We start from the raw sequence: 40,761 nt of genomic DNA on the forward strand, positions 1-40,761 counted from the left end.
CTGCTCGCGCAGGCTGTCGATGGGCGGGTTGGTGACCTGGCTGAAGTTCTGGCGGAAATAGTGGTGCAGGCCACGGTAGCGGTCGGACAATACCGCCAACGGGCTGTCGTCACCCATGGAGCCCACGGCCTCCTTCGCATCCTCCACCATGGGATGCAGGATGGTCTCCACATCCTCCATGGAGATGCCGTAGGCCACCTGGCGGCGGCGCAGCTGGTCGCGGCTGAGTTCGGCCGTGGCGGCGGGCGCCCCCTTCACCAGGTCGTCCAGCGCCGTGATGTGGCGCACCCAGCTGCCGTAGGGCTTGCCGGCGGCCAGGGTGTCCTTGATCTCCCGGTCCTTGTAGAGGCGGCCCTCCGCCAGGTCCAAGGCGATCATCTGCCCCGGGCCCAGGCGGCCCTTCTCCCGCACCGAATATTCCTCGACCTTCACCATGCCCGTCTCGGAGCCGGCGATCAGCAGGCCATCGCCGGTGACGACGTAGCGCATGGGGCGCAGGCCGTTGCGGTCCATGCCGCCCACGACCCAGCGGCCGTCATACATGGCCAGCGCGGCGGGGCCGTCCCACGGCTCCATCACCGCGTTGGCGTAGCTGTACAGGTCGCGGTGGTTCTGCGGCATGGTCTCGCGGTCTGACCAAGCCTCCGGCACCAGCATGGTCTTGACCATGGGGGCGGAGCGGCCGGAGCGCACCAGCACCTCGAACACCGCGTCCAGGCAGGCGCTGTCCGATCCGCCGGCCGGGATGATGGGCTTCACGTCCTCGATCAGGTTGCCGAAGATCTCGTGACCCATGCGGGTCTCATGCGCCTTCATCCAGTTGACGTTGCCGCGCAGCGTGTTGACCTCGCCGTTGTGCGCCAGCATGCGGAAGGGCTGGGCCAGCCACCAGGTGGGAAAGGTGTTGGTGGAATAGCGCTGGTGGTAAATGGCGAAGTTGGACTCGAAGCGCTCGTCCAGCAGGTCCGGATAGAAGGAGGTCAGCTGTTCCGCCAGGAACATGCCCTTGTAGATGATGGAGCGGCAGGACAGCGTGCAGATGTAGAAGTCGCTGATGCTCTCCGCCTTCACCGCCTTCTCGATGCGGCGGCGGATGACGTACAGGTCCCGTTCCAGCTGGTCTTCCGGCACGTTGCGCGGATTTCCGACCATGATCTGCTCGATCTCGGGCCGGGTGGCGTTGGCCTTTTCCCCGATGATCTCGATGTTGATGGGAACCTGGCGCCAGCCATAGATGGTGTAGCCGAACTTCAGGATTTCCGTCTCGACGATGCAGCGGCAGCGCTCCTGCGCCTCCATGTCGGTGCGGGGCAGGAAGACCTGGCCGACGGAGATCAGCCCATCGGGCGGCAGGTGGCCGCTGCGGGCCACATGCTCACGGAAAAAGCTCTGCGGGATCTGCAGGTGGATGCCGGCACCGTCGCCGGTCTTGCCGTCGGCGTCGACCGCGCCGCGGTGCCACAGGGCGCTGAGCGCCTCCACCGCCTTCTCCACGACGGAGCGGCGGGGCTTGCCGTCCAGGGCGGCGACGAAGCCCACGCCGCAGGCGTCATGCTCCATCTCCGGCGACCAGACGTGCGCATCCTCCAGGCGGCGGGCGGCGGCGTGGTAACGCTCCACGAACTCGGCGCCGGTCTCGGGGGCGTTCACCAGGGGGCTGCCGTTCTCGATCATCTCGCTCATCTCAAATCCCCCTTACTCGGCGGCCAGCGCGCCCGCGGCGGCGCGGGCGGTGATGTAGTTATGGATGCCGGCGGCGGCGTCGCGGCCGTCGCGGATGCCCCAGACGACCAGGGAGGCGCCACGCACGATGTCGCCGGCGGCGAACACGCCCTCCAGGTTGGTCATGAGGGTGCGCGGGTCGGCCATGACGGTGCCCCAGCGGCTGACCTTCAGGCCCGGCTCCCCGAACAGGGTGGGCAGCGGCTCCGGATCGAAGCCCAGGGCCTTGATCACCAGGTCGGCCTCCAGCGTGAAGGCCGAGCCCTCGATGGGTTGGGGCGTCTGCCGGCCGGAGGCGTCGGCGACACCCATGTGCATGCGGTGGGCGCGCACGCCCGTCACCTGGCGGTCGCCTAGGAAGGCGTCCGGGGCGGCCTGCCACACGAATTCCACGCCCTCTTCCTCGGCGTGGGCCACTTCGCGCTGGCTGCCGGGCATGTTGGCGCGGTTGCGGCGGTACAGGCACTTCACCGACTTCGCCCCCTGGCGGATGGCGGTGCGCACGCAGTCCATGGCGGTGTCGCCGCCGCCGATGACGACAACGTTCTTGCCCTTGGCGTTCAGGCGGCCATTCTCGTAATCCACCACCGTGTCGCCCAGGCCGGTGCGGTTGCTGGCGGTCAGGTAGTCCAGGGCGGGGACGATGCCGTCCACGCCGCTGCCCGGGCCTTCCAGCTCACGCGCCTTGTAGACGCCGGTGGCGATCAGGATGGCGTCGTGCTGCACGCGCAACTGGCCCAGGGTGGCGTGGCGGCCGACTTCGAAGCCCAGGTGGAACTTCACACCCGCGTCGGCCAGCAGCTTGGCGCGGCGTTCCACCACGTCCTTCTCCAGCTTGAAGCCGGGGATGCCGTAGATCAGCAGGCCGCCCACGCGGTCGTAGCGGTCGTAGACATGCACCTGGTAGCCCTTGCGGCGCAGCTGGTCGGCGGCGGCCAGGCCGGCGGGGCCGGCGCCGATGATGCCGACGCTCTGCGGCCGCTCGCGCACGGGGGCGGCCGGCTTCACCCAACCGCGTTCCCAGGCGGTGTCGGTGATGTACTTCTCCACCGCCCCGATGGTGACCGTGCCGTGGGTCGACTGCTCGATGGTGCAGTTGCCCTCGCACAGGCGGTCCTGCGGACAGATGCGGCCGCAGATTTCGGGGAAGTTGTTGGTGGCCTGCGACACCTCGTAGGCCTCTTCCAGCCGGCCTTCGGCCGTCAGCTTCAGCCAATCGGGGATGTTGTTGGAAACAGGGCAGTGCACCTGACAGAAGGGCACGCCGCACTGGGAGCAGCGGGAGGACTGGGTGACGGCCTGGTCGTCGGCGAAGCGGGCATAGATCTCATCAAAATCCTGCCGGCGCAGCGCGGGCTCGCGTTTATCAGGCATTTGCTGGTCCGTGCGGACGAACTGGAGCATCTGCTGCTTCTGCGCCATGGCCTTGATCCTTCGTGCTCTGGCCGTCCGGGGCGTCGCTCCCGGATCGGCGGTCCCATAATCCTTTCCCCTGCCGGATGCGGCGGCCGGAGGGGTGTTCCCCATTTGCCCCGTCCCCTCCGCCAGGTCGCGCGGGTCACGGGCTTGCGCACAAGCAGGTGCGCCGAGTTCATATAAGTCGTTCCCACCCACCGCTCCAGCACTTTTTTCACGTTGCGTCAGCAATACTGACCTTTTGTTCGTCAGGCGATGGACTCCGGTGTGGAAAAGCGGTGACTAGCCCGTTCGCTGTCGCGGAATATGGTACGTATTAGTTTACTAAATATCACCATCGTATTGATTTTATTGAATACTGATATTGAGAATTCGTTTCAGCCCCCGCCACGCCGTGCGCGATCGGGATATCGCGGGGTGCCGTGACCGCTGCTATAAGCAGGCGGCCACGCCGTTGGCCCGGCCCCGTCGGGCCGCCCTTCGCCCCTAGACGTTGAGGCGCCATGTCTTTTTTGCAGACCCTGATCTTCGCGATCATCCAGGGCATCACCGAACTTTTCCCCATCAGCAGCGTCGCCCACGGGGTGCTGACGCCCTTCCTGCTGGGCTGGGGCCTGGATCGGGAATTCCTAAAGGAACACTTCCTGCCCTACATGGTGATGCTGCACCTGGGCACGGCGGTGGCCCTGCTGGTCTTCTTCTGGCGCGATTGGGTCAAGCTGCTGGTCGGCGTGGTCAAGGGCGGCGAGGATCGCCGGGTGCTGGCCCTACTGGTGGTCGGCACCATTCCTGCCGCCCTGCTGGGCCTGGCGTTCGAAAAGGTGCTGCGCGCCGCCTTCAGCGACCCGGCGAACGCCGCCATCTTCCTGATCGTGAACGGCTTCCTGCTGTTCTTCGGTGAACGGCTGCGCGGGCGGGGCGACCGCACGCTGGCCCAACTGGGTTTCGGCCAGGCCTTCCTGATCGGCCTGGCCCAGTCCCTGGCCCTGGTCCCCGGCTTCTCCCGGTCCGGCGCCAGCATGGTGGCGGGCTTCTGGGCCGGCCTGAAGCATGGGGAGGCCGCGCGCTTCTCCATGCTGCTGGCGACCCCCATCATCCTGGGTGCCACCATCCTGGTGGTGCCCAAGATGCTGCGCCAGGCGGAGGGCGACGTGATCCAGAGCGCCATCGTCGGCGGCGTGGCGTCGGGCATCTGCGCGTTTGGCGCCGTCTGGGCCCTGATGCGCTGGTTCAAGCGCCATGAGGTCAACGCCATGCGCCCGTTCGCCTTCTACTGCTGGGCCCTGGGCGCCGTCGTCCTGGGGATGATCTACATCTGAGAGGTCTGGCGACCCGAATCGGCCAGCAAAAAGGGCGCCTCCCACCCGGGAAGGCGCCCTTTCCAATGAGAGCTCATACCAGCGACATGAGGCCTACCTCACGTCGCTGCAGGATGCGGTCGCATCCGCCGGAGGTTTCCGGGGACCGCAGTGGACTGGAAACCGAGGACAGCCAAGCCGGCGGATGCCGGCGCCCGGCGCCTGAGGGAACCTAATCAGTAATGCGTGCCGTGGGCGTCCACCTTGGTCAGCTGGGGCATGGACGGGCCTTGGCGGTGGCTGGCGTAACGGCCACCAACCTGGAAGCGATCCAGATAGGTGGGCAGGATAACCTCGGCCCCCGTGGGGGTGACGCCCAGGTCAGCCAAGCCCGGCAACTTGCCGGACAGCACGTTGTCGGTCTTCAGCAGGGTGACCTGGTCGCGGGTCAGCGGCTTGCCAGGCACCAGCTCCAGAAAGCCGGCCTGCAAGCTGGCCAAACCCCAGGGCAGGGACAGCAGACGGGTCTTGCGGCCGGTCAGGTCCAGGACCAACTGCACCAGCTCGCGGAAGCTGTAGGCGCGCGGGCCACCCAGTTCGAAGGTCTTGCCCTCGGCGCCGGTGCGAGTCACGGCGGCGATGATGGCGTCGGCCACGTCACCGACATAGACCGGCTGGAAGCGGGTGGCGCCGCCGCCGATCAGCGGCACGAAGGGCAGCGTCCGGGCCATGCCGGCGAAGCGGTTGAAGAAATTGTCCTCGGGCCCGAACACCACGCTGGGGCGCAGGATGGTGGCCTCGGGGAACACGGCGCGCACCGCCTGCTCCCCCGCCGCCTTGCTGCGGGCGTAGGCGGAGCGGGAATTGGCGTCGGCGCCCAGGGCGGAGACATGCACCAGGCGGGTGACGTCCGCCCCCTTGGCCAGACGTGCGATGCGGCCGGCGGCCTCGGCATGCACCAGGTCGAAACGCTGGCGGCGGCCGCTCTCGGCCAGGATGCCCATCAGATTGATGACGACGTCGGCGCCCTCGATGGCGCGGGCGACAGAGGCGTCGTCGGCGATGTCCACCGCCATGGGGACGATCTGGCCCACGGCGCCGTTGGTCTTCAGGAAGGCGGCTTCGCCCGGGTGGCGGGCGGGCACGCGGATGACGCAGCCCGTCTTGGCCAGGCGCCGGATGACATGGCGGCCGATGAAGCCGGCCCCGCCGAACACGGTGGCGATACGAATGCTAGTGCCCATCCTATAGANCCTCTGCCCACTTAGACGAATGATCCCGCCGTCTCCTTATATACGGGGGGCACCCTCGCGCATGCGGGCGCGGGCGCATCCCATTAAGGCCGGCGGTGGCCGAAGCCCCAAGCTTATAGCGAAGCCGGCGGGCCAGGGCTAGGCGCTTGGAATGCAAGGCCCGGCGGGCGCCCTGGCATGGCGCCCATGCCGGCACCAGGCCCCGCCGGCGTGGGCGCGCCAGAAAAATGAAACATCCAAAAGAAGAGTGTTGACAGCCCCCATCCATAATCGTACTTAAGCGGCCCGCGCTGCCCAGGTGGCGGAATTGGTAGACGCGCAGGTTTCAGGTACCTGTGGCAGAAATGTCGTGGAAGTTCGAGTCTTCTCCTGGGCACCAATTACAGCGCGGGTTCAACGCAGGGCCGCCGAGTTCCAAACGGAACCGGCGGCCCGCGGCGTTTCTGGGGTCCGCTTATCCATCGGGCGCCACCTTTCCCCATCCGATTACATCACCGTTCCCGACAGCGGCGGCAAGGCACCGACAGGCCGTCGCGCGCCCTTTCCACCCCGCTTCCGGAAAAATGAAAAGGCCGCGCAGAAGGGTGTTGACAGCCCCCATCCATAATCGTAATTAGGCGGCCCGCGCTGCCCAGGTGGCGGAATTGGTAGACGCGCAGGTTTCAGGTACCTGTGGCAGAGATGTCGTGGAAGTTCGAGTCTTCTCCTGGGCACCAATTCAGCGCGGGTTTAAGGTCGCAGGGCCGCCGATGTTCCACTGGAACGCCGGCGGCCCGCGGCGTTTCTGGGGTCCGCTTATCCGGCGCCGCCCCGGCTTCGCCCTTCCCGTTTCGCCAGCCCCTCCAGCATGAAGGACGGTTTGATGCCCATCGATCTCTATGACGGCGATTTGCCCGACGGCCTGGACCTGGGCCCCGTTGTGGCCATCGATACCGAAACCATGGGGCTGAACCCGCACCGCGACCGGCTGTGCCTGATCCAGCTGTCGTCCGGCGACGGCCGCTGCCACCTGGTGCAGGTGCGCCAGGGCCAGTACGACGCGCCCAACCTGAAGCGCCTGCTGACCAACCCCGCCCAGCTGAAGCTGTTCCACTTCGCGCGATTCGACATCGCCGTGCTGAACAAGTACCTGGGCGTGGTGACGGCACCCGTCTACTGCACCAAGATCGCCTCCAAGCTGGTGCGCACCTACACCGACCGCCACGGCCTGAAGGACCTGTGCCGCGATCTGCTGGGCGTGGACCTGTCCAAGCAGCAGCAGTCTTCCGATTGGGGGGCGGAGGAGCTGACGGCCGAGCAGCTGAAGTACGCCGCCTCCGACGTGCTGTACCTGCATGAGATCAAGGCCAAGTTCGACGCGGTGCTGGCGCGCGAGGGTCGGACCGAGCTGGCCGACGCCTGCTTCCGCTTCCTGCCGCACCGCGCGCTGCTGGACCTGGAAGGCTGGGACGAGCCCGACATTTTCGCCCACTGAGGCCAGACCGCCCACGGCGGCTGGCGGGAGAGACCCACCCGCATGGGTGGGTCTAGCACCATCCCCCTGGAAAAGGGGATGGCGCATGACGATTTGACCGTGGAATCCTGGCTCAGTTAGATTGGGCCCAAACCGGTGGTGGTGCCCGCCGGACATGTCCGCGCCACAATTGGCGGCCAAACCCCGTGGAACCATGACCCTGCCCCCCCCTTCAGAAGACCCCGGCGCCGACAACGGCGACGCGGGCGGGATTCGGCAGCCGGCAGGCCCGGCCAATTCCGCCGCCAACCCTGCCCCCAACGCCAACCCGGGCGCCGCAGCCGCAAGCCGCCCGAACGAACAGCGCGGCCGCGCCAGCGCTCGGCACACGCGGCGTGTCAATCAGGCCAAGGTGGTGCTGCCCACCCTCGCCGGCCTGACCATCGCCGCCATCGCCCTGTGGCCCCTGATCAAGGAAACCACCAATCCGCGCCCGGCCGATCCCGGCACCGGCCAGTTGGAGATGCTGGACGCGCATTTCCTGGGCACGGACAAGACCGATCGGCCCGTGGAAGTGCGTGCCGACCGCGCCATGCAGGAAAGCGGCCAGGACAACCTGATCGATCTTGTTTCGCCGGAGGCGGAGATCACGCTAAAGAGTGGGCAGTGGGTGACCCTGAACGGGGACACCGGGCGGTACGACAAGCAGTCTGGCCACCTGACGCTGGAGGGGAGGGTCACTCTGTTTCACGACCATGGCTATGAGTTCACGACCGACAAGGCGGAAGTGGACACCAGCAAGAATATCGCCTGGGGCAACGCGCGCGTGGCCGGCCAGGGGCCGTTCGGCGACATCGACGCCGGCGGCTTCCGCATGACGGACAAGGGCAGCACCATCGTCTTCACCGGCAAGGCCCGCCTGCGCCTGGTGCAGAAGGAGCGCAACACCGACAGCCATGCGCCCGCCGTCCCCGGACTGTTCCCCACGCCCCCCCAGCGGACCGGAGGCAAGCAACCGTGAGTATCCGGTTCATGAAGACGGTCCCGGCGATGCCGCTCCTGGTGGTCGGCACCCTGACGGTGGCGGCCACGGCCTTGTTCGCCCTGGCGCCGGTGTCGCGCGCCGAGGAGGCCGCCGCCGCGGCCACCACCCTCGACAAACCGGCCAAGGCGGCCACCAAGGCCAAGAAGGCGCCACCGGCGCCCAACCCAGCCGTGGCGGGTGAGCCGGGCCTGATCCCCTTCACGCCCACCGAGGTGACGGCCGCCCCACCGGGCGCCATCGACATCACCTCCGACGAGACCATGGAATGGCACGATGACCAGTTGGCCGCCGTGGCGCGCGGTCATGTCGTGGTGGTGCGCGGGGAGGACACCCTCCATTGCGACACGTTGGTGGTCTATTACCGCAAGACCAAGGACGGCTCGACCGAGATGTACCGCATGGCCGCCGATGGCCAGGTGGTCATGACCTCGCCCAGTCAGCAAGCCTACGGCGACCACGGCGTTTATGACGTGGACCAGGACGTGACCGTGCTGACCGGCGACCATTTGCACATGGTCACCCGCAGCGACACGGTCTATGCCCGCGACACCATGGAATACTGGCGCCAGCAGCAACTGCTGGTGGCGCGCGGCAACGCCGTGGCGATCAACGACAAGGGCGACCGCATCCGCGCCGACGTGCTGGTGGGCATCATGGAAGAGAACGCCGCCAAGCAGCTGGAAATGACGCGCATGGATGCCAAGGGCAACGTGCTGATCGTCACGCCCAAAGATATCGCGCGCGGGAGCGAAGGCACCTATAACGTGAAGACGCGCATCGCCATCCTGACCGGCGATGTGAAGCTGACCCAGGGTCAGAACCAGGTGAACGGCCACCGGGCCGAAGTCAACAACGCCACGGGGGTCAGCCGCATGCTGCCCGACGAGAACGTCAAGGGCGGGCGCGTGCACAGCGTGCTGATGCCCAAGAAGTCCGACCAGCCGGCGGCCCCGGCGCCCACGACCCCCGGTGGCGGAGCGAAGCCATGACCAAGACCGCCGAATCCGCGAAGGCCCCGGCCACCGCCGCCCCCCCCAAGGACACGAAGGCCGGTGGACCGCGCCTGGTGTCCGACAACCCCAACAGCGGCCTGACGGCCACCAAGCTGGGCAAGAGCTACAAGGGCCGCCCCGTGCTGCGCGACGTCAGCGTCAGCGTTCGCCGGGGCGAGGTTGTGGGCCTGCTGGGCCCCAACGGCGCCGGCAAGACCACCAGCTTCTACATCATGACCGGGCTGATCATGCCCGACTACGGCACCATCACCCTGGATGGGCTGGAGGTCACCGACCTGCCCATGTACCGCCGCGCGCGGCTGGGCATCGGCTACCTGCCCCAGGAAGCCTCGATCTTCCGCGGCCTGACGGTGGAGAACAACATCCGCGCCGTGCTGGAGGTGGTGGAACCCGACCGCGACAAGCGGGAGGCCACGCTGGACGAGCTGCTGGCCGAATTCTCCATCACCCATCTGCGCCGCACCTCCGCCCTGGCCCTGTCGGGCGGTGAGCGCCGCCGCGTCGAGATCGCCCGCGCGCTGGCCTCGCAGCCCAACTTCATCCTGCTGGACGAGCCTTTCGCCGGCATCGACCCGATCGCCGTCAACGACATCCGTGAGCTGGTCAGCCACCTGCGCGAGCGCGGCATCGGCGTGCTGATCACCGACCACAACGTCCGCGAAACCCTGGACATCGTTGATCGCGCATACATTCTTCACGACGGTATGGTATTGATGGAGGGTGAACCGTCGGAGATCGTGGCCCACAAGGACGTGCGCCGCGTGTACCTCGGGGAACGGTTCAGTCTCTGAGCTAAGTATAAGCGCATAATGCGCGATTCCATTTCGGGCCACTGTTCTTATTCGGGCGGGTGATGGCGCTTCAACAACGCCTTGATCTTCGGCAGACCCAGGCGCTGGTGATGACTCCCCAGCTGCAACAGGCCATCAAGCTGTTGCAGTTGTCGAACCTGGAGTTGGCCGACTACGTCGACCGCGAGATGGAGCAGAATCCGCTCCTGGAACGCGATGATGGCGAGCGGAACCGTGATCCCGCCCCCGACGGGGTGGATCGCGAGGATCCGGTCGCGCGCGCCGATGACCTGCCCGTGCGGGACACCGCCGACCTCACTTCATCCGACCGGCTGGGACCGTCCAGCGACGCGCCGCTGGACACGGACTATGAGAACGTCTGGACCAATTCCAGCGCCGTGGACATGGCCGCCGACGGGGTGGGCGAAGGCGGCGAGGCCTTCGGCAACTGGTCCGGCCGCGGCGGCAGCTTCGAGGATGACGAGAGCTCGTTCGAGCAGACGCTATCCGGCGCCGTCTCCCTGCGCGACCACCTGACCGAACAGATCACCATGGACATCGCGGATGCCCGCGACCGCATGGTGGCCTTCGCGCTGATGGATTACCTGGACGAAGCGGGCTACTTCATCGGCGACTGCGGCCTGATCGGCGACCAGCTGGGTTGTACGGAAGCCGAGATCATTTCGATTCTGGAACGGCTTCAGCGCCTGGATCCGGTGGGCATTTTCGCCCGATCGCTGAAGGAGTGCCTGGCCTTGCAACTGCGGGAGCTGGACCGGCTGGACCCCTGCATGCGGGCCCTGCTGGACAACCTGCCCCTGCTTGCCGCCCGCAACGTCCCTGCCCTGCTGAAGGCCTGCCAGGTCGATGCCGAGGACCTGGCCGACATGGTCGGCGAGATCAAGGCGCTGAATCCCAAGCCCGCCCTGGCCTTCGACCACGAGCCGGTGCAGACCGTGGTGCCGGACATCGTCATGCGCGCCCAGCCGGGCGGCGGTTGGCTGGTGGAGCTGAACAGCGACACCCTTCCCCGCGTGCTGGTCAACCAGCGCTACTACGCCCGCATCCAGGGAGCCGCCCGCAACAAGCAGGACAAGGAGTATCTGACCGAACAGTTTCAGTCGGCCAGCTGGTTGGTGAAGTCACTGCACCAACGCGCCAACACCATCCTGAAGGTGGCGACGGAGATCGTGCGCCAGCAGGATGCCTTCTTCCTGCACGGTTTGCAGTTCCTGCGCCCCCTTATCCTTCGGGATATAGCGGAAGCGATCGGCATGCACGAATCCACCGTCAGCCGCGTCACCACCAACAAGTTCATGGCCACGCCGCGCGGGCTGTTCGAACTGAAATACTTTTTCACATCAGCCATTTCCGGGGCGGACGGCCAGGCCTCGCACTCCGCCGAGGCGGTGCGTTACCGCATCAAGGTGCTGATCGACGCCGAGAAGCCGGATGAGATCCTTTCGGATGACCGCCTGGTCGAGATCCTTCGGGATGAGGGGATCGACATTGCGCGGCGGACGGTCGCCAAGTATCGTGAAGCCATGAAGATCCCTTCCTCAGTCCAGCGTCGCCGGGAGAAGGCCCTTGGGATCTGAACCATGCGCCCGATGGATGGCGTATGACGGCTGGCCTTACCAGCAGCAAGAGGCCGGCCGCGGGCTATTGTAAAGGCCGACGGCAAGGCACACGCCGCCGCCACTCCTGGCTTCCAACCAAGCGAGACGGACAGGCCATGCATATAATCGTCAAAGGCAAGCAGCTAGACGTTGGCGAGTCCCTGCGCACCCATGTCGAGACGACACTGACCGGGTTGGTGGAGAAATATTTCAGCAGCCCCCTGGAAGCGACCGTCGTGCTGTCGCGCGAGGCGCATCTGTACAAGGCCGATATTCAGGCCCACGTGGGGCGCGGCATTCTTCTGCAAGCCTATGCCGAAGCCACGGAACCCTACCCCGCCTTCGATGAGGCGGCGGAGCGTGTGGCCAAGCGCCTACGGCGCTACAAGCGACGCCTGCGCGACCATCACCAGCGCGTGCATGGCGAGGCGGAAGCCGCCGTGCCGGCCCGCAAATACATCATCAACGCCGACGCGCATGACGACGAGGCCGATGAAGGCGGTCATGCGCACGGCGGGCACCAGGTGAACGGCAATGGCGCCGACCACCACCCCATGATCATCGCCGAGATGCAGACCAACATCGACATGCTGACGGTCAGCGAGGCGGTGATGCGCATGGACCTGGCGGAGCTGCCCGCCCTGCTGTTCCGCAACCGCGCGCACGGCCACCTGAACATGGTCTACCGCCGGCCGGACGGCAATGTCGGCTGGGTCGACCCCTCCGACGGCAAATCCACGGCCGCCCACTGACAAGGGTGCCCCCCCCAGGCGATCCAGCCCTCCGGGCCCCGCCCCTGGCCCATTGACCTGGGGGCGGGGATGGCCGAAGGTTGGAAACGGGGGTTTGGACGGAAAAGTTTGATAAACTTTTCCGTCCTATAAAACTTCAAGCGATATGTCGGGTTAGCGAGTGTGGTGGCAATGCCGTCCCAGTTTGTTGTGACGCCAATGATCGAGCTTCTGAAGCCGGACGGCATTGTCGCCAACCTCAAAGCATCTTCAAAAAAGCAGGTCCTGCAGGAACTGGCCAAGCGGGCGGCCGAACTGACCGGCCAGCATGAGCGGGCCATCTTCGACGTCCTGCTGGAGCGCGAGCGCCTGGGCACCACCGGCGTGGGCCGGGGCATCGCCATTCCGCACGGCAAGCTGCCCACGCTGTCCAAGGTCAGCGCCCTGTTCGCCCGCCTGGAACGGCCGGTGGATTTCGATTCCATCGACGAACAGCCGGTGGACCTGATCTGCCTGCTGCTGGCGCCGGAATCGGCGGGGGCCGATCATCTGAAGGCCCTGGCCCTGGTATCACGCATGCTGCGCAACCCGCTGTTTTGCGAGAAGCTGCGCGGCGCCGACACCGCCGACGCGATCTATGCCCTGCTTACCCATACCGAAGCCAGTAACGCGGCTTAGTTCGTTTTCCTCAGGCGCCGGGCGGGAGTTTGTTTATTTCAACGCCGGGCGCCCGCGGTCACGGGCTACACGCCTCGCGCTGGGTACGCCTTCCCGAGCCTTTGTGGCACTTCGCAGCGACGCCAAGCCCGGTATAGTGGGCGGAGATAACGCCAGGGAGAGCGCCCATGTCCGATGTGCCGACGTTCGGGCCCCGCGTGGTGACGGTACCGCCGGGGGAAGACAGGGAACGGCTGGTCTGTCCCGACTGCGGCTACATCGCCTACGACAACCCCAAGATCGTGGTGGGCTCCGTCGCTTTGTGGAAGGAGCGCATCCTGCTGTGCCGCCGCGCCATCCCGCCCCGCATCGGCTATTGGACCCTGCCGGCCGGCTTCATGGAACTGGGGGAGACCACCCAGGATGGCGCCGCCCGCGAGGCGTGGGAGGAGGCGGGCGCCCGCCTGGCCATCGGCCCCCTGCTGGCCGTCTACAACATCCCCCGCATCAGCCAGGTGCAACTGATCTACTTGGCCCGCCTGGTCAATCCCGAGATCGCCGCCGGCCCGGAAAGCCAGGAGGTCGCCCTGTTCGCCTGGGATGACATCCCTTGGACCGACCTGGCCTTCCCCAGCGTGGACTGGGCCCTGCGCGAATATGAAACGCGGATGGACCTGATCCGCGCCGGCCAGCCCTTCGCCCCCGCCACCAACCCGGTGGATGGGTTGTAGATGAGGCGCCACCCGTTGTTGCCTGAAGGGTCAGAACACGCCCTGTTTGCTGACCATGTCGCGCAGGCGCTCGCCCTTCGAATCGGTGTATTCCACCGGTAGGCCATCCTGCACGTGCAGCCAGGACAAGCGGCTTTCCACCCCGCAGTGCACCTCCGGCACCGCCGCCTCGGGATCGTCCAGGCTGCCGATGGTGAAGCTCATCCAGTCGCTGTCGGGATAGGCGAAGGTCAGCGGTGTACCGCACCGGGCGCAGAAGCCCCGCTCCGCCACGGAGGAGGAGGCGTAAAAGCTTGGCTGCCCCGTCCAGGTCACCGTTTCCTTGCGCACCACCGCCAGGGCGGCGAAGACGTTGCCCACGGCCCGCTGGCACATGCGGCAATGGCAGAAATGCACGCCCTCCGCCGCCATGGTGCTGTGATAGCGCACGGCGCCGCACTGGCAACCGCCGGAAAAGCCGTCCTCCCTCATTCCGCCGTCTCCTTGGTTACAGGTTCCTTGATCTCAGCCAGCACCCGGTGGGTGTTGGCGACGCAGCCTGCAGGGCCCAGCGATCAAGACTGCCTGAAAGACGAACGGCGCGGAACCCGAAGGTGCCGCGCCGTCGCCCACATCACATCGATGCGACCGCTCAGGTGAGCGTGCGCACGTCCGTCAGCTTGCCGGTCAGGGCGGCCGCGGCAGCCATCTCGGGGCTTACCAGATGAGTGCGGCCACCGGGACCCTGGCGGCCCTCGAAATTGCGGTTGGAGGTGGAGGCGCAGCGCTCACCCGGCTTCAGCTTGTCGTCGTTCATGGCCAGGCACATGGAGCAGCCGGGCTCACGCCAGTCGAAGCCGGCGGCGACGAACACCTTGTCCAGGCCCTCGGCCTCCGCCTGTTCCTTCACCAGGCCGGAGCCCGGGACGACCATGGCGTAGATGCCGTCGGCCACGTGGCGGCCTTCCACCACCTTGGCGGCGGCGCGCAGGTCCTCGATGCGGCTGTTGGTGCAGCTGCCGATGAAGACCTTGTCGACCGGGATGGCATTCAGCGGCGTGCCGGCCGTCAGGCCCATGTAGTTCAGGGAGCGCTGCATGGCGGCGCGGCGGTGCTCATCCGCTTCGGCGGCCGGATCCGGCACCGTGGCGGTGATGGGCAGCACGTCCTGCGGGCTGGTGCCCCAGGTGACCATGGGGGCGATGTCCTCAGCCTTCAGCACGACCTCGCGGTCGTACACCGCGCCCTCGTCCGAGGGCAGGCTCTTCCACCAGTTGACGGCCTGTTCCCAGGTCGCGGCCTTGGGCGCCTGAGGGCGGCCCTTCAGGTAGTCGAACGTGATCTCATCCGGGGCGATCAGGCCGGCGCGCGCACCGGCCTCGATGGCCATGTTGCAGATGGTCATGCGGCCTTCCATGCTGAGGCCACGGATGACGGAACCCGCGAACTCGATGACATGGCCGGTGCCGCCCGCAGTGCCGATCTTGCCGATGATGGCCAGCACCACGTCCTTGGCGGTCACGCCCACGGGCAGCTCGCCATCCACGGTGATGCGCATGTTCTTCGACGGCTTCAACAGCAGGGTCTGCGTCGCCAGCACGTGTTCCACGTCCGACGTGCCGATGCCGAAGGCCAAAGCGCCGAAGGCGCCGTGCGTGGCCGTGTGGCTGTCACCGCAGACGATGGTCATGCCCGGCTGGGTCAGCCCCTGCTCCGGCCCCACCACGTGGACGATGCCCTGGCGGATGTCGGACATGTCGTAGTAATCGACGCCGAATTCCTTGGTGTTGGTGGCCAGCTGCTCCACCTGGATGCGGCTTTCCTCATTCTTGATGCCGGCCAGGCGGTCGTGGCTGGTGGGAACGTTGTGGTCGGCCACGGCCAGGGTGGCGGACGGGCGGCGCACCTTGCGGCCGGCCATGCGCAGGCCTTCGAAGGCCTGCGGGCTGGTCACCTCATGCACGAGGTGGAGATCGATGTAGAGCACGCAGGTGCCATCCTCCTGACGGTGGACGACATGGCTATCCCAGATCTTGTCATAGAGGGTGCGCGGCTTGCCCATGGATCTTCACTCTGATGCGACCGACATTTCTGAAACGCGAGATCCCATGCGGTGGGTCTTTTTGTTTCACGGAGGCGCAGAATAACGACCGGTCCTGTCGCGGACAAGGACATCAGCGCGCTCTCACCGCATAGGGCCTATGCCCTCGCAAGCCTGGCACCCCCGTCCTCCCGCCGCCTTTTCCCCTGGGTCGGAGCGGGCGCAGCGGGGGCACGCCAAGGCGCGGATGCCCCGCTGGCGCCCGAGGAAGCGAAAAAGCCCCGCCTGGTGGGCGGGGCTTTTCGCAATCAGGCGCTCATCGGCTCGCGCTCATCCTCGGACGAGCCGTCGACCTCGGCCTCGTCCGATGGTTCGCCGCCATCGGCGTCGTCGTAGCCCGGCTGGGGCTGATAGCCCCGCGGGTCGCCACCGCGCTGGCGCTGTTCGGACTCGTTGATCTGCGTGATGATGCGGAAATAGTGCTCCGCATGCTGCAGGTAGTTTTCCGCCGCCACCCGGTCGCCGGACGACTGCGCGTCGCGGGCCAGGGCCAGATACTTTTCATGCACCTGGAAGGCGTTGCCACGGATGCGCACATCCGGACCGTTGCTGTCAAAGGTCTGGTGGCGCAGCGGCACGTTCTGGCGACGATTGCCGCCACCACTGTTGCCGTTGTTGCCGCCGCCGTTACCGCCGCCGGCATTGCCACCATTGTTACCGCCGCGTCCACGCGAACGCCTGGAGTTCGGTCCCTGTCTCATCCGACTGCTGCTCTAGCCCCGTTGGAGTTCGATGCATGCCTCTGCCAAGGGGGCGGATTTAATCATCCGCGCCACTCGCATCCGATCCGGGAATCCATTCCGTACCCGGGTTGCCACCGGATCGACCATGCTGGGCAGACTGGCATGCCGTGGTGATCATCATCGGCCCATGAACGCTAGCCCGGCCCCCACACGGGTGTCTCCCCGTTTCGGACCTGGCGCGTCGCCCCTTCGGCCATCACCACGCAAAACGACCCTAAACGCTGTATCCCGCCAATCCAACATCTTTTTTGGATATGCGCCCCTGCGTTCCCGGCGCATGCGGGCAGGTTCCCCCATCCACGCCGGGGGTCAGGCGAGGCGCCTGGCCACCACCACGCGGTCGTGGCCGGCCAGATCGTCCACCCGCTCCGCCACATCCAGGCCCCCCGCCTGGAGCAGGGCCGCCACGTCGGCGCCCTGGCCGCTGCCGTGTTCCACCGCGAGGATGCCGCCGGGCAGCAGCAGGCCGGCCGCCACCCGCGCCAGGTGGCGGTAGGGGTCCAGGCCGTCCGCCCCGCCATCCAGCGCGCGCAAGGGGTCGAAGGTCCGCACCTCAGGCTCCAGCCCGGCGATGTCGGCAGCCGGGATGTAGGGTGGGTTGGAGACGATGGCGTCGAACCTGGCACCACCACCCAGCGCGTCCGTCCAGCTGCCCACCATCCAGGCGCTGCGATCCGCATAGCCCAGCGCCCGCGCGTTGGCGGCGGCGGCCCGGGCAGCGCCGGGGGCGATGTCCACGCCCAGGCCCCAAGCGCCCGTCAGTTCCGAGAGCAGCGCCAGCAGGATGCAGCCGCTGCCCGTGCCGAGGTCCAGCAGGCGGCGGGGCCGCGCGCCATCGGGCAGGTGGCGCAGCGCGGTCTCCACCAGGGTTTCGGTATCCGGCCGAGGGTCCAGCGTGTCGGGCGCCAGCTGGAACTCCAGACTCCAGAACTCCCGCCTACCGAGGATGCGCGACACGGGCTCCCGCGCCGCCCGGCGGTCCACCAGGGCGTCCAGGGCCGCGCGGGCGTCCGCCGGCACCGGACGGTCGCCCTCCAGCAACAGGGTGGCCCGCGACCAGCCGAGGGCCTGTTCCGCCAGCAGGCGCACGTCCAGCCGGGGGCTGGCGCAACCCGCCGCGGCCAGGCGCGCTTCTGCCGCCTTCAATACATCACGCAGGGGAAGGGCCGCCGTCACTGCAGTTCGGCCAGGCGCTCCGCCTCGTCCTGGGCGATCAGCGCCTCCACCACCTCATCCAGCGCCTCGCCCGCCATGACCTTGTCGATCTTGTAGAGCGTCAGGTTGATGCGGTGGTCGGTCACCCGGCCTTGGGGGAAGTTGTAGGTGCGGATGCGTTCGGAGCGGTCGCCGCTGCCCACCTGGCTTTTGCGGTTGGCCGCGCGCTCGGCGTCAAGCGCGCTGCGCTGCTGGTCATAGAGGCGGGAGCGCAGCACGCGCAGGGCCTTGGCCTTGTTCTTGTGCTGCGACTTCTCATCCTGCTGGATGACCACCAGGCCGGTGGGCAGGTGGGTAATGCGTACCGCGCTGTCGGTGGTGTTCACCGACTGGCCGCCCGGACCGCTGGAGCGGTACACGTCGATGCGCAGGTCCTTGTCATCGATCTGGATGTCCACCTCCTCCGCCTCGGGCAGCACCGCCACGGTGGCGGCGGAGGTGTGGATGCGGCCCTGCGTTTCCGTGGCCGGCACGCGCTGCACCCGGTGGACGCCGGATTCGAACTTCAGCCGGCGGAACACGCCCCGGCCGGAGATGCTGGCGATCGCTTCCTTGTAGCCGCCCAGGCCGGTCTCAGAGATGTCCATGACTTCGAAACGCCAGCCCTGGATGGCGGCGTAGCGGCGGTACATGTCGAACAGGTTGGCGGCGAACAGGGCCGCCTCATCGCCGCCGGTGCCGGCGCGCACCTCCAGCATGGCGTTCTTGTCGTCGGCCGCGTCCTTGGGCAGCAGCGCCAGCATGACCTGGCGTTCCAGCGCCGGCATGGCCTTTTCCGCCTGCACCAGCTCATCCTGCGCCAGCTCCCGCATCTCCGGATCGCTCTCGGCCTCCGCCATGCGGGCGAGCTCGGCCAAGTCGGCGCGGGCGCGGCGCAAGTCGGCGATGGACTCCGCCACCGGCGTCAGTTCGGCGAATTCCTTGCTCATGCGGGTGAAGGCGTCGGCCGCCAGCGTGCCCGTCGCCAGGGCGTCGCGCAGCTCGTCATGCCGGGCCGACAGCTTGGCCAGCGTGTCCCCGAACCGTTCTTCCAGAGTGGTCATGATGTTTCCGTCATCCCGTATCCGGGCTGACTAAAGCCCCTCAGACGCCGGGCGCGGCCCTCCGGCCGCTTGGCTTCCTTGCTTTTCAGTCCGCTGACGCTTCCCGAAAAGCTCCGGCGGCCCCGGTCGGGGCCTAGCGGCATGAGCAAAAGCTCATGCCGCGGGTACCAGGATACTATTCGGCGGCAGCGGCGGCTTCGGCGGCCTGGGCGGCCTTGATCTCCTCGGCCTTCTTCTCGACCAGCGACACCAGGTGGTCAACGATGCTCTCGTCCTTCAGGCGGTGGGCCGGCTGGCCGGCCAGGAAGACCTGGTGCACACCCTTGCCGCCGCCAGTGAAGCCGATGTCGGTCATGGTGGCCTCACCCGGGCCGTTGACCACGCAGCCGATGACCGAGACGGTCATGGGGGTGGTGATGTGGGCCAGGCGTTCCTCCAGCACCTCGACCGTCTTGATGACGTCGAACTGCTGGCGGGCGCACGAGGGGCAGGAGATGACGGTGACACCGCGACGGCGCAGGCCCAGCGACTTCAGCATCTCGAAACCGACCTTGACCTCCTCCTCCGGGGGGGCGGACAGGGACACGCGGATGGTGTCGCCGATGCCCGACCACAGCAGCATGCCCAGGCCGATGGAGGACTTCACCGTGCCGGCGCGCAGGCCGCCCGCCTCGGTGATGCCGATGTGCAGCGGATAGTCGCAGGCGTCCGCCAGGCCCTGGTAGGCGGCCACCGCCAGGAAGACGTCCGACGCCTTGACGGAAATCTTGAATTCCCGGAAGTCATGGTCTTCCAGGATCTTGGCATGGGTCAGGGCGCTTTCCACCAGGGCTTCGGGGCAGGGCTCGCCGTACTTTTCCAGCAGCTCCCGCTCCAGCGAGCCGGCGTTGACGCCGATACGCATGGCGCAGCCATGGTCCTTGGCCGCCTGAACCACCTCGCGCACGCGGTCGGCGGAACCGATGTTGCCGGGGTTGATGCGTAGGCAGGCGGCGCCGGCCTCGGCGGCCTCGATGGCGCGCTTATAATGGAAGTGGATGTCGGCCACGATGGGCACGTTCACCGCCTTCACGATCTCTTTCAGGGCCGCCGTCGACTCCTCGTCGGGGCAGGAGACGCGGACCATATCGGCGCCAGCCTCTTCGGCGCGCAGCACCTGCTCGATCGTCGCCTTGGCGTCGGCGGTCAGCGTGTTGGTCATGGTCTGGACGGAGATCGGCGCGTCGCCACCGACCAGGACATTGCCGACACGGATCTGACGGGAGGTCCGGCGCAGGATCTGGCGATACGCACGATGGGTCGTGGAGGACATGGCGGAATTGGCCTCGTGAGGGAATTTGCCCCGTAAAGTGCTGCCGGAAGGCCCCAGGATCAAGAGGCCATCGCACAACGCTTGGCCGCGCCGGGTGCGGGCCCGGCGCGGGCTTGGGGTGTTCGGAATGGTTAAGCGGCGGAAGCGGTTCGGCTATTTGGCGGCGACGGCGTCCACCGTCACCAGCACGATGTCGTTGCTGTGCATGGGCACGCTGGTGACGATCCGGCCATTGGCACCCACGGTGACGGCCATCTCCGTCTCCGCCTGGTCGCGGGTCAGGTCGCTCAGTTTGGCCAGCTGTTCCGCCGACAGGGTCTTGGGCGCGCCCATGTCGATATAGGCGGAATAGGCGTCGTTGGCGCGGAAGCCCGTGCGGTGCACGGCCAGGCGATAGCTGCCGGGCTTCAGCCCCTGGAAAGTGAGGGTCACGGGGGCCGCCGGCTTGTTGGGCACGATTCTGCTGTAGAAGGAACGGTTGCTGACGGGCTGGCGCGGCTGGTCGAAGTCCCACGCCAGGGCCGCGGCCTTTCCTTCCGCCGCCGACGCCATCACCTGGCCGTCCGTCACCGGCACGGCCTTGCCCTGCAGCGCGTGCAGGTATTTGTAGGCGAAGTAGGCGGGCTTGCGGATGCCCTGGGGGTTCATCAGGCCGAAGCCGCCCTCGAACGGGGCGGTGGGCGGGCCCGGCTCCTCGAACAGGTCGGTGAAGGTCCAGTAGCTCATGCCCTGGACCATGCCTTGGCTGGCCTTCAGCTTGGCCAGGATGTAGGGGGCGCTGATGTAGCTGTCGTGCACCAGGTCGCGGGGGGTGTAGCTGGTGCTCCACTCCGTGAAGAACAGCGGCAGCTTGGGGAAGCGAGAGGCCGTGATCTGTTCGCGGACCTTGCGCACGTCGCCCACGATGGCGTCGGGCTTGGGCGACAGCTTGGTGTCAGCCTTGCCGGCCTCATCCAGGAAGCCGCCGTCCACGCCGTAGGTGTGGGTGGCGATGAAGTCCACTGGCGCGCCGCTCTTGGCCACGTGATCCAGGAATTCCGGAACCCAGGCGGCGCCGGCGGTGGCGGGCCCGCCCACACGCAGTTCCGGGTCGATGGCCTTGATGGTGTTGGCCGTCAGATCATAAAGGGCGAAATAGGCCTGCTGGTCCGCGCCTTCCCAAAATCCGGCGAGGTTGGGCTCGTTCCACACCTCGAAGTACCAGCTGCGCACCTCGGCCTGACCATAGCGGGCCTCGACATGCTGGATGAAGGCGGTGATCAGGTCGCGCCAGGCGTTGGGCCGGGGGTGGGAGGTGTTGCCCTCCCAATAAAAAATCTTGTTGTCCGAGGTGGCCAGCGCCTTGGGCGTGAAGCCCAGCTCGACGAAGGGCTTCAGCCCGCGCGCCCGCAAGGCGTCGTACAACTGGTCGATCTTCGTCCAGTCATAGGTGATGGCGCCATTCTCTTCCCGCACCGTGCCCAGCACGTCGTGGAAAATGGCGTGAAAGCGGATGTAGCGGAAGCCCAGCTCATCCTGCACGGTCTTCAATTGCGCCATGCTGTCCGGCCGGATCAGCGTGCCGGGATAGTCCGAACCGACGGACAGGTCGAAGAAGCGGTCCAATGGCTGGGTGGCCCGGGATACGTCAACCACCACCTCGCGGGTACGGGTGGCAGCGACGGCGGTGCCAGTCGACAGGCAGGCGGACAGGCAGGCGGACAGGCAGGCGGCGGCAAGCGCCGTGCGACGGAACAGCGAAGTCATCAATGGGTCACCCGAGCCTGTATGTCATCCGGTTGCAGGGGATAGCCGCGCACCACCTGGCCTTTGGCGCCCAACGTGGGCAAGTCCTTGCCATCCACGCTGATGACCAAGCCCCCGGCGTTGCCGGTCTCCAGCGCCAGGCCAGGAACGTCAGGAGCGCGGAAGCTGTCGCCGGGGTGCAGCACCCGTGAGGCCCAGGTCGTGCCCTTGGCGTCGCGCACCTGGATCCAGGTCTCATCCGTGGCGCGCACCACCACGCGGGCGGGACCGGTCTGGCCGAAGACGCGGCCCTTGGCGGGAGCCGGCGCCGTCCCGGGCGCGGTGGTGTCGGGGCGCATGCTGGTGTCCACCGGCGCGGCGTCGGCATCGGCGGCCACGGCCTTGGGCTGGCCCAGATCCGGCATCTGCGGCGCCTCGTCATCCGGTGCTTCCGACGCGACGGGGGCTGGAGCGCCAGGCTGTTGCGCGGCCGGCTGCGGGGCGGCGGACGGGCTTTTGCCCGACGCGGCGGGCGGTGTGGCGGGCGGCGCCGTCGGCACCTGCGCCTGCTGCTGGGGCGCGGCCGGCACGGGGGCGGGCACGGCGTCGGCCAGCGGCACGGTGGCGTCGGGCGCGGCCCCCACCTCCGGCGCGGTCGGCTGCGCCTGGTTCAGCAGCGCCTGCACCGCCGGGGCCGGCAGCACGTTGGCCGGCGGCGGCGAGGCGGTGTCGCCACCGGTGGCCAAGTGGGCCAGCCGCTCCGGCAGCTTGGGCACCAGATCCAGGGCGCTGCGATCGGCGGAGGAATAGAGGTACCAGACACCATAGACCACGGCGACCAGGACCACGGCCCCCACCATCAGCACCCCGCTGGGCACGCGGTTTTCGCTGACGGGGATGGGCAGGTACAGTTCCGCCGGCATGACGCGGCCGGCCGTCTCGTCCTTGAAGCGATTCAGCAGGTCGCCGGAATCCAGGCCCAGCAGGTCGGCATAGCTGCGCACGAAGCCCAGGATGTAGGCCTGGCCCGGCAGCTCCGCATGGCGTCCATCCTCGATGGCCTCCAGATAGACGCGCCGGATGCGCAGGGCGTTGGCGACACCGGCCAAGTCGTAGCCCAACTCCTCGCGCCGCATGCGCAGGATGTCGCCCACGGTCTGGCACGGCGCCTGCGGCTCGGCGGCGCCGCGACCCGCGTCGATCATATCCCGATAGCGGTCGCGTCGTTCAGTCATGACGGCTGTCCCAGCACAGTATGGTGCACGAATTTTCCCAACCGCCGGTTCGATTATTTCGCCGACGACGATGTGCGGGAGTCTTATCAAGGGCTTCGCGGTACCGCAACCATCGTACCGTCAGAATGTGTCGGATGGGCTATATCCGCACGCCGTGGTCGCGGGCGAAGGCCAACAGGTGCTGGCGCACGGAGCGGTCGGGGCTGGACAGCAGACTGTCCAGGAAGTGCTGCAGCCGGCCCACGTCCAGCGAACGGATCATGGTCTTGACCTCGCCGAAGGCGCCGGGGCTCATGGACAGGGTGCGGAAGCCACAGCCCAGCAGGGCCATGGCGTCCAGCGGACGGCTGGCCATCTCCCCGCACAAGGACAGCTGCACCCCCGCCGCGTCACAGCGCCGCACCAGCATGCGCAACACCGACAGCATGGCTGGCGACAGCAGGTCATAGCGGTTGTTCAGCATCGGGTTGCCCCGGTCGCTGGCGAACAGGTACTGCAGCAGATCGTTGGAGCCCACGGACATGAAGTCGATATGGGGCAGCAGGGCCTCCAGCTGGAACAGCAGGGCCGGGACCTCCATCATCACGCCCACCTTCAGGTCGCGGGGGCGGGCCACGCCGTCCTGATCCAGGCGCCGCAATTCCAGGTCCAGCACGCGGCGAGCGCGGATGAATTCCGCCACTTCGGCCACCATGGGGAACATCACGCGCAGGTCACGCCCCGATGACGCCCACAGCAAGGCCCGCAGCTGCTTGCGCAGCATGGCCGGCCGGTCCAGGCCGATGCGGATGGCACGCCAGCCCAGGGCCGGGTTCTCCTCGCCCAGGTCGGGGAAATAGGGCAAGGTCTTGTCCCCGCCAACATCCAGGGTGCGGAAGGTGACAGGCTTGTCCCCCGCCTCGTCCAGGACCTTGGCGTAGGTTTCCTTCTGGACGGCGGTGTCGGGATAGGTGTGCCGCACCATGAAGGGGATTTCGGTACGGTAGAGGCCGATGCCGTCGGCGCCGGTGGCGTGCAGGTGTGGCAGGTCGATCAACAGGCCGGCGTTCAGCATCAGCTTCACCGCCACGCCGTCGCGCGTCACCGATTCCAGGCCCTTGGCGGCGGCGAACTCGCGCTTGCGCTCCTCCCCCACCTCGATGCTTTTCAGGAAGGCGTCGGTGATGTCCTCGGCCGGCCGCACGAAGACCTGGCCGTGGTCGCCATCGACGATGACGAAGTCCAACGGGTCGACGCGGCTCAGCACCCCGGTGCACTGGCCCACCACGGGGATGTCCAGGGCGCGGGCGACGATGGCCACATGGCTGTAGGCCGCCCCCTCCTCCAACACCAGGCCACGCAGGCGGGTGCGGTCATAATCCAGCAGCTCGGCCGGGCCCAGGTTGCGGGCCACCAGCACGAACTCGTCCGGCAGGGTGCCGCCGTCGGCCTTGTCCTGGCGGCCGGCCAGGTGCTGCAGCAACCGGTTGGTGATGTCGTCCAGGTCCAGTTGGCGTTCCCGGATATAACTGTCGGTCACCGACGCCATGCGGGCGCGGTTGTCGTTCTGCACCTGCTGCACCGCCGCCTCCGCCGTCAGGCCGGTGCGGATGGCCTCGCGGATGCGGGACAACCAGCCGCGGTCGGTGGCGAACATGCGGTAGGTTTCGATGATCTCATGGTGCTCGCCCCCGCTGTCGCCCGACAGGATCAGCAGCCGGTCGATGGCGGAGTGCATGCTGTCCACCGCCTCGCGCAGGCGGCTCAGCTCCAGCTCCGGATCATCCGCCACCATCTGGCGGATGGTCAGTTGCGGCCGGTGCAGCACGGCCACGGCCATGGCGATGCCGCGGTTCAGGCTGACCCCATCCAGGCGGGAGGGCAGCAGCACCAGGTCGTTGGCCACCTGCAGTTCGCGGTTGTCGACCAACTCACCCGTGGCGACCAACTCGGCCACCACCATGGCGATGGTCTCCAGCGTCTCCACGTCCTGCTCATCATAGGCGCGCCGCGCGATGTGCTGGATGGCCAGCACCCCGCGCACCCGGCCACCGCGCAGGATGGGCACGCCCATGAAGCTGTCGAACGGATCCTCGCCCGTTTCCGGACGGTAGGCGAAATTGGGGTGGCTGGGCGCGTTGGCCAGGGCCACCGGCCGGGCATGGGCGGCGATGTCGCCCACCAGGCCCTCGCCCACCCGCAGCCGCGTCTTGTGCACGGCGTCCAGGTTCAGGCCGATGGTGGCGAACAGCTCCAGCACCTCGCCCGCCCGCATGACATAGCAGGAACAGACGTCCGCCCCCATCTCGGCGGCGATCAGCATGACGATCTTGTCCAGCCGCGACTGGGCGGTGCCGCCGGCGGCCATGACATCGCGCAGACGAGCCAGCAGGCGCCGCGCGCCACCGGCCGCATCGGCGGACCGGCGGAGGTCGGTCATGGTGTTGAGGGGGGCGGCACCGGCGATAATGGTACCGGTTTCCGGAACCTCAAGCCCCGGGTCGATGAGGAGGGGGGGAGTTCCGGAATGCGGCGCCACTAGCCTGCCGCTCCCGCCAGCACCAGCGCCGGTCCCGCTTCGGTGTTCCCGCTTCGCGCGTGGCCATAACGGCCGGCCAGCGCGTCTTCCGCCTGGGCCACCAGTTCGGCCAGGATGTCGGCCGTCGGCTGCTCCCGCGTCACCATGCCGACCGACTGGCCGGCCATCAGGCTGCCGTTCTCCACGTCACCCTCGATGACGGCGCGGCGCAGCGCGCCGGCCCAGAAATGCTCTATCTCCAGCTGGGCGTCCTTCTGCTCCACCTCACCCCGGTTGAAGCGCTCCACCACCTCGCGCTGGAAGTCCATGAAGCGGCGCGTCCCCTCGTTCTGCAGGGCGCGGACGGGGATGACGGGAAAGCGGCTGTCCAGCTGGGCGGAGGGCATGGCGTCGCGCGCGCTGGCCCGGATGAAGGCGCGCTTGAAATTGGGGTGGGCGCGAGATTCGGTGGCGCAGACGAAACGGGTGCCCAGCTGCACGCCGGCGGCACCCAGTTCCAGATAGGCCACGATGGCCTCACCCCGGCCGATGCCGCCGGCCACGAATACCGGCACATCACGAATCTCGGGCAGGATCTCCTGCGCCAGGACGGAGGTGGCGACGGGGCCGATGTGGCCGCCAGCTTCCATGCCCTCGATCACCAGGGCGTCCACGCCCATGCGCACCAGCTTCTTGGCCAGCACCAACGCCGGCGCGAAGCAGACAACCTTGGCGCCGCCGTCCTTCAGCTGCTTGATCACCGGCGCGGGCGGCAAGCCACCGGCCAGCACCACATGGTGGACGCCGTGGGTCAGGCAAACATCGGCCAGCACGTCCAGCTGCGGGTGCATGGTGATGAGGTTGACGCCGAAGGGCTTGGAGGTCAGGGCGCGGGTGGCGTCGATCTCCGCCGCCAGCAGGTCCGGGGTCATGGCGCCACAGGCCAGCACGCCGAAGCCGCCCCCGTTGGAGATGGCGGCCACCAGGCCGGCGTCCGACACCCAGGTCATGGCGCCGCCCATGACAGCCAGCTCAGTGCCCAGGAAATCGCGCCCACGGGCCCACAACGCGTCCAGCTTGTCGCGGGCGGTGCCGGCGGCGGTCTGGCTGGGGGCGACGGTCGACATCAAAGAACGATTCCCTTATGGCGGAAAACTATGGCGGGAAACGGGTTCGGCCCGCTTCGGCGGCATCATATCGACGACGCCATTAAAACAACAATGCCCCGGAGGACATCTTCCAGTCCCCCGGGGCCGTAGTGTCGCTCAGATGCTTATGCCTGGTCCAGGCCGTAAGCGGTGTGCAGCGCGCGCAACGCCAGCTCGGTGTATTCCTCCGCGATCAGGACGCTGACCTTGATCTCGCTGGTGGAGATGACCTGGATGTTGATGCCGCGGTCGGCCAGCGCCTTGAACATGCGCTGGGCCACGCCGGCGTGGCTGCGCATGCCGACACCGATGACCGAGACCTTGACCACGTTGCTGTCGGCGGTCAGGCGGCGGTACTTCAGGTCGGCCTTGGCGCCTTCCAGCACCTGCACGGTGCGGTCCAGGTCGGCCTTGGTGACGGTGAAGGTCATATCGGTGGTGGTGCCGTCCTCCGACACGTTCTGCACGATCATGTCGACGTTGATGGCGGCGTCGGTGAGCGGCCCGAAGATGGCGGCCGCCACACCCGGACGGTCTTCAACGCCCACCAGGGTCACCTTCGCCTCATCCCGGCTGTAGGCGATGCCGCTGACCAGTTCCTGTTCCACGATTTCGTCCTCATCAACGACAAGAGTTCCCGGCAACGCGCTGCCGGCCGCTTCCTCGAAGGTCGACAGCACCTGGACACGCACCCGGTGCTTCATCGCCATTTCCACCGACCGGGTCTGCAGGACCTTGGCGCCCAGCGACGCCATCTCCAGCATTTCCTCATATGTGATGCGGCCCAGCTTGCGGGCCTTGGTCACGATGCGCGGGTCGGTGGTGTAGACGCCATCGACGTCGGTGTAAATATCGCAGCGCTCCGCCTGCACCGCCGCCGCCAGGGCGACCGCCGAGGTGTCGGAACCGCCGCGGCCCAGGGTGGCGATGCGCCCGTCCTTGGACACACCCTGGAAGCCGGCCACCACCGCCACCTCGCCCGTGGCCATGCGGGCCACCAGGTCGGCGGAGTCGATGCGCTCGATCCGGGCCTTGCCGTGCACGTCATCGGTGATCAGGGGGATCTGCCAGCCCTGCCAAGAGCGGGCGGGGATGCCGATCTCCTGCAGGGCGATGGCCAGCAGGCCGCTGGTCACCTGCTCGCCGGAGGCGACGACGGCGTCATACTCGCGCTCATCCGCCAGGCGGCCGACCTGCTTCACATAGTCCACCAGCTGGTTGGTCACGCCCGACATGGCGGAGACGACCACCGCCACCTCATGGCCGGCGTCGACCTCCTGTTTCACCTTGCGGGCGACATTCTTGATCCGGTCGATGGTGCCGACCGACGTGCCGCCGAACTTCAAAACGAGGCGTGCCATAACCCGTGTCTGCCTTGTTCGTGCCGCCCCCGGAGGGCCGGCAGTGGATGCGAAGAGGCCCCCGGCCCGCACCCAAGGTTCCGCGTCAAGGCGGGGTCCTGCGCTGGGCTGTTCAGAAGCGCGCTATCCTTACCCTGTCGGGCGCGCGCAAGCAATAAACGGGTAATAAAAGGTCAGGGTTGCGTAAACCGGGCGACAGAGCATTTCTGTTTCGCGGCATTGCGTTCCCTCAGACGGCGGGCGGGCGCATACGCGCCCTTGCCTTATCCTCCCTTTCCAGTCCGCTGACGCTCCCCGGAAAGGTCCGGCGGCCGCGGTCGCGGCCTTGTCGCTGCGCTCCAGGGTCCCGTGCGGCACAGTTGAGTTGGGCAGTGGGCCGGCCCATACTCCGCCGCGTTTCGTTTAGGGGTGCCTATGATGAGCCAGACCGCGACCACCACCGTCGATCCCGGGGAAATCCAGCGCTTTTCGGCCATCGCCGCCGAGTGGTGGGATGAGACGGGCAAGTTCCGGCCGCTGCACAAGCTGAACCCCGTGCGCCTGGAATACATCCGCGACCGCATCTGCGCCCATTTCGGCCGCGACCCGCTGGCGCCCCGGCCGCTGACGGGCCTGCGCCTGGTGGACATCGGCTGCGGCGGCGGCCTGCTGTCCGAACCGCTGGCGCGCATGGGCGCCGACGTGGTGGGCATCGACGCCGCCGAGCGCAACGTGAAGACCGCCGCCACCCACGCGGCGGAGACCGGCACCCCCGTCGACTACCGTCACACCACGGCGGAGGACCTGGTGGCCGCCGGCGAGACGTTCGACGCCGTGCTGTCGCTGGAGGTGGTGGAGCACGTGGCCGACGTGCCGCTGTTCCTGGGCAGCCTGGCCGCCCTGGTGAAGCCGGACGGCCTGCTGGTCATGGCCACCCTGAACCGCACGCCCAAATCCTACCTGATGGCCATCGTGGGCGCGGAATACGTGCTGCGCTGGCTGCCCCGGGGCACCCACGACTGGCGCAAGTTCCTGAAGCCGTCGGAACTGGCGGCCGGCCTGCGCGGCACCGGCCTGGCGGTGCGGGAGGTCATGGGCCTGACCTACAGCCCGTTCAGCGACCGCTTCCGCCTGGATGCGCGCGACCTGGACGTCAACTATCTGCTGTGGGCCAGCCGCTGACGCCAGTGTGGGAGAGCACCGCTATGGACGAGAAGACGTTGCAGAGGTACCGGGACCGCCAGGCCCAGTTGCGGGAAGAGCACACCCGGTGCGAAGCGCGCCTGCGCGCGCTGGATGAGGAGCGGAACCAAGTGCAGGCGACCATGCAGCGCATCGCCGGCGCCGTCCAGGTGCTGGCGGAGGCCATCGCCGAAGGCGAAGCGGAAGCCGCCACCTCGGCTTGAGGAGACCTCAGCCGTCGTGCTTCGGCACCCAGGGGATGCGGGTGAAGGTGACACCCTCATCCTCCAGTTCCGCCGCCTCCTCGTCCGTCGTCTCGCCATAGATGGCCTTGGCCTCGGTCTCGCCGTAGTGAATCTTGCGCGCCTCCTCGGCGAAGCGGTCGCCCACGTGGGTGGCGTTGCTTTCCACCTGGCGGCGCATCTCACGCAGCAGGGACATGACCGCCGCCGGCCCCTGGGCCGCCGCCTCGGCCACGGCGGTGGGCGTCACCTCGGGCGCGGGCGCCACCGGCACGGGGGGCGGCGCCTCCTCCACCCGGGCGCCCCGGCCCCTGGCGATGCGGGGCGCCATGGGGGCCTTGGCCACCTGGCGGTCGCCGCAGACGGCGCAGGCGACCTCACCCGCCGCCACCTGGCTGTCGCAGGCGTCGGCGTTGCGGAACCAGACATCGAAGGTGTGGCCCTCGCCACATTTCATTTCGTAAAGAATCATGGGTCCGGGTGCGGTGTGGTCCAGGTGCGGTGTCAGCGGCGATCCCGCCGAAGCACCGGCGGTAAATGTCATATACAGTCTGGATGTGGTTGGGGAAAGCCGCCCCCGCAATACGCATGCCCCATCCCCAACGCATAGGGCCCTTTCCCGTCATGAACCTCCCCCCGCATCATGACCCCCGTGGCCAGGCGTCCCCCTGGGTCCAGCGCTTCGCCCCGCTGGTGGCCAAGGGTGGCCCCGTGTTGGACGTGGCCTGCGGCGGCGGCCGGCACGCCCGGCTGTTCCGGGGTCTGGGCCATCCGGTGATGGCGGTGGACATCGACACCCGCGGCGTGGCCGATCTGGCCGGCCAGCCGGGCGTCACCGTGTGCCAGGCGGACCTGGAGGGCGGGGCGCCGGTCGATCTCGGCGGGTCCTACGCCGGCATCGTCGTCACCAACTATCTGCACCGGCCATTGCTGGCCCACCTGCCCGGCCTGCTGGCCCCGGGTGGTGTGCTGCTGTACGAGACCTTCGCCCAGGGCAACCAGCGCCATGGCCGGCCGTCGAGCCCGGCGTTCCTGCTGCGCCAAGGGGAGTTGCTGGCCATGGCCCAGGCGGCTGGCCTGCAGGTGGTGGCGTTCGAGCAGGGTGAGATCTCCTTGCCACGCGCCGCGGTGGTGCAGCGCCTGGCCGCCGTGCGCCCCCTGCCGGCGCCGGATCTGGACGGCGATCCCGAGCCCCGGCCGCTGCCCCTCGCCTATACGTTGGGCTGGTCTGAAAGCTTTGGGACCTGAAACAGGAACGGCCCCGACCGCTGGGGCCGGGGCCGTCCTGGTTTAAGAAGGATGGGCGTCAGGCTTACTTCTTGGGCGCGGCGGCTTCGGTGCCGGCCTCGGCCTTTGCCTTCTTCACATGGTGGTGGGCGGCCTTCTTGGTTTCGGTCGTCGCCACCTTGGCCTCGGTCTTGGTCTCCGTCGCCTTGGCCTCGGTCTTCACCTCGGTGCCTTTGGCCTCGACGGCGGCCTTCACGTCACCGGCCGGCTTCGCGGCCTCGGTGGCCTTGGCGGCGGGCGCCGTGGTGGTGGCCACGGCGGCGGCGGCCGGGGCGGCGGGGGTGTCCGCCGCGAACGCCCCGTAGGACACCATCATGGCCGTGGCGGCTGCGAGGGCCAGCAGGGGACGGCGGTGGGCGAACATGCTCATGGTCTTGATCCTTGGATCGGTTGTCTTGTCGGCGTCCCACCATCGGGGCGCAGGGTCATAATCCCAAGGGATGAGGGCTGCCGTTGGGCCGGATTGTGGCAGCCAAACGATATATTCGCGTCCTTTCCGCCGAACTGGCCCGCCGAACTGGTTGCCGATTCGTTAAGGCCGTCCCCTCACTCTGGCCGAGCCCACAGCCGGCCGGCAGCGGCCAGCTAAGCCTTTCGGCCGTCGCCCTTTTTCCAAGGAACCCGCCAAAACCGCCGCCGTTGACCATCCATCGTCGTTAACCACTGGCACGGATTTTCGAGGGCGACGGCATGAAAAGCGATAGCGAACAGGCCAACCGCGAGCAGGTGGCGAAACTGGTGCGCCTGCTGGGTTCGAATTTCGAGGGCGAAGCCGTGACGGCGCTGGCCAAGTTGCGCCGCCTGCTGCCGCAACGCGGCCTGGGCTTCAACGACGTGGGACAATGGATCCAGTCGCCAGCGAAGGTGATCTACCGCGAGGCGCCGCCCCCGCCCCCGGCCGACCGGGGACCGGACGCCAGGATTCTGGAGGACCGCATCATCGCCCTGGAACGCCAGCGCGAAGAGGCGCTGCACGCCCTGCGCACCGCCCAGGCCCGGGCGGAGCAGGCGGAGGAGCAGGCCGGCCAGCTGGTTAGCGAACTGGCGGCGGCCCATAAGGCCCGCGCCGCCGCCAAGCCGGCCCGGGTGATCACGGTGAAGGTCCCGCGCGGCGGCTGGCGGGGCTATGCCCTGGCGGCACTGCTGGGTCTGGCGGCGGCGGTCGCGCTGCGCGCCTATGTGCCGGCCGCAGGGGCCGCATCGCAAACCGGCTCAACCACCTTGCTGTCCCGCGCCGCCCTGCTGTTCAGCCCCGTCAAGGCGCACGCCGCGGTGGGCGGCCATAGCGCCTTCCTCTATCCCGCCCCAACCAACGGCCAGGCGGCCGTGGCCCTGCTGGCGCCCACCACGGATGTGGAGGTGCTGGCGGACGACCAGGCCGACAGCGGACTTCCACCGGGTTGGGTCAAGGTGAGGGCGCCCACGGACCAGGGCCCGACCATAGGCTACGTGGAACGGCGGCGGCTGAGCCAGGCGGCCGAGGCCCACCGCTTCCCGGGATGACAGCGTCCCCGGGACCTTACGATTTGGGCTTGTCCCCGGCCTTCTTGGGCGCGGTCGCCTCATCCTTCATCGGATCCTTGCCGTCGATGCGCAGCAGGTTGTCCTGGGCGGCGACCCCGGCGGCGGTGCCCGCCCCCACCTGCACGGCGCGGGTCCAGTCGGCCTTGGCGCCGGGCTTGTCACCCCGATCGGCCTTGATGTTGCCGCTGAGCAGCAGGGCTTGACCGTTGTCCGGATCCAGCGACAGGGCCATGCGCAGGTCGCGCCCGGCTTCCACGTCCCGGCCCAGGCGATGCTTGGTCTCCGCCCGCAGGACGATGGCCTCCACCCGCCCGCCATCCAGGCTGAGCGCCCGGTCCAGGTCGCGCAGCACGTCCCACCAATGTTCCGCGCCCGCCCGTTCCGTCGCCCGGTCGATAAGCAGGTCGGGGTCGGTGGGCTGCAGGCCGATGGCCTTGGTGTAATCGGCGTCGGCCTTGGCGTGTTCCTTGGCGTTGAACCAGGCCCAGCCGGCCTTGCCCCACAGGCCCGCCGTCACCTTGGGCGGCAGGCCCAGGTCGGGGATCACGGCCTCCAGCGCGGCGGCCGATTCCTTGTATTCGCCCCGGAACAGCTGGGCCATCGCCTGGCACAGGCGGGCGTCGTTGCCGCCGCCCTTCTTCTCCCACAGCTGGGCCTCGGCATAGGCGAAGTCGGGCAGTTCCTTGGCCCGTTCCAGGCAGGTGTCGCGGTTCAGCGCCACGGGGACCGCGCCGGCGGCGGTGGCCATGCCGCACAGGACGGCGGCGGCCATCAGCCGGCTGGCGAAACGGAGGGGATGCTTGAGGGTAATCATCATGGCGCCTAGAGTCCCGAACGGCGGATGGATCGCAAGTGCTTTCGTCCCGGCGCCCTTTCAAGGGGGGGCGGCACCGGAACGCAGGATAGCACGGCCGCACCCCGTCCCGGCTGGCGCGGGGCCCTGCCCACCTTTGGGCGCGGGGCTCCGCACCGGCGTCCCTTTCTGGTTAACGGAGTCTGTTTCCCATGTCGCAATCCCCCGCCACCGCCGGCCGCCTGTTCTGCTTTGGCCTGGGATTCAGCGCCACGGCGCTTGCCCACCGGCTGATGGCGGCCGGCTGGACGGTGGCCGGCACCTGCCGCACGGCGGAGAAAGCGGCGGCCCTGCGCGCCCGGGGCATCGAGGCCCACGTCTTCGCCCCCGGGCAGAAACTGGACCCCGGCACGCTGGCCGGCACTACCCACTTGCTGGACTCGATCCCGCCCACGGCGGAGGGCGACGTGGTGCTGGCGGCCCTGGCGGCGGACATCCTGGCCCTGCCGGACCTCCGCTGGGTGGGCTATCTCTCCACCACCGGCGTGTACGGCAACGCGGACGGCGGCTGGGTGGATGAGACGGCGCCGGTACGGCCGGCCACGGAACGGGGCAAGGCCCGCGCGGTGGCGGAGGCGCAGTGGATGGCCCTGCATGACGCCCACGGCCTGCCCGTCCATCGCTTCCGCCTGCCCGGCATCTACGGTCCCGGGCGCAGCGCGCTGGACCAGGTGCGGGCGGGTACCGCCCGGCGGGTGGACAAGAAGGGCCAGGTGTTCAGCCGCATCCACATCCATGACCTGGGCAGCGCCGTGATGGCCAGCATGGACCGTCCCCATCCCGGCGCCATCTACAACGTGGCCGATGACCATCCCTGCCCCTCGCCCGAGGTGGTGGCGTACGCCGCCCAGCTGCTGGGCGTGGAACCGCCACCGCTGCTGCCGTTCGACCAAGCCACGCTGTCGCCCATGGCCACCAGCTTCTACGGCGAAAACAAGCGCATCTCCAACGCGCGCATCAAGGCGGAGCTGGGGGTGAGCTTGCGCTATCCCAGCTATCGCGAAGGGCTGGAAGACCAGCTGGCGACTGAGCGCCAGGCTTAGCGGCTGGCCGGGCCAGCGGGCGCGACGGCGGAAAAGGTCACCCGCGCCGTCTGCGTCGCCTTCTGCGCCACGTCCAGGCCGCCACCACTGTCCTCCGGTGGTTCAGCAGCCATCTTGTCCATAGCCATCATTCGCGGACGTGGCACCCCTGCTAAGACCGGCGCGCTGAAATCCACCCGGCCCACGCGGAAGTCGCGGCCAGGGAAGGCGGCGTTCAGGCCCTTCAGTTCCTCGGTCACCCGGCGGTAGAGCGCCTCGCGCAGGCGGGTGCGCGCGGCCTCTTCTTCCGCCAGGGTGGGGTGAAAGTCCACCCCCTCCACCCGGATTTGCAGGCCGGCGCGGCTGGCCTGGCGGGCGCGATCGGCCAGGCCGCCCAGCTGCGCCTCGGGCAGGCGGGCCTCGAGCTCCGCCCGCCAGCGGTCAAGGCCGGCGGCGTCCTGCTGGCGGTCGAAGGCGACGACCCGCCATTCGCCCTTGTCCGACACGGCGGCGGCCGCCTTCAGCACATCGGCGCGCGCGGACCCGGCGTTGCCGCCGCCGGCATCCACCGTCAGCGTCACCCGGGCGGTGTCGGTCTTGACCCAATCCTCCGCCGACAGCGTCAGGGTCACCTGGTCCTGCACCGGCGGCGCCGCCATCATCTGCGCGGCGGCGGGGCTGGCGACCAGCGGCAGGGCCGCCAGGCTGGCGGTCGCGATCAAGGAGGCGGCGATCAGGCTGCGCATAGGGTTCCACCCATCCGGTCTTCGAGCCGACGCGGAATGCGCCAGCGTTCCCATTGCTTGTGGCAAAGGGTCGCGGCGGATTTATGGCGGGAACAACGCCCGAACGCGCTCGCCGTCCCTCCCCAAGCGGCATGAGACATCGACTCATGCCGTAGGCCGCGACTGCGGCCGCCGGACCTCTCGGAGAGCCGTCAGCGCAGGATAAGCCAAGGCCACGGTTGTGGCCGCCCAGCGCCTGGGGCAATTCGAAATGAGGGACAACTTAAAAATCCAGATCCGCGTAGTGCTTCGGCGGCGGGGCACCGGGCAAATGGTCACCCAGCAGGGGGCGGAAGCTGGGCCGGCACTTGATGCGCATGTACCAGTCCTTGGCCTCGGGATGCTGGTCCCAGGGCACGTCACCCAGATAATCGATGGTCGACAGGTGGGCCGCCGCGGCGATGTCGGCCAGCGAGAATTCGTTGCCCGCCAGCCATTTGCGCCGGTCGGCCAGGTAGGCGATGTAATCCAGGTGGTAATGGATGTTGGCCAAGCCCGCGCGGATGGCCTGGGCATGCGGCGTGCCGGATCCGGAGAAGCGCTTGATCAGCTTCTCCCCCACCAGATTCTCCGTCACCTCCTGGTTGAACTTGACGTCGAACCAGGCGGCCAGGCGCCGCACCTCCGCCCGCAGCAGGACCTCCCGCCCCAGCAGGGTGGGGGCGTGGGGGTAGGCCTCTTCCAGGTAATTGCAGATGGCGGCGTGTTCCACCACCGTCGCCCCGTCATCCTCGATCAGCACCGGCAACTCGCCGGCCGGATTGAGCGCCAGGAACTCCTCACGGCGTTCCCAAGGCTTCTCGACCTCGAGATCGGCCTCAAGGCGCTTCTCCGCCAGGACGACGCGCACTTTGCGCGCGAACGGCGACAAGGGGTGATGGACAAGTGTACGCATGTGGGCCGGCAATCTACCGTAAGCGCGTGGATTTCAACAGGGCCTAAAGGCCTTAAGCGGAGATCACCCTATGGCCACCCCCAAGGCATCCGCCCTGGAAATTAAGATAGAGCCCATCGGCCCCGCTGACGAGGCCGCATGGCGTCCTTTATGGGACCAATACTGCGCCTTTTACCAGGTTACCGTGGATCCGGGCGTGACATCCACGTTATGGACCCGGTTGCAGGACCCCAATTCGGCGGTCAAAGCGCTGGTGGCCCGCGATGCCGACGGTGCCATCCGGGGCTTCTGCCACTATTTCCTGCACCCCAACACCTGGGGCACCGCGCCGATCTGCTATCTGGAGGATCTGTTCACCGATCCGGCGGCGCGCGGCCAAGGGGTGGGGCGCGCCCTGATCGACCGGCTGGTGGCCCTGGGGCGGGAGCATGGCTGGGGCCGCGTCTATTGGCATACGCAGGAAACCAACGCCACCGCGCGCCGCCTGTACGACAGCGTGACCGACGGCGCCGATGGCTTCGTGCGCTACGTCATCCGGCTGTAGCGCATGCGGCGATCCGCGGCCGATCCATGCCTTCAGATCCGGCGCGGCCCCGGAGTTGCGTTGGACGCCACGCGGAGCATGGACCACGCGGAGCATGGACATGGAAAAAGGGCGGCACCCGTGAGGGAGCCGCCCTTTTTCATGCCAACCGCGATGGCCGTCGGATCAGACGGCCGCGCCCCGGCGCGGCTGAGTCGCCGCGCGTTCGTGGCTGCGGATGAAATCGCGCACACGGGGCATGATCTGCTCACGCCAGCGGCGGCCATTGAAGATGCCGTAGTGGCCGACACCCTTCTGCAAATGGTGCTGCTTCATGGCCTCAGGCAGGCCGTGGCACAGCGCGTGGGCCGCCACCGTCTGGCCGGGGGCGGAGATGTCGTCCAATTCCCCCTCCACCGTGAACAGCGCCGTCTTCTTGATGGCCGACGGGTCGACGCGCAGGCCGCGGTATTCCAGGGTGCCCCGGGGCAGGTTGTGCTCCTGGAACACGATCTTGACCGTCTGCAGGTAGAATTCCGCCGTCAGGTCCATGACCGACAGGTATTCGTCATAGAAGCGGCGGTGCGCCTCCGCGCTCTCGCCGTCGCCGCGCACCAGATGCTTGAACAGGTCGACGTGCGCGTCGACATGGCGGTCCAGGTTCATGGACATGAAGCCGGTCAGCTGGATGAAGCCCGGATAGACATGGCGCATGCCGCCCGGATAGTAGACCGGGACCGAGGTGGTCACCGTGCGCTCGAACCAGCCGATGTCACGGGTCTCAGCCAGTTGGGTCACCTGGGTGGGCGACACGCGGGTGTCGATGGGGCCGCCCATCAGGGTCATGCTGCGCGGCTGGCACGCGTCGTCGGTCTGGGCCATGACGCTGGCCGCCACCAGCACCGGCACGGCCGGCTGGCAGACGGCGATGACGTGGGTGTCCGGGCCCAGGAAGCGGATGAAATCCATCACGTATTCGACGTAATCGTCGAAGTCGAAGCGGCCGCGCGACAGGGGCACCAGCTTCGCGTCGACCCAGTCGGTGATGTACACGTCATGGGACGGCAGCAGCGCCTCCACCGTGCCGCGCAGCAGGGTGGCGTAGTGGCCGGACATGGGGGCCACCACCAGGACCTTGGGATCGCTATGCGGCGTGGCGCGCTGGAAATGGCGCAGGACGCAGAAGGGCTTGCGCAGTGCCGCCTCTTCCGTCACCGCGACCTCGCGGCCGTCGATGTGGGTGATGTTCAGGCCGAATTCCGGCTTGCCCCAGCGGCGCGTCGTGCGCTCGATCAACTCGCCGGCGGCGGCCATGGCCCGGCCCATGCCGGTGTAGGAGGCCGGGACGAAGGGGTTGCGGAAAGTCGCCTGCGTCGCCTCCGCCATCAGGCGCAGGGGGGTCAGGGCGGCATGGTGCATGTCAAACAGCTGGTACAGCACGCGGATCATCCTCGTCATTGGACGTGGCGGCGCCGGAAGGGTCACGGCGTCTCGGGGACTCAAGGCTTGCCGCGATGGCGGCCCCAGGCGCGCCGCTTACCCTACTGCCAACCTCAGGCCTATCACTGAGGGGGTAGGCGGCCATTCAACTACGCCTCGTCCCTTATCCTAGGTGGGTAAGGATGAAAAGGCCCTTAATGCAGGGACTGAACGATACCGGTCACATTTTCGCAATAAGCCACCGCTTTCTCAAGAGGCCGCGAGGAGCGGGAATATCATCGCCTGATTTTTCATAACCTGGACTCATAACCCCGGCGTTCGCCAGATGTTCCGGCGACCTGGTCCCGCCTGGCAGGAAGAGGTGGACAGTCGGCCCGTATGGCCCCTAGATATGGGCTTATCCTAGTCCGATACCCGCTATCCCTGGCCTCCGCGCACGCCTTGCGGCGGGCCATGCCCCAGAGCCGTCATGTCCCACGCCCGGCCCCTTCCCGCCAGCCTGTTCGATCAGGAGCCAGATTTTCCGGAAACGGGTTATCCGGACTCCGGCCATCCGGAGGCTGGCGACTTCGTGCCAGACCATTATGGCGACGCGCCGGAACCCACCATCATCCACGGCGACTGGCCGGAGGATGAGGCCCCCCACGGCGGGCGGGACCCGGTGGCGACCGCCCGGGACATCCTGAAGCGCGTCTATGGCTATTCCGCCTTTCGCGGCAACCAGGAAGAGATCATCACCCATGTCATCCAGGGCGGCGACGCCCTGGTGCTGATGCCCACCGGCGGTGGCAAGTCGCTGTGCTTCCAGATCCCGGCCCTGGCCCGGCCCGGCGTGGCCATCGTCGTCAGCCCGCTGATCGCCCTGATGCGCGACCAGGTGGACACCCTGCGTCAGGCCGGGGTGCGGGCGGCCTACCTGAACTCCACCTTGGACTGGCGTGAGGCCCTGGACGTGGAGCGGGCGTGCGAGCGCGGTGACCTGGACCTGCTCTACGTGGCGCCGGAACGGCTGGTGACCCCCCGCTTCCTGGAATTGCTGGACCGGTCGCGCATCTCCCTGTTCGCCTTGGACGAGGCGCATTGCGTCAGCCAGTGGGGCCACGACTTCCGGCCGGAGTACCTGCAGCTGTCGGTGCTGCATGAGCGCTTCCCCACCGTGCCGCGCATCGCGCTGACGGCCACGGCCGACGCCCAGACCCAGGCCGACATCGTGGAGCGCCTGGCCCTGGGCGAGGCGCGGCAGTTCGTCTCCAGCTTCGACCGGCCCAACATCACCTATCGCGTGGCGCCCAAGGATAATGAGCGCCGGCAGCTGCTGGACTTCATCCGCCGCCACCATGCGGAGGACGCGGGCATCGTCTATTGCCTGTCGCGCGCCCGGGTGGAGGCGCTGGCCGACTGGCTGAAGGACCAGGGGCTGGATGCCCTGCCCTATCACGCCGGCCTGGACCCGGCGGTGCGCCAAGCCAACCAGGACCGCTTCATCAAGGGCGAGGGCGTGGTGGTGGTGGCGACCATCGCCTTCGGCATGGGCATCGACAAGCCCAACGTCCGCTTCGTCGCGCACATGGACGCGCCCAAGAGCCTGGAGGCCTATTACCAGGAAACCGGCCGCGCCGGCCGCGACGGCCTGCCCGCCAACGCCCTGATGCTGTACGGCCTGCAGGACGTGGTCATGCTGCGCCAGATGATGGACGCGTCGGACAGCAGCGAGCAGCACAAGCGGACGGAACGGCGCAAGCTGGACGCCCTGCTGGGCTTCTGCGAGACCGCGCACTGCCGCCGCCAGGTGCTGCTGACCTATTTCGGGGAGGAGCATCCGGGCAACTGCGGCAACTGCGACACCTGCTTCGAACCGGTGGAAACCTGGGACGGCACGGTGGCGGCGCAGAAGGCCCTGTCCGCCGTCTACCGCACCGGCCAGAAGTTCGGCGTGGGCCACCTGATCGACGTGCTGCGCGGCGGCGCCACCGAGAAGGTGGTACGATTCGGCCATGACCAGCTGAAGACCTTCGGCTGCGGCGCCGACATCCCCAAGAGCGATTGGCAGACGGTGTTCCGCCAGCTGGTGGCGCTGGGCCACCTGACCGCCGATCCCGAGGGCCACGGCGGCCTGATGCTGACCGACCAGGCGGCATCGGTGCTGAAGGGAAACGAGACGGTGCGCCTGCGCCGTGACCGGGCCGTGCTGTCATCGGGCGACAACCGCCGCGGGGGCGGCCGCGCCAGCGGCGGTCGCGCCGGCCCCACCCTGGCGCCGCCGGACGACAAGCTGTGGCACCGCCTGAAAGCGGTGCGGCTGGAACTGGCCAAGGCCCAGGGCGTACCGCCCTATGTCATCTTCCATGACAGCACGCTGATGGAGATGGTGATCAGCCGCCCCCGCGACCTGACCGGCTTGGGCCTGCTGCCCGGCGTGGGCGTGCGCAAGCTGGAACGCTACGGCGCCACCTTCCTGGACGCCATCCTCGCCGAGGCCGGCTGATCGCCCAAAGGGGCGGTCCGTCCCCCGGCTACGCGCCTGAGAGGTCGAGCCTCCGCTGAACAACGTGTTGCATTCGAATTCACCCTGGGTAGGATGCCCGGAAGTGCGCCTGCATTCGGATGCAAGCGCCTTGACCGCCCAGGGGGAGAAGACCGCATGGACCGTAGCGGCAAGATCGCCATCGTCGGCACCGGGCTGGTGGGGAGCGGCTGGGCCATCGTCTTCGCCCGCGCCGGCTTGCCCGTCGCCCTCTACGACTCGGCACCGGGAGCGGCTGAGCGGGCGCGCGGGCTGATCAGCGACCGGCTGCTCGACCTTCAGGCCGCCACCCTGATCGGCGAGCCCGCCTCGATCCTGGCCCGCATCTCCGTCGCGGCCAGCCTCGCGGAGGCGCTGGACGGTGCCGTCTATGTGCAGGAAAGCGTGCGGAGCGCGTCGACGTCAAGACGGCGCTGA

37 protein-coding genes and 2 tRNA genes are annotated in these 40,761 nt (G+C 68.0%); 19 read left to right on the plus strand and 20 right to left on the minus strand.

All coding sequences use genetic code 11. From position 1 onward, the window contains the following. Both I55_RS29375 and I55_RS29380 read right to left on the minus strand, forming a co-directional pair. A partial coding sequence (locus I55_RS29375) for a glutamate synthase central domain-containing protein (protein WP_376739214.1) occupies nt 1–1,683 on the minus strand: 1,683 nt, incomplete at its 3' end. A gap of 12 nt (nt 1,684–1,695) precedes the next feature. Further along, on the minus strand, nt 1,696–3,144 hold the full coding sequence (locus tag I55_RS29380; protein ID WP_044564273.1) for an NAD(P)-dependent oxidoreductase: 1,449 nt from the start codon (nt 3,142–3,144) through the stop codon (nt 1,696–1,698). Between the two features lie 497 nt (nt 3,145–3,641). On the opposite strand from I55_RS29380, the gene I55_RS29385 reads away from it, so the two are divergent. Continuing rightward, entirely contained in the window at nt 3,642–4,457 is an 816-nt protein-coding gene (locus I55_RS29385) for an undecaprenyl-diphosphate phosphatase (protein WP_044564274.1), read from the plus strand. A gap of 215 nt (nt 4,458–4,672) precedes the next feature. Here I55_RS29385 and I55_RS29390 read toward each other — a convergent pair whose 3' ends face one another. Continuing rightward, a complete protein-coding gene (locus I55_RS29390) occupies nt 4,673–5,680 on the minus strand; it encodes a complex I NDUFA9 subunit family protein (protein WP_044564275.1) in 1,008 nt (335 codons plus the stop codon). A 301-nt stretch (nt 5,681–5,981) separates the two neighbouring features. On the opposite strand from I55_RS29390, the gene I55_RS29395 reads away from it, so the two are divergent. The 10 genes from I55_RS29395 to I55_RS29440 all read left to right on the plus strand — a co-directional run bounded on the left by I55_RS29395 (nt 5,982) and on the right by I55_RS29440 (nt 13,729). Further along, nucleotides 5,982–6,068: transfer RNA gene (locus I55_RS29395), tRNA-Leu, on the plus strand. A 250-nt stretch (nt 6,069–6,318) separates the two neighbouring features. After that, a tRNA-Leu gene (locus I55_RS29400) sits at nt 6,319–6,405 on the plus strand. Between the two features lie 146 nt (nt 6,406–6,551). Further along, a complete protein-coding gene (locus I55_RS29405) occupies nt 6,552–7,163 on the plus strand; it encodes a ribonuclease D (RefSeq protein WP_044564276.1) in 612 nt (203 codons plus the stop codon). A gap of 193 nt (nt 7,164–7,356) precedes the next feature. Continuing rightward, entirely contained in the window at nt 7,357–8,163 is an 807-nt protein-coding gene (gene lptC, locus I55_RS29410; protein WP_044564277.1) for an LPS export ABC transporter periplasmic protein LptC, read from the plus strand. Then, nucleotides 8,160–9,176, plus strand: coding sequence for an LptA/OstA family protein (locus tag I55_RS29415; RefSeq protein WP_148294042.1), 1,017 nt, complete (start codon nt 8,160–8,162; stop codon nt 9,174–9,176). The genes lptC and I55_RS29415 overlap by 4 nt, the downstream gene beginning before the upstream one ends. Further along, nucleotides 9,173–9,991, plus strand: coding sequence for an LPS export ABC transporter ATP-binding protein (lptB, locus tag I55_RS29420; RefSeq protein ID WP_044564278.1), 819 nt, complete (start codon nt 9,173–9,175; stop codon nt 9,989–9,991). The genes I55_RS29415 and lptB overlap by 4 nt, the downstream gene beginning before the upstream one ends. A 62-nt stretch (nt 9,992–10,053) precedes the next feature. Beyond that, nucleotides 10,054–11,589, plus strand: coding sequence for an RNA polymerase factor sigma-54 (gene rpoN, locus I55_RS29425; RefSeq protein WP_044564279.1), 1,536 nt, complete (start codon nt 10,054–10,056; stop codon nt 11,587–11,589). A 137-nt stretch (nt 11,590–11,726) separates the two neighbouring features. After that, nucleotides 11,727–12,362, plus strand: a complete 636-nt coding sequence (gene hpf, locus I55_RS29430; protein ID WP_044564280.1) for a ribosome hibernation-promoting factor, HPF/YfiA family — start codon at nt 11,727–11,729, stop codon at nt 12,360–12,362. Between the two features lie 198 nt (nt 12,363–12,560). Further along, complete coding sequence (ptsN, locus tag I55_RS29435; RefSeq protein WP_044564281.1) at nt 12,561–13,019, plus strand: PTS IIA-like nitrogen regulatory protein PtsN; 459 nt, start codon at nt 12,561–12,563, stop codon at nt 13,017–13,019. Nucleotides 13,020–13,186: 167 nt separating this feature from the next. After that, the gene (locus I55_RS29440; RefSeq protein WP_044564282.1) at nt 13,187–13,729 is read left to right on the plus strand and encodes an NUDIX hydrolase; all 543 of its coding nucleotides are present in this window, start codon (nt 13,187–13,189) and stop codon (nt 13,727–13,729) included. Between the two features lie 30 nt (nt 13,730–13,759). Here I55_RS29440 and I55_RS29445 read toward each other — a convergent pair whose 3' ends face one another. The 11 genes from I55_RS29445 to I55_RS29495 form a co-directional block, all read right to left on the minus strand. Next, nucleotides 13,760–14,200: a GFA family protein gene (locus I55_RS29445; RefSeq protein WP_044564283.1), complete on the minus strand. Its 441-nt coding sequence runs from the start codon at nt 14,198–14,200 to the stop codon at nt 13,760–13,762. A 160-nt stretch (nt 14,201–14,360) separates the two neighbouring features. Then, nucleotides 14,361–15,770 carry a 3-isopropylmalate dehydratase large subunit gene (gene leuC / locus I55_RS29450; protein WP_044564284.1) on the minus strand — a complete coding sequence of 470 codons (1,410 nt, stop codon included), beginning with the start codon at nt 15,768–15,770 and terminating at the stop codon, nt 14,361–14,363. 287 nt (nt 15,771–16,057) lie between these two features. Then, on the minus strand, nt 16,058–16,510 hold the full coding sequence (locus I55_RS29455) for a DUF4167 domain-containing protein (protein WP_044564285.1): 453 nt from the start codon (nt 16,508–16,510) through the stop codon (nt 16,058–16,060). A gap of 351 nt (nt 16,511–16,861) precedes the next feature. After that, the gene (prmC, locus tag I55_RS29460) at nt 16,862–17,728 is read right to left on the minus strand and encodes a peptide chain release factor N(5)-glutamine methyltransferase (protein WP_199902765.1); all 867 of its coding nucleotides are present in this window, start codon (nt 17,726–17,728) and stop codon (nt 16,862–16,864) included. Next, nucleotides 17,725–18,810 (minus strand): peptide chain release factor 1, encoded by a 1,086-nt coding sequence (prfA, locus tag I55_RS29465; protein ID WP_044564286.1) that lies wholly within the window; start codon nt 18,808–18,810, stop codon nt 17,725–17,727. The genes prmC and prfA overlap by 4 nt, the downstream gene beginning before the upstream one ends. A gap of 175 nt (nt 18,811–18,985) precedes the next feature. Further along, nucleotides 18,986–20,122, minus strand: coding sequence for a flavodoxin-dependent (E)-4-hydroxy-3-methylbut-2-enyl-diphosphate synthase (gene ispG, locus I55_RS29470; RefSeq protein WP_044564287.1), 1,137 nt, complete (start codon nt 20,120–20,122; stop codon nt 18,986–18,988). Nucleotides 20,123–20,275: 153 nt separating this feature from the next. After that, nucleotides 20,276–21,868: a beta-xylosidase gene (locus tag I55_RS29475; protein WP_083901522.1), complete on the minus strand. Its 1,593-nt coding sequence runs from the start codon at nt 21,866–21,868 to the stop codon at nt 20,276–20,278. After that, nucleotides 21,868–23,082 carry a helix-turn-helix domain-containing protein gene (locus I55_RS29480; RefSeq protein WP_083901523.1) on the minus strand — a complete coding sequence of 405 codons (1,215 nt, stop codon included), beginning with the start codon at nt 23,080–23,082 and terminating at the stop codon, nt 21,868–21,870. Before I55_RS29480 ends, I55_RS29475 begins: the two co-directional genes overlap by 1 nt. 139 nt (nt 23,083–23,221) lie before the next feature. Continuing rightward, the gene (gene ptsP, locus I55_RS29485; RefSeq protein WP_083901526.1) at nt 23,222–25,429 is read right to left on the minus strand and encodes a phosphoenolpyruvate--protein phosphotransferase; all 2,208 of its coding nucleotides are present in this window, start codon (nt 25,427–25,429) and stop codon (nt 23,222–23,224) included. Between the two features lie 170 nt (nt 25,430–25,599). Further along, nucleotides 25,600–26,706 carry a nitronate monooxygenase family protein gene (locus I55_RS29490; RefSeq protein WP_044564290.1) on the minus strand — a complete coding sequence of 369 codons (1,107 nt, stop codon included), beginning with the start codon at nt 26,704–26,706 and terminating at the stop codon, nt 25,600–25,602. Nucleotides 26,707–26,852: 146 nt separating this feature from the next. Next, complete coding sequence (locus I55_RS29495) at nt 26,853–28,088, minus strand: aspartate kinase (RefSeq protein ID WP_044564291.1); 1,236 nt, start codon at nt 28,086–28,088, stop codon at nt 26,853–26,855. A 417-nt stretch (nt 28,089–28,505) separates the two neighbouring features. Here I55_RS29495 and ubiG point away from each other — a divergent pair, with 417 nt between their 5' ends. Together ubiG and I55_RS29505 are read left to right on the plus strand one after the other, a co-directional pair. Then, nucleotides 28,506–29,249 (plus strand): bifunctional 2-polyprenyl-6-hydroxyphenol methylase/3-demethylubiquinol 3-O-methyltransferase UbiG, encoded by a 744-nt coding sequence (ubiG, locus tag I55_RS29500; protein ID WP_044564304.1) that lies wholly within the window; start codon nt 28,506–28,508, stop codon nt 29,247–29,249. Between the two features lie 23 nt (nt 29,250–29,272). After that, a complete protein-coding gene (locus tag I55_RS29505) occupies nt 29,273–29,473 on the plus strand; it encodes a hypothetical protein (protein ID WP_148294043.1) in 201 nt (66 codons plus the stop codon). Nucleotides 29,474–29,480: 7 nt separating this feature from the next. On the opposite strand, the gene I55_RS29510 is transcribed toward I55_RS29505, so the two are convergent. Further along, on the minus strand, nt 29,481–29,963 hold the full coding sequence (locus I55_RS29510; RefSeq protein ID WP_044564293.1) for a DUF1178 family protein: 483 nt from the start codon (nt 29,961–29,963) through the stop codon (nt 29,481–29,483). Between the two features lie 152 nt (nt 29,964–30,115). On the opposite strand from I55_RS29510, the gene I55_RS29515 reads away from it, so the two are divergent. Further along, nucleotides 30,116–30,739, plus strand: a complete 624-nt coding sequence (locus tag I55_RS29515) for a bifunctional 2-polyprenyl-6-hydroxyphenol methylase/3-demethylubiquinol 3-O-methyltransferase UbiG (protein ID WP_044564294.1) — start codon at nt 30,116–30,118, stop codon at nt 30,737–30,739. Nucleotides 30,740–30,803: 64 nt separating this feature from the next. On the opposite strand, the gene I55_RS29520 is transcribed toward I55_RS29515, so the two are convergent. After that, entirely contained in the window at nt 30,804–31,148 is a 345-nt protein-coding gene (locus tag I55_RS29520; RefSeq protein WP_049974627.1) for a hypothetical protein, read from the minus strand. 320 nt (nt 31,149–31,468) lie between these two features. On the opposite strand from I55_RS29520, the gene I55_RS36500 reads away from it, so the two are divergent. Beyond that, entirely contained in the window at nt 31,469–32,281 is an 813-nt protein-coding gene (locus I55_RS36500; protein WP_044564295.1) for a hypothetical protein, read from the plus strand. Between the two features lie 16 nt (nt 32,282–32,297). On the opposite strand, the gene I55_RS29530 is transcribed toward I55_RS36500, so the two are convergent. After that, nucleotides 32,298–33,119: a tetratricopeptide repeat protein gene (locus tag I55_RS29530; RefSeq protein WP_049974628.1), complete on the minus strand. Its 822-nt coding sequence runs from the start codon at nt 33,117–33,119 to the stop codon at nt 32,298–32,300. Between the two features lie 188 nt (nt 33,120–33,307). Here I55_RS29530 and I55_RS29535 point away from each other — a divergent pair, with 188 nt between their 5' ends. After that, nucleotides 33,308–34,198 (plus strand): SDR family oxidoreductase, encoded by an 891-nt coding sequence (locus tag I55_RS29535; RefSeq protein ID WP_044564296.1) that lies wholly within the window; start codon nt 33,308–33,310, stop codon nt 34,196–34,198. Here I55_RS29535 and I55_RS29540 read toward each other — a convergent pair. Next, nucleotides 34,195–34,923 carry a hypothetical protein gene (locus tag I55_RS29540; RefSeq protein ID WP_044564297.1) on the minus strand — a complete coding sequence of 243 codons (729 nt, stop codon included), beginning with the start codon at nt 34,921–34,923 and terminating at the stop codon, nt 34,195–34,197. The genes I55_RS29535 and I55_RS29540 overlap by 4 nt on opposite strands. A 262-nt stretch (nt 34,924–35,185) precedes the next feature. Next, nucleotides 35,186–35,857, minus strand: coding sequence for a glutathione S-transferase family protein (locus I55_RS29545; protein ID WP_044564298.1), 672 nt, complete (start codon nt 35,855–35,857; stop codon nt 35,186–35,188). A 196-nt stretch (nt 35,858–36,053) separates the two neighbouring features. On the opposite strand from I55_RS29545, the gene I55_RS29550 reads away from it, so the two are divergent. Further along, a complete protein-coding gene (locus tag I55_RS29550; RefSeq protein WP_252181366.1) occupies nt 36,054–36,401 on the plus strand; it encodes an N-acetyltransferase in 348 nt (115 codons plus the stop codon). 165 nt (nt 36,402–36,566) lie between these two features. Here I55_RS29550 and I55_RS29555 read toward each other — a convergent pair whose 3' ends face one another. Continuing rightward, a complete protein-coding gene (locus I55_RS29555; protein ID WP_083901524.1) occupies nt 36,567–37,829 on the minus strand; it encodes a polyhydroxyalkanoate depolymerase in 1,263 nt (420 codons plus the stop codon). A 460-nt stretch (nt 37,830–38,289) separates the two neighbouring features. Here I55_RS29555 and recQ point away from each other — a divergent pair, with 460 nt between their 5' ends. Continuing rightward, nucleotides 38,290–40,305: a DNA helicase RecQ gene (gene recQ / locus I55_RS29560; protein WP_083901525.1), complete on the plus strand. Its 2,016-nt coding sequence runs from the start codon at nt 38,290–38,292 to the stop codon at nt 40,303–40,305. A 156-nt stretch (nt 40,306–40,461) separates the two neighbouring features. Beyond that, on the plus strand, nt 40,462–40,761 hold the full coding sequence (locus I55_RS29565; protein ID WP_044564300.1) for a 3-hydroxyacyl-CoA dehydrogenase NAD-binding domain-containing protein: 300 nt from the start codon (nt 40,462–40,464) through the stop codon (nt 40,759–40,761).

Origin of the sequence: Azospirillum sp. B4 (assembly GCF_000333275.1) — a bacterium.
Classification (GTDB): domain Bacteria; phylum Pseudomonadota; class Alphaproteobacteria; order Azospirillales; family Azospirillaceae; genus Nitrospirillum.

Coding starts and splice junctions, on each gene's coding strand:
- I55_RS29380 (WP_044564273.1), bottom strand. CDS start 3,144: ATGGCGCAGAAGCAGCAGATGCTCCAGTTCGTCCGCACGGACCAGCAA.
- I55_RS29385 (WP_044564274.1), top strand. CDS start 3,642: ATGTCTTTTTTGCAGACCCTGATCTTCGCGATCATCCAGGGCATCACC.
- I55_RS29390 (WP_044564275.1), bottom strand. CDS start 5,680: ATGGGCACTAGCATTCGTATCGCCACCGTGTTCGGCGGGGCCGGCTTC.
- I55_RS29405 (WP_044564276.1), top strand. CDS start 6,552: ATGCCCATCGATCTCTATGACGGCGATTTGCCCGACGGCCTGGACCTG.
- lptC (WP_044564277.1), top strand. CDS start 7,357: ATGACCCTGCCCCCCCCTTCAGAAGACCCCGGCGCCGACAACGGCGAC.
- lptB (WP_044564278.1), top strand. CDS start 9,173: ATGACCAAGACCGCCGAATCCGCGAAGGCCCCGGCCACCGCCGCCCCC.
- rpoN (WP_044564279.1), top strand. CDS start 10,054: ATGGCGCTTCAACAACGCCTTGATCTTCGGCAGACCCAGGCGCTGGTG.
- hpf (WP_044564280.1), top strand. CDS start 11,727: ATGCATATAATCGTCAAAGGCAAGCAGCTAGACGTTGGCGAGTCCCTG.
- ptsN (WP_044564281.1), top strand. CDS start 12,561: ATGATCGAGCTTCTGAAGCCGGACGGCATTGTCGCCAACCTCAAAGCA.
- I55_RS29440 (WP_044564282.1), top strand. CDS start 13,187: ATGTCCGATGTGCCGACGTTCGGGCCCCGCGTGGTGACGGTACCGCCG.
- I55_RS29445 (WP_044564283.1), bottom strand. CDS start 14,200: ATGAGGGAGGACGGCTTTTCCGGCGGTTGCCAGTGCGGCGCCGTGCGC.
- leuC (WP_044564284.1), bottom strand. CDS start 15,770: ATGGGCAAGCCGCGCACCCTCTATGACAAGATCTGGGATAGCCATGTC.
- I55_RS29455 (WP_044564285.1), bottom strand. CDS start 16,510: ATGAGACAGGGACCGAACTCCAGGCGTTCGCGTGGACGCGGCGGTAAC.
- prfA (WP_044564286.1), bottom strand. CDS start 18,810: ATGACCACTCTGGAAGAACGGTTCGGGGACACGCTGGCCAAGCTGTCG.
- ispG (WP_044564287.1), bottom strand. CDS start 20,122: ATGTCCTCCACGACCCATCGTGCGTATCGCCAGATCCTGCGCCGGACC.
- I55_RS29475 (WP_083901522.1), bottom strand. CDS start 21,868: ATGACTTCGCTGTTCCGTCGCACGGCGCTTGCCGCCGCCTGCCTGTCC.
- I55_RS29480 (WP_083901523.1), bottom strand. CDS start 23,082: ATGACTGAACGACGCGACCGCTATCGGGATATGATCGACGCGGGTCGC.
- ptsP (WP_083901526.1), bottom strand. CDS start 25,429: ATGGCCGCCGGCGGCACCGCCCAGTCGCGGCTGGACAAGATCGTCATG.
- I55_RS29490 (WP_044564290.1), bottom strand. CDS start 26,706: ATGTCGACCGTCGCCCCCAGCCAGACCGCCGCCGGCACCGCCCGCGAC.
- I55_RS29495 (WP_044564291.1), bottom strand. CDS start 28,088: ATGGCACGCCTCGTTTTGAAGTTCGGCGGCACGTCGGTCGGCACCATC.
- ubiG (WP_044564304.1), top strand. CDS start 28,506: ATGAGCCAGACCGCGACCACCACCGTCGATCCCGGGGAAATCCAGCGC.
- I55_RS29505 (WP_148294043.1), top strand. CDS start 29,273: ATGGACGAGAAGACGTTGCAGAGGTACCGGGACCGCCAGGCCCAGTTG.
- I55_RS29510 (WP_044564293.1), bottom strand. CDS start 29,963: ATGATTCTTTACGAAATGAAATGTGGCGAGGGCCACACCTTCGATGTC.
- I55_RS29515 (WP_044564294.1), top strand. CDS start 30,116: ATGAACCTCCCCCCGCATCATGACCCCCGTGGCCAGGCGTCCCCCTGG.
- I55_RS29520 (WP_049974627.1), bottom strand. CDS start 31,148: ATGAGCATGTTCGCCCACCGCCGTCCCCTGCTGGCCCTCGCAGCCGCC.
- I55_RS36500 (WP_044564295.1), top strand. CDS start 31,469: ATGAAAAGCGATAGCGAACAGGCCAACCGCGAGCAGGTGGCGAAACTG.
- I55_RS29530 (WP_049974628.1), bottom strand. CDS start 33,119: ATGATGATTACCCTCAAGCATCCCCTCCGTTTCGCCAGCCGGCTGATG.
- I55_RS29535 (WP_044564296.1), top strand. CDS start 33,308: ATGTCGCAATCCCCCGCCACCGCCGGCCGCCTGTTCTGCTTTGGCCTG.
- I55_RS29540 (WP_044564297.1), bottom strand. CDS start 34,923: ATGCGCAGCCTGATCGCCGCCTCCTTGATCGCGACCGCCAGCCTGGCG.
- I55_RS29545 (WP_044564298.1), bottom strand. CDS start 35,857: ATGCGTACACTTGTCCATCACCCCTTGTCGCCGTTCGCGCGCAAAGTG.
- I55_RS29555 (WP_083901524.1), bottom strand. CDS start 37,829: ATGATCCGCGTGCTGTACCAGCTGTTTGACATGCACCATGCCGCCCTG.
- recQ (WP_083901525.1), top strand. CDS start 38,290: ATGTCCCACGCCCGGCCCCTTCCCGCCAGCCTGTTCGATCAGGAGCCA.
- I55_RS29565 (WP_044564300.1), top strand. CDS start 40,462: ATGGACCGTAGCGGCAAGATCGCCATCGTCGGCACCGGGCTGGTGGGG.